Origin of the sequence: uncultured Gemmiger sp. (assembly GCA_944388105.1) — a bacterium.
Classification (GTDB): Bacteria; Bacillota; Clostridia; order Oscillospirales; family Ruminococcaceae; genus Gemmiger.
Window position 1 is genome coordinate 1 of sequence record CALXHN010000005.1, and the last position, 53668, is coordinate 53668.

Consider the following 53668-nt stretch of genomic DNA (forward strand, 5'->3'; position numbering starts at 1 on the left):
CAGGTCTGGATGCCCTGGTAGCTGAACCGCTTGCCGCAGTTTTCGCCGCCGTTGCACAGGACCACCGCTTTCAGGCTGGGACGGTCACTGGTCTCGCTGCCCATGATGGTGTTGATGGCATCGGCAGCCTTGTCGCCGCCGGGTGCGCACTTGAAGGTGGGCGCGCCGTCCTCCACAATGGCCTTGGCGTAGTCGGCACAGCCGGCGTAGCCGCAGCCGCCGCAGTTGGCGCCCGCCAAACAGGCGGTGATTTCCGCAATGCGCGGGTCCTCATACACAGCCATGAACTTGGAAGCCAGCACCAGCACGATACTGCCCACCAGACCCAGCACCGCCAGGACGGCGACCGCAAGAATGATCGGATTCATACTTAGTCCCCCTCCTTATCTCAGACCAGTGCATTGATGATGTTTTCAACCAGGCCGCCGAAGCCCATGAAACTCATCGAGGTGATGGCCGCCGACACCAGGGTGATGGGCAGGCCCTTGAAGCTTTCCGGCGGGTTGGAGGACTCCACACGCTGGCGCACGCCGCAGAACAGCAGCATGGCCACCAGGAAGCCCACGCCGGCGCCGGCAGCGCAGATCAGCGCTTCGGCATAGGCCAGACCAAAGCCCTGCTCCGCCACGATATCGGAGTAATCCTGCACGGCCAGGATGGTGACACCCAGCACGCAGCAGTTGGTGGTGATCAGGGGCAGATACACGCCCAGGGCGGTGTACAGGGCAGGCACATACTTCTTCAGGGTGATCTCGATGAGCTGGACCAGCACGGCGATGACCAGGATGAAGACGACGGTCTGCATGTAGCCCAGGTCATAGGCATCCAGCAGGAAGATCTGCAGCGGGAAGGTGACCGCCGTGGCAATGACCATGACGAAGATGACCGCCAGACCCATGCCGGTGGAAGAATCCACCTTTTTGGAAACGCCCAGGAAGGGGCAGATGCCCAGGAACTGGACCAGAACGTAGTTGTTGACCAGGATCAGGTTGAAGAAGATGGTCGCAAACACAGCGAGATTGTTCATGCCTGGTCACCTCCCTCGGATTTGGCGGCGTCGATCTCGTCCAGCATGACTTCGCCGCAGGTCTTGCGCTCAATGGGATGGTTGGTCTTTTTCTCGATAAAAACGCACAGGGCCATCAGGCAGCCGAAGACGAAGAAGCCGCCGGGAGCCTGGTTCATGATGCCCATACGGTCCACGCTTTCGGGGATGATGGTGATGCCCATCCAGGAACCGTTGCCGATGATCTCACGGACGCTGGACATGAGCAGCATGGTGATGATGTAGCCAAGACCCATGCCCACGCCGTCCACGGCGGATTCCACCACCGTGTGCTTGCAGGCGAACATTTCGGCACGGCCCAGGATGATGCAGTTGACCACGATCAGGGCCAGGAACACACCCAGGGAGTCATACAGATCCTGGGCGTAGGCTTCCAGCACCATCTGGACCACGGTGACGAAGGTGGCGATGATGACGATGTAGCAGGGCAGATGGACCTTGTCGGGAATCGCCTTGCGCAGGGCGGAAATGACGATGTTGGAGCACACCAGCACGAAGGTCATGGACAGGCCCATGCCCAGGGCACCGGAAACGGTGGTGGTGACGGCCAGGGCCGAGCAGCAGCCCAGCACCAGACGCAGGACCGGGTTTTCACGGATAATACCGGCGGTGAAGATCTTCCACAGGCTTTGTTTTTCGCTCATGGTCAGGCCACCCCCTTGATCTCATTGTTGTAGCAGTCGATGGCGCTGTTATAGGCCGAAATGACAGCGTTGGAAGAAATGGTGGCACCCGCGATGGTATCCACGGGGTTGCCGGCGGACACATGCTGGGAGGCATCCCAGCCCAGGAAACCGGACCAGAAGCTTTCGTTCATGGTCTTGGAACCGATGCCGGTGGTCTGGGTGGAAGCGTCCACGCTGGTGGCCAGGATCTTGCCGGAAGCGTCAAAGGAAACGTACACAACCACTTCCTTGCCGCTGTAACCGGCGGCGGAAGCCTTGACGGCCGCCAGGCCGTCGGCGGTGGTCACAGCCCCCTGCACGCCGGGGGTCTGGATGTTCTCCACCGTGGTCAGGGCGGAAGGATCGGTGACACCGGGCAGAACGCCCATGTACGCTTCCTGGGTGGCGGCTTCCTGGTTGGCCTGGATGATGGGTTTGGTGGCGTCGTTCAGGGCCGCCAGAGCGGCGCTGCACACCACGCAGATGACAACCAGGATGATGACCGGGTAGATCATCGTCTTGAAAGCGGACTCCTGCGCGGGGGTCTTTGCGTTCTTCTCAGCCATCAGGCGTTGCCCCCTTCCTTGGCCGCGGCTTTGGCGGCCTTTTTCTGCTTTTTGGGTTTCTTGTAGCCCAGCGGGATCTGGTGGCTCCAGGCGTTGAACCAGGGCACCATCAGGTTGCCCAGCAGGATGGCGAAGCTCATGCCTTCGTTCATGCTGCCGAAATAGCGGATGGCGAAGGTCACCAGACCGATGAAGATGCCATAGATCAGCTTGCCCTTGGTGGTGAAGGGGCTGGTGACGTAGTCGGTGGCCATAAAGACGGCGCCGAACATCAAGCCGCCGGCCAGGATCTCGGCCACAGCGGCATGCAGGCTGCCGGTGGCGATCCAGGACAGCACAAAGACGGTGCCCACGATGCTGCCGGGAATGGCAAACCCGATGGTGCCGGTGGCCAGCAGGTAAACAAGACCCAGCAGGATGGCCAGGATACAGGTCTCACCCATCATGCCTCCGTGCAGACCCAGGAACAGGTCCAGCAGGCTGACGGTGGTCTTGTCCACGCTGTCGGCCAGCGGGGTGGCGGAAGCCAGGGCATCCACCGCCATGTCGGGGTAGATATAAGCGGTCATGCGGGCGGTGAAGCTGAGGAACAGCACGATACGGCCCACCAGTGCCGGGTTGGCAAAGTTGAAGCCGATGCCGCCGAACAGCTGCTTGACCACCACGATGGCCACAAAGGCACCCACCACGCAGATCCACAGAGGCAGACCCACGGGGAAGTTCAGTGCCAGGATCACGCCGGTGACGCAGGCGGAAAGGTCGCCCACCGGGTTGGGTTTCTTCATGATCAGGCAGTACAGATACTCGAAAGCCACGCAGGCCAGCGTGGTGACGGCCACGCTGATGAGGGCTTCATAGCCGAAGATCAGCGCCGCCGCGACGATGCAGGGCACCAGCGCCTTGAGGACGTTGCCCATCAGGCCGCGGGTGCTGGAATCGTCCCGGATATGGGGCGAGGCAGTTACGAACAAAACCTGGTCCATCGTTACTTACCTCCCTTGCGCATTTCGCTGAGATACCAGGCCTTGGCCTGGGTCACAGCCTGGGAAACCGGGCGCTTGGCCGGACAGACATAGGTGCAGCTGCCGCAGGCAACGCACAGGTCCACGCACAGGCTCTTCAGGGCCGCGGTATCCTTCTTGTTATGGTTTTCCACAATGACCACCGGTTCCAGACCCATGGGGCAGGCGCTGATGCACCGGCCGCAGCGGATGCAGGGCTGGGCGGCAGGCAGAACGGCTGCCTTGCGGCTGAACAGCAGCAGGCCGTTGTTCTGCTTGAGCACCGGGAAGTCCGCACTGGGCGAAGCACCGCCCATCATGGGACCGCCGAAGATGATCTTGCCCAGTTCCACGTCCGGCTTGATGCCGCCGCAGGCTTCGATGACATCCCGGTACAGGGTGCCGATGGGCACTTCGATGTTCTGGGGCTTGGCGATGGCGTCGCCGTCCACCGTGACACGCTTGCTGACCAGAGGAATACCGGTCTTGAGATACTTGCCCAGGGTGGACACGGAAGTGACGTTCATGACGATGCAGCCGCAGTCCGCCGGCAGGCCCGCCTTGCCGGAAGGTCCGATCTGGGGCACTTCCCGGCCGGTGCAGGTCTCCACCAGGGTCTTTTCAGCGCCCTGGGGGTACCGCATGGGCAGCGGCTTGACCGAAACGCCCTTCATGTCCCGGGTCAGGGAGCACATCAGATCGATGCATGCCGGCTTGTTGCGCTCAATGCCGATGATGCAGTGCGGGATCTCACAGTACTTCATGACCGCCTCGATACCGGACAGGATGGTATCGCTGCATTCCAGCATTTCACGGGCGTCGGTGGTCAGGTAGGGCTCACACTCCGCCGCATTGATCAGCAGGGTGTCCACCTTGGCCATGAGCTTGACGTGGGTCGGGAAGCCCGCGCCGCCCACACCCACCAGGCCGCAGGCCTGGATGGCAGCCAGCAGGGATTCCTTGTCGGTGACCGTGGGCGGCACGCAGGCCGGGTCCACGGTCTGGTTGCCGTCGCACTGGATGGCCACAGCCTGACAGACCGGACCGTTGACCATGCGCATGGGCGCCACGTCAACCACCGTGCCGGACACGCTGGAGTGGATATTGGCACTGACAAAACCGCCGGCTTTGCCGATCAGGGTGCCAACGAACACCTGATCGCCTTTTTTGACGACGGGTTCCGCCGGAGCGCCGATGTGCATCGACATGGGAATGACGACGTTTTTGGGCACCGGCATACGCACGGTGGGCATGTCGGCCGTCGATTTCTCATGCGGGACACGGGCGCCCTTGGCGGAGCGCTTCAGGATTTTCAACATGGATCCTGTTCCCCCATTCCTTTGTTGCTCTTTTTGCCGGCTTCCACCGCCAAAAAGACAAAATTATACATGGTTTATTTTAATGCGCTTATCCTGCCAAGTCAAGGCCGCGGCAGTGGTCAAATTTTACACAATGTCCATAGTTTGGAAACATTTTCTTTGCCCTGCGTGGTCCCATACAGGGGTTTTGCATTGCCTTTTGCCCGCCTGTGTGGTATACTGTACGCAAGCGTAATATGACATGGCGGGCCCTTTGCGGGGCAGGGAGGTATGCCTGATGAAAACCGTTCTCAAAATGATCGCTGTGCTGGCTGTTCTGGCCGGTGTTCTGGCGTTGGCGGCCGCTGTTTTGTGCAAGCGCAAGCCCGACCCCGCCGAATATATCACCCTGTACGGCGGCCCCGACGAAGCCGACGCCTGAGTGTCCGGCGGCGGACGGCCGTCCGCATTTAGGCAATATCCGCAAGAATCGCGGTGCAAGAAATGCAAAGTCAAGCGCGCCCTGTCATGGCCATCGTGCCATGCAGGGCGCGCTTTTTTGTGTCTGTGCTTAGGGTCATTCCAGCCGCAGCAGAACGGCGGAGAAGGGTGCCAGCGTCCCTTCCAGTTTCTGTCCGGCCACCGTGCAGGGGCACTCCCCTTCCGGCGTCATGCCGCCGTAGGGCTGCCAGTCGCTGTACAACAGCACCCGGGCCGTCCCGGGCTGGACGGGCACCGCGAAAGTCTGGGGCTTGTCGCTGAAATTGAAGGCCGCAGCCACCCGGCGGTGTCCGGCCCGACGCTCGAACACATAGACGCACTGGCTTTCCCGGTGGCAGTCCAGCCAGACAAAGCCTGCCGGGTCCTCATCCTGCTGCCACAGCGCCGGCTCCTCCAGATACAGCCGGTTGAGCGCCTGGATATAGTGGTAGAACCCGTCGTGGTTGGGGTAGCTGCGCAGGCACCAGTCCTGTTCCCGGGCCGGGTCCCACTCCCGCAGCTGGCCGATCTCACTGCCCATAAAATTCAGCTTTTTCCCCGGGTGGGTCATCATATACAGGTACAGCGCCCGCCCCTGGGGGAACTTGCCGTCGTAGCCGCCATTCATCTTCTGCAAAATGGTGGCCTTGCCGTGGACCACCTCGTCGTGGGAGAAGGGCAGCAGATACCGTTCCTTGTAATAGTACATCATGGAGAAGGTCAGCTTGTGGTAGTTGTCCGGACGGTATTCCGGGTCAGTCTGCAGGAAAGAGAGGGTGTCGTGCATCCAGCCCAGATTCCACTTGTAGTCAAAGCCCAGTCCTCCCTGCTCCGCCGGACGGGTGATGCCCTCGAAACAGGTGGAATCCTCCGCTGCCAGCAGACAGCCAGGGTGGCGCTGTTTGAGCCCCCGGTTCATGGTGCGCAGGAATTCCACCCCGTTGCCGTTGACGCCCCGGCGCTCGTCCCCCTGCCAGTAGAGGATCCGGCTGATGGCGTCGTACCGCAGGCCGTCAAAGTGGAACTTTTCCAGCCAGTAATGCCCCGCCGACTGCAGAAAGCTGCGCACCTCCCCCCGGGAGTGCATGAAGTTGCAGCTGCCCCACTCGCTGACCCCCACATCGTTGTGGGGATATTCGTACAGGGCGGTGCCGTCATACCGGGCCAGGGCGTAGGGGTCCAGGGCAAAGTGGGCGGGCACAAAGTCCATGATGACCCCGATGCCCCGGCGGTGGAGGGTATCCACCAGGGCCATGAGCTGGGCGGCGGTACCGTACCGGCTGGTGGGGGCAAAGAACCCGGTGATCTGATAGCCCCAGCTTTCGTCACAGGGATGTTCCGCCAGGGGCAGGAATTCCACATAGTTGTAGCCGCTCTCGCACAGGTAGTCGGCCAGGGGTCCGGCCAGTTCCTCATAATTGTATACCGTGCCGTCCGGCTTGCGCCGCCAGGACCCCAGATGCATCTCGTAGATGTTCAGAGGCTCATTGCGGCGGTCGGTGCGGGTGCGCATCCAGTGGGCATCGCGGAAGGTATACTCCCCCAGATCCCGCACGATGGACCGGTGGGCCGGACGCAGGTCCATGCCGAATCCATAGGGGTCGCAGTGGTCGGTGAACTGCCCGTCCCGGGTGTGGATCCGGTACTCATAGGGGGTGCCGGGGGGTGCGTCGGGTACCGTCAGTTCATAGAAATTGCCGTCCCCCATCTTGTGCATGGGGCGGGGCTGGCCGTCCAGCAGCAGATCGATCCCCGCCGCCCCGGGGGCGAAGGTGCGGAACACCGTTCCCTCCACCCCGGGATGGGCCCCGAGAAATTCATAGGCATCAAACAGCTGCCCGGTGTAAAAGCCGTAAAAATCCATAGGGGTCGCCTCCATATTTATTTGACTGTCGTCCAGTAATTTACTATAATCAATATAGCAGACACCACACAGCTGTACCATCTGCGGATTTGACAATGTGTACAATACTGGACGCTTTTGAAAAATCGACAAGGGAGGCGAAGCCATGGACATGAGAGAAAAAAAGACCCGGCAGAGCATCCGCAACGCCTTTTTGCAGCTGCGGGCCCACAAACCCCTGGAACGCATCACGGTGAAGGAGCTGGCCGAACTGGCCCAGATCAGCAAAGCCACCTTTTACCTGCATTATCACGACATTTATGATCTGTCGGAACAGATGCAGAGCGAGGTCATCCGGATGATGCTGGACAGCCTGGAGCAGCCGGACAGCTTTCTCACCGACCGCAAGCGGTTCACCCGGGAGCTGTTTGCTTCCTTTGCCGCCCACGAAAATCTGACCAACATCCTGTTTTCCGGGTCCCAGGCAGCGGTACTGCCCATCAGCATCGAGCGGGGCATCAAGGAGCACATCTTCTCCATTGTGCCCGAAACCCGCAACGACGCCCGGTTCAACATCATGCTGACCTACCAGGTGCAGGGAGCCTACTACACCTATACGGAAAACCGGAAAAAGTTCGGTGCGGAGCAGGTGCTGGCCGCCCTGGACGAGATTACCGACCGCATTGCCGCCAAACCGGATTTCTGAAAGCAAAAACCGCCGGTCCCATACGGGACCGGCGGTTTTTTCGGTTGCTTGCTGGGCTTGTCTCAGGCGTGCATGCGGCGGGTACCGGGCAGCAGGCGGGCTTTTTCCAGGGCGGGGCGCAGGGCCAGATAGAGCACCACGGCGCAGACGGTGGACAGCAGCGAGTTGACCAGCGTCACCCCGCTGGCCACCTTGGTCATGGTGGCGGCCAGATCCACATCCTGCCCGAAGATGTACCGGTTGCGGAAGTAGCCGATAAAGGGGTCGGTAAAGACGTTGACCAGCAGGCCGCTGAAGGCGCTGCCGGTGACCATGGACAGATACTTCAGGTCCGCGCCCACCTTGCGGGCGGGATGACGGTCGGCCAGATGGAACAGGCGGTGGCTGGCAGCACCGCACACCAGACCGATGATGAACTTGAGCAGGAAGGTGGTGATGGCATATCCCGGGTCGCCGGCCACGAGATCCGCCAGAGAAAGACCGATGGCACCGGCCAGACCGCCGGAAACGCCGTCCAGCAGCATGGCGGTAAGGGCGGTGAAGGTGTTGCCCAGATGGAAGGAGGAACCGGTGCCCAGAATGTTGGGAATCCGGAAGAACTCATAAGCCACAAAGCTGAGTGCGGCCATCACACCGATGAGTGCGATCTTCTGGACCGTAAACCGGGTGCGGGACAAGGCGGCAAAGACCAGGACCAGCACCACCACGCAAAAGAACAAAAGCCAGATCAGAGCAGGCTGCATAGTTGAAATCTCCCCTCATGGCCGGCTGTGCGCGGCGCCTTGCGCCTGCCGGCGGTGATTTTCCCGGCGGCTTGACATTTGCCCGCCGTCGGGGTATGCTCTCATTATAATCGTTTCTGGCCTTGTGTGAATATCCAGTATTTGAATTTTTCATGGGGCCAGTTCGCAGAACAGGAAGGGAGGGCCTTCATGATCACACTGTCTGCCAAAAGCAGTACCCCCATGTATGAACAGCTGTATGCCCGACTGGCTGCGGATATCCGCAGCGGCGCCCTGGCCCCCGGCAGTCCCCTGCCCGGCCGCCGGACCATGGCCAGCCAGCTGGGGGTGAGCGTGAACACGGTGGATGCTGCCTACCAGATGCTGGCCGCCGAGGGGCTGGCGGAATCCCGGCCACGCAGCGGTTTTTATGTGCAGGACACCGGGGGAATGCTCTGCCCTGCCCCGGCCGCCCCGGAACCGGAGCCGGCGGTTTCCGCCGAACCTGTCCGGCCAGAGGCGGCGCCCCGGTATGACCTGTCCACCGGCAGCATCGACACCGAGCTCTTCCCCGCCCGCAGCTGGGGACGCATCCAGAAGGAACTGCTGTACCAGGCCCCGGAACTGCTGCAGCGCGGGCCCATGCAGGGAGACGAGGACCTGCGGGGGGAGATCGCCCGGTATCTGGCCGAGTACCGGGGGGTGGTGTGCACCCCGGAACAGGTGGTGGTGGGTGCGGGCATTGAGTACCTTCTGGGCTGTGTGGCCCATCTGTTTGCCGGGTCGGCCGCCGCAGTGGAGAACCCGGGCTACACCCGGTCCCGCACTATCCTGGAAAACAACGGCATTCCCTGCCGGCTGGTGGACATCGACCGTCACGGTCTGCCCGCCGACGGCCTGGAAGCCTGCGGGGCCAACCTGTGCTATGTAACCCCCAGCCATCACTTTCCCACCGGGGTGACCATGCCGGCCTGGCGTCGGGCCCAGCTGCTGGCCTGGGCCGCCGCCAGACCGGGACGGTACATTCTGGAGGATGATTATGACTCGGAGTTCCGGTTCAGCACTCGCCCCCTGCCCAGCCTGCAGGGCATGGCCGGGGCTGACGGACCGGTGGTGTATCTGACCACCTTCTCCAAAAGTCTGGCCCCGGGCATCCGAATCGCCTGCATGGTACTGCCGCCCCATCTGCTGGAACGCTATCGCCGGGATTTTGCGGTGTATTCCAACACGGTGAGCCGGTTTGAGCAGGAGACCTTGTGCCGGTTCATGGCCCAGGGGCATTTCACCCGGCACATTGCCCGGATGCGTCTGGCCTACAAACGGCGGATGGAGACCTTTGCCGCCGCACTGCGGGAGGCGTTGGGTCCGGATATGGTGCTGGACGGTACCCAGTCCGGGCTGCATTTTCTGCTGACCCTGCCGGGAGCCGGCGGAGAACAGGCCATGGTGGCCGCCGCCCGGGCCGAAGGGGTCCAGCTGCGGGGGCTGAGCGAATACTACATGGCCCGCCCGGAGAGCTGCCGCCCCGACACGGTGGTGGCCGGCTATGCCGCCCTGCGCACCGGGGACATTGCCGCCGTGGCCTCGGCCCTGGGGCGGGCGTGGTCGGCTCATTCCACGGCGGTCCCACCGGCCAGCAAAACCTGAACCGTTTCCAGGTCCGTGTCGGTCAGGCGGCTGCCCCCTGCCGTCTGCTGCAGTTCCAGGGTCTGGTAATCCACATGGTAGCCGGTGGCTCCCGAAAGCCAGGTCAGGGTCTCTTCCAGTTCATACAGGTCCTGGGCCCGCAGGTCGGTGAGGGTCTGGCTGCTCACATTGCGGGCACCGGCGGCCAGGTCCGCCAGATGATCCGGAAACTGCCGGAAAAAGGCCGCCCACAGTGCCCCCCGGGCGCGGGCCAGTGCAGCCGGGGTCTGGTCCGGCAGCGCCGCCGCCCGCGCCAGGAATTCCGATGCCTGGGCGACGGTGAGCTCCACCACCGACTCTTCCCCGCAGTCCAGCTCCTTGCGCTCCTCCGCGGTAAAGACGGCAGCGGTATCAAACCGGACGGCGTCCTCCAGTCCCCAGAGACTGGCATAGGTGTTGGCCGTGGCGGCCAGATAGGCATCCGGCGCAACGCCCAGGGTCTGCCCCAGAAGTTCCTCCGCCCGGGCCGGACCTGCGGCCAGATAGCACTCGGACAGGGTGGTGGTGCCCGCAGGCGCCTGCAGGACCAGATCCCCCGGCAGCGCGCAGAAAAGCGCCGCCTGCTCGGGACCATCCAGCCGCAGCAGCAGGAATGCCGGCGCGTCGGACTGCACGGCCAGAAGCAGGCGGTGGGTCTGTCGGGCGCCTGCCGGCTCCGCCAGCTGGGCCTGGTCGGCCGCCGCCTGCCGGAGCATCTGCTGCTCAGTGCGCTGGGAAGCCAAAAAGACCACCGTACCCATCATGGGAACCACCAGGATCAGGGTCAGAACCAGGCTCTGAAAAAAAAGTCCGCGGCGTTTATGCATAAAGAACACCTCTTTGCTGCAAAATGTAGTCATAGCTTGGGCAATCTGCCCCGGCCTTATGCACAAAGGAGGCAAACGTTTATGTATCACGGACCTTACGGCCCCCGCGGCGCCGAGAGCGAACAGGAAGATTTCTGGACCGATATCATGGAGGGGAGCGACATGATCCCCGGGATGATTCCTTCCGACCCGGATGCAATGAAAGCCCGCCGGGAGGCACAGAACCGGACCGAAGACACCAAAACCACCCAGGAAACCGAAGATACCGAAACCACCGAGAACCGGGAATGGTTTGAGATGGAAGCACAGCCGGAGGACCCGGATCTCTGATTTTCCCGCAGCAGACAAAAAGGCGGTGTGCCCGCAACAGCACACCGCCTTTTTGTTTTGTCACATCAGAGGGCTGAACAGACGCAGCAGGCAGTCCACCCCGCGCACCGCCGCCGGACGTTCCTTGTACAGAGCCGTGACCTCCCGGCACTGGGGGAAAAGCCCTTCAAAATCCCGGCGCACATCCCCTACCGCCTCACAGCCGGAAAACCAGCAGGCGTTCTCAAAATGCAGGTACAGACTGCGGTAATCCAGGTTGATGGTGCCCACCACCGCGGCCTTATCGTCGGCCACCGCCTGCTTGGCATGGATGAAACCGGGGGTGTACTCAAACAGGCGCACACCGTCCGCGGCCAGACGGGCATAATGGCTGCGGGTGACCCGGAACACCATCTTCTTGTCCGGGATGCCGGGGGTGATGATCCGCACGTCCACCCCGCGGCGGGCGGCCAGGGTCAGGGCCCGCTGCATCTCATCGCTGATGATCAGGTACGGGGTGGTCAGCCACACATACCGGTCGGCATGGGTGATCAGGTTCATGTACACGTTTTCCCCCACCGGTTCCTCATCCAGAGGGTCGTCCGCATAGGGGACCACCACCGCGTCCGAGCGCAGGGTCGGCTGCACCGGCGGCAGGAAGGGCGTGGGGTCCAGGGGTTCCTTCTGGGTGGCCCCCCACATCTGCAGGAAGATCAGGGTCAGACCCCGGACAGCCTCCCCTTCCAGCCGAAGGCCGGTGTCCTTCCAGGTGCCGTAGGGATGGGTGAGGTTGAAATATTCATCCGCCAGATTGTACCCGCCGGTGAAGCCCACCCGGCTATCCACCACCGTGATCTTGCGGTGGTCCCGGTTGTTCATGATGATATTCATGGCCGGGATCAGGGGGTTGAACACCCGGCACTGAATGCCCTTGGCCCGCAGCCGCTGGGCAAAGGGCGGACTGATAAAGCCCATACTGCCCACATCATCGTAAAAGACCCGCACGTCCACCCCAGCCCGGGCCCGCTCGGTCAGGATATCTTCCAGACTCTGCCACGCGATGGAATCCTCAATGGCATGGTACTCCATAAAGATGAAGTGCTGTGCGCTGCGCAGGGCTTCCTGCTGGGCTTCCAGGGCTTCATTGGTGTCGCCGTAAAAGCGCACCCGGGTGTTGTGGTACACCGGATATCCCGCCCGGTCCTGCAGGTAGGTCACCTGTCCGCCCAGGTCAGGGGCGGCGGCGCGCAGGTCCCGGGTGACGGCCGCACCGTTTTCCCGTTCCCGCTGTCGGGCGGGTTCCAGGGCGGCGTCGGCGGCACGCAGGCGGCGGCGCAGAGGCCACAGGGCCACCGGCCGGCCGAAAAGCAGATACAGGCAGGTTCCCAGCACCGGGAACAGCAGAATCAGGATGATCCAGCTGAGCCGGAAAGCCGAGTTCATGTTGCGGCCGTACACCGAAAAGACCAGCAGCAGGGCCAGCAGGCTGGATGCCAGCTGAATCACGGCATAATACCGGGTGAGGTAGAGGGCAAAGCCCAGGATCCACCCCACCTGCAGCAGGAAAGACAGGGCCACAAACACGGCCCGCCCGATGCTGTTGGGAATCTGACGGCGTTTTTCTTCGGTCTCCATGGTTACACATCCTTTCGGCCCGCTGTGCGGGGTCATGCCGCCATTGTAGCCCAAAAGATGCCCTTTGTAAATGGGCAAAACCCTCCGGCTGAACCAATTAAAAAAGACCCCGGACGGGGCCTTGGATTCAGGATGCGGCGCGGCGATAAAGCAAAAAGCGGAAGCCGATCTCGGTGGTCAGTTCCGGGCACTGTGCCAGCCGCTGCGCACCTTCTGTCGGCGTGTTGTAATAGTAGGGCGTCATGGCAAAGAGGTTCAGAGCCATGGCATTGTCCAGGGTGACGGTCCCGGTGACGGTCTGCTCCCCCGCCGGCACAAAACCGGGGTATTGGGTACGGATGTCCGGGTTTTCATAGGGCTGGTCGTACAGCACTTCCTTGAGGCCGAAGAGATGGCGCGGTGTGGGCACGGCATAGATCAGCAGCCCGCCGGGGCGCAGCATGCGGGAGAATTCCGCTTCGGCAAAAGGAGAAAAGACGTTGAGCAGGATATCCGCCCAGCCATCGGCCACCGGAGCGCAGAAGCTTCCCCCCACCGCAAAGGCCGCCTGGGGCACCAGTTTGGCTGCCAGACGCACCGCCGACTTGGAGAGGTCGAACCCGATGAGCTGGGCTTCCTGTCCGGCAGCGGCCAGAGTGTCCAGCACCGTCCGGTCATAACTGCCTTCCCCGCAGCCTGCGTCCACGATGTGGGGCGCGGCATACCCGGCCCGGGCACACAGCTCCCCCAGGGCCTTGCGGAAGGGGTCGTAGGCACCGCTCTGCAGAAAGGACCGGCGGGCCGCCACCATGGCTTTGCCGTCGCCCGGGTCGGCGGCGTGGCGCTTCTGGATGGGCAGCAGGTTCACATACCCTTCCTTGGCCATATCAAAGCTGTGATTTTTGGCGCAGCGCAAGGTCCTGCCCCAGATGCCCAGGGCCCCGCCGCACACCGGACAGCGCAGGCCGGCCGCCTGTGCGGCGTTCATTCGGCGTCGGCCGGGGCTTCGGGCGCAGGGTTGCCCTCCACCGGCACGGTCACACCGCCATGAGCGGCAATGTACTCTTCAAAGTTGGCAAACTTCTGTTTGGGCGGACGGCGGGTGATCAGCAGCAGACCCACGTCCTCCGGCTGGGATTCCCGGCGAGGACGGGCATTGCCGGCACGGCGGCCGGACTGGGATTCCGGCTGGCGGGCGGGACGCTGTTCGCCCCCGCGGCGCTGGTTCTTGGGCTGAGCAGGCTGTTGGGGCTGCTGACGGCGGCCGCCGTTCTGGGTGCCGCCCTGGCCATTGTTCTGGGGGTTCCGGCCCTTGCGGGGCTGACCGTTCTTTTCGGCAGCCGGGGCATTCTTGCCCTGCTGGGGCTGCTGGGACGTTTTGGCCGCGGCCTGCCCCTGCGGGGCGGCTCCCGGTCCGCCGCGGGAACGGCGACGACGGCGGCGGTGCTGTTCCTGCTCGCCGGGAGCTTTCTCCTTATGCTGATTCTGTTGGGGTTGGGCGGGTTTCATATTCGGCATGCGTATTCCTCTTCTTCCTGCGGGTAAATATGACAAACCGGAGCCCCCTTATACCAGGGCCCGACATTCGTTGTAGTAGCGTTTTTCCTCGGCATGGCCCATGCTGAAGGTCTTGCGGGGCAGCACCCCGCCCAGGACCACCCCCCGGAACAGATCCGCTTTCTCAAAGGGCGGCAGCAGGATGGCGGCGGCGTTCTCCCCCGCCAGACTGCAGGCCGCCACCTGACCGTGGATGTAATCCACCCGGCAGGCAGGGTTCCGGGCGCACAGGTCGGTGAGAAATGCTTCCACCGTGCCCACAGCCAGCGGGCAGGGTGCATCGTCGAGGGTATAACGGCGGGCCATGGTCGGTCCGAAGATGGTGAAGGTCTGCACCGGCATACGGCCGCGGGCCTTGTGCTGCTCGGTCCAGGCATCAAAGGCTTCACACACCGCCTGCACCCCCATACCGAAAACCACCCGATGGATGGGCTCGATCTCGATGGCCGGGGAATGCACATTGCACACCTCCGCCAGACAGTAGCGGGCGGGGTGAACAGCCTGTTCCTCGGGGGTCAGAGTGGGTTTTAGTTCCTCCCAGTATGCTTTTGCGGTGGCCAGAGAATGGTTGCCGTCCCCTACCGCCAGCACCATGGGCGGCTGACCGGCGGCTCCCGGCCAACGGGCGGCGAAAGCGCCGGCATCCCCCAAAGCGGTGAGTGCCCGGTCGATCTGGTCAATCAGGGCCGGGTCCTCCACGGCCCAGCCGGCCAGATGACCGCCGCCCAGCATCAGATCCCCGTCATACAGGCAGGTCAGCTCGGCTTTGCGGCTGCCGATGGGCTCGATCAGCGTGCATTTTTCGTCGTCGGCCAGCATCATCACATGGGGTGTTTCCAGCTCCGCACCGCGACGGATGGCCAGACGGGGCGGGATACGCTCCACCACCGTGTTTTCGCTGGGACGGATGGGGGTCTTTGCCCCCGGCTCATAGCTGTAGGCTTCCAGGTCCACCATTCCCACCAGCCCCTGACGGACGCTGCCGTCCAGCTGGGTGCGTTCCACATACACATAGCCGTGGACCTGGCGGGTGAGCACGGTCCGGCGGTATTCCGCCATGGCGGCGCGGATCTGCTTCAGGCGTTCCCCTTCCCCGGGGGTGCCCAGGTAGGCTTCGGGCAGGACAATGTGCAGGGTGCTGGGTTTGCCGGCCGCGCAGGCTTCCGCGCGCTGCCAGTAGTCCGGCTGAGAGGTGAACTGGTCGACGGCAATGCTGGCCCAGGGGTCCAGAGGGACCGAGACATCGGGCAGCAGGATATCGGCCGGCAAAAAGCAGTTGGACATTGGTATCAACTCCGATTCAGACTGGGCGCCCGCTTACCGCGCAACGCCATGTCCCACCAGACCATAGATGGCCAGGGACAGAATGCCGATGTAGATCAGGGAACTGGGCAGGCCGCGGAAAATGGCGGGCACATCCTTACTGCCCAGACGGCGGCGGCCCTCATCCACCACCAGCACCGCAAACAGATAACCGAGCCCGCTGCCGAAACCGAAGGCGATGCACTGCAGCAGGTTGTAGTTCTGGTTGGAGCAAAGCAGCAGAGTACCCAGCACACTGCAGGTACAGGTGGCCAGAGGCAGCTGTTCCCGACAGGCAGACCGGTGCACGGCGGGCAGAATGCCCAGCAGCACCCACACCACCCCCATGGCAATGACCGCACAGGTCAGGTAGAGGATGGGACGCAGAGAGGCGATGGGCAGCCAGTCCGGCAGATACAGGTGCAGCAGCGGCGCCAGATAGGTCATGCAGGCCCAGCCCAGAGGGGCACTGAACAGCTGCACCAGGATGACCGGGGTGCAGTACTGCCAGGTGCGCACTTCGGGGTCGCTCACCAGTTTGATCAGGCGGGAAACACCCATAGCCCGGGAGAATACGACGTTTTCGGCAAAGATGGCCAGGATCGCGTAGGAGACGAACTGCGCCACGCCCTGCACCACCGTGAGATCACTGCTTACGGTCAGCATACAAGTGACGCACCTCCTCCTGTTTATAATGCACATAGGCGCCGCCCACGGCCGTCCAGCCGGCGGCCAGCAGACCCAGCAGCAGGAACCCGCCCGCGGGCTGGGCAGCCAGGGGCAGCAGCCCCACCGACAGCAGCGGCTTTTCAAAGACGGTGCCGTAAGCCAGCAGCTCCCGCAGGGTTCCCACCAGCAGGATGGCGATGCACAGGCCGATGGTGTTGTTGATGCCCTTGCGGAAGGCTTCGCCGATGGTTTCCAGTTCGGCGGCTTCCATACGCTTGACAATGACCGGTTCCACCACCATCATGGGCAGATAGATCCCCATGATGGAAAGGTTGGTGCCGAAAATATTGTACATGATGATATACACCGGGATATACAGGATGGCGGCCGAGTAGGCATACACCACCGGGCGGAACCGGTTGCCGGTGATGTGGCAGACCGCCACCGCCAGCATACGGGTGGCGGTGAGCAGCAGGATGGACAGCACGCAGAGCATGAGGGCGCGGTCTCCGTCGCTGGCCATGGCCACAATCGGGGCCAGACCCAGGCCGCGGACCATGACCGGGTTGTTCAGCCACAGATGGTCATCGTGGATGCTCTGGGCCAGTTCGGCCTCGGCTTCCGCCCGGGTCTTGCGGGCTTTGGCCTGGGGTTTGGGCTGGGGTTTGGGTTCAACGGCCTGCTCCGCAGCGGACTGGGCCTGGGCCGCCTGCCGCGCGGCAGCGGCAGCCTCCTCGTCGATCTGCTGCGGGGTCTTGCCTTCCGCAGCGGCACGGCGGGCACGCTCCAGCACTTCGGGAGAAAGCTGGGGAATGATGACGGTCTGGGAATGTTCCGGCTGGTTCTTCCTGCGCCCGGTGCGGGCCGCCGGTTTAGAGGGCTTCCGGTTTTGCTCGTTTTGCAAGCCGTTTCGCCTCCTTCTTCATGAACTTCATGCGCTCCGCACGGCGGGACACACGGTCCAGCCATTCGGGCACGGCGCCGACGATGAGCAGTGCAAAGCAGACACCGGTCTCATAGACGGTATTGTAACGGAAGACGGTGGTGGCCAGACCCAGAAGCAGACCATAGATCAGCCGGCTGGTAAAACGGTTGGGCTGGGTGACCGGTTCACAGATCAGGAACACACCGCCGAAGGCCATGCCGCCGGTGAGCAGGATATACTTTTCCAGGTAAACGCGCTGGCGGATGAACTCCCAGGGCAGGCTCAGCGTAGGCAGGTCATTCAGGTTGGGCAGCAGCCAGGGCACTGCCACACACACGATGAGGTACGGCAGCAGGGTGGACAGCTGGAGATGGCCCCGGCAGAGCAGGAACAGGCCGCAGGCCACAATGACCAGGAAAGCACCGGTTCCCAGCGGGCCGCTGACATTGCCGGTGAGCAGGTTCATGGTGGTGGCGGAAGGCAGACCGCCGCTGGACAGGGTGGTGTTCATACCGGCAGCAAGGGTGGTGTCGGAAGTGATCCCCCACAGCGGCAGCACCGTGCCCGGGGTGGGATACCGGGTCATCTGGTTGGGCCAGGAAAGGGCCGCCACTGCCACGCCCACCGCAGCCGGGTGGAAGGGATAGTGACCTTCACCGCCGAAGGTCTCCTTGATGAGCACCGCCACAATGACCGCGGCGACGACCATGAAATAGGAAACCGAAGCCGGCATCATGAGTACAATCAGCGCGGCAAAGCATTCACTGGAAGGTTCATGGGGCCGGTAACCCGCGCCATGCAGCGGAGTGACCAGGCAGTCGCAGACATAGGCGGTGAACAGACCCACCAGCATGAGCAAAATCGGCCGCGGACCATAGAAAAACCAGGCCATGGCCATGAGCGGGACACAGCACCAGAGCACGTCTGCATAGTAGTTGTAGTTGGCGCTCCGCTCGATCTTGTTACGGTTTGGCATAAGCTCTCCTTTGCTGCCCGCCGTGCGGGCGGCGGTTGCTTACAGGGCGTGGATGCCCGCCGCCATGGCGGACATATCGGGTGCTTTATACAGGGCGCTGCCCACCACCAGGACATCGGCGCCCGCACGGGTGCACAGGGGGGCGGTGTCGGTGTTGACGCCGCCGTCCACCTGCAGCATGACGGACAGGCCGCGGCGGTCCAGTTCGGCCCGCACGGCGGCCAGACGTTCGGGGGTCTGGGGCAGGAAGGACTGACCGCCGAAACCGGGCTCCACGCTCATGATGAGCACCAGGTCCACCTCGTCCAGGTAATCGAACAGTTCTTCCACCGGTGTGCCGGGACGGATGCTCAGGCCGGTGCGGCAGCCCAGTTTCCGGATGGTGCGCAGCACAGCCCGGGGGTTCTTGCGCACCCCTTCGGCTTCCAGGTGAACGGTGATGAGGTCTGCCCCCGCCGCGGCGAAATCCTTGGCGTAGAAGGCCGGATTCTCGATCATCAGGTGCACGTCGTAGAAGGCATCCGGCAGGGCCTTGTGCAGGCAGCTGAGTACCGGGGCACCATAGCTGATGTTGGGGACGAAGTGGCCGTCCATCACGTCGATGTGCAGCATATCCGCGCCGGCATCCAGGGCGGCACGGCTCTGCGCGGCCAGATTGGCCAGATCGGCCGACAGGACCGACACGCTCAGTTTTGTTTGCATAGTTCCAAATTCCTTTATCCTTGATACACTTTCCCGCGCGGGCACCCCTGCGCACACTCATACATGTTTTATTGTACCGTAATACGGCACAAAAATCAAATATTTATCGCAGACCCCTGTCTGGAAAATCAGGCGGCAGCCCCATGCCGACGGGGCTGCCGCCTGATTTGTGAAAATTTTTGAAAAAAATCAGATGCCGTACTGATTGATCTTGTCCAGCTGCACGCGGACACAATCCAGGGCACTTTCGATGACCTTGTCCATATCGTAATAGCGATACTCGCCCAGACGGCCGCCGAAGACCACATGGGGTTCGGCGTCGGCCATGGCCTTGTAGCGGGCATACAGGGCATTGTTCTGCTCGTCATTGACCGGGTAATAGGGCTCATCCCCGGGCTTCCATTCGGCGGAGTACTCCCGGCTGATCACCGTCTTGGTACCCGGCTCGGTGGAACCGAACTCAAAGTGCTTGTGCTCGATGATGCGGGTGTAGGGGGTCTCGGCGTCGGTGTAGTTGATGACCGCGTTGCCCTGGTAGTTGGGGCAGTTGAGGACTTCGGTCTCAAAGCGCACGCTGCGGTACTGCAGTGCGCCCAGCTCATAGTCGAAGTAGGCATCAATGGGGCCGGTGTAGATCACCCGGCCGGCCAGGGCATCCAGCTCCGCCTTGTCTTTCAGATAGTTGACTCCCAGACGGACCTCGATGCCATGGAGCATCTTTTCCACCATGGCGGTGTAGCCGCCGTTGGGAATACCCTGGTACAGCGCGTTGAAATAGTTGTTGTCAAAGGTCAGGCGCACCGGCAGCCGCTTGATGATGAAGGCGGGCAGCTGGTCGCAGGGACGTCCCCACTGCTTTTCGGTATACCCCTTGATGAGCTTCTCATAGATATCGGTGCCCACCAGGTTGATGGCCTGCTCTTCCAGGTTCTTGGGCTCGGCGGTGAAGTGGGCGGCCCGCTGTTCGGCGATCTTGGCGGCGGCTTCGGCCGGCGTGATGACCCCCCACATCTTGTTGAAGGTGTTCATGTTGAAGGGCATGTTGTACAGTTCGCCCTTGTAGTTGGCCACCGGAGAATTGGTGTAGCGGTTGAACACCGCAAAGTTGTTCACATAGTCCCAGACCTTCTTGTTGTTGGTATGGAAGATGTGGGCGCCGTACTTGTGAACGTTGATGCCCTCGATGGTCTCGGTGTAGATGTTGCCGGCAATGTGATCCCGCTTGTCGATCACAAGGCAGGTACGGCCGGCCTTGGTGGCCTCATGGGCAAACACCGCGCCGAACAGACCGGCACCAACGATCAGATAATCATACTGTTTTGCCATCAGAAACGACCTCCTTCTGACTGGAACCCTGCAGCGCATCGGCCTCCCACTTCCAGCGTTCGGCCTGCTGCAGCTTGAACTCAAAATCACGGGCATCCTGGGCCAGCAGGTTGGACAGGATCACGCCCGAAATAAACAACAGAAGCGCCGCGACCATGCCGCAGGCACATACGATCAGGGTGGGAAAACGGGGAACCAGACCCGTGCGGAAATATTCCGCCACCACCGGCACCATGAACCCGGTGCTGACCAGGGCCAGCAGCAGAGCCAGAATGGTGAAAAAGGCGAAAGGCCGATAGTTTTTGTACAGCCGTGCAATGGTCCGCAGCACCTTGGCACCGTCGCTGTAGGTGTTCAGCTTGGACACGCTGCCCTGGGGACGGTCCCGGTACTCGATGACCACGTTTTCGATCTGCATGCGCCGCTCCACCGCGTGGATGGACATTTCGGTCTCGATCTCGAAACCGCGGGACAAAACCGGGTAGGTCTTGACAAACTGAAAGCTGAACGCCCGGTATCCGGTCATGATATCCTGGATCTGACTGCCGAACAGCCGGTTGATGGAAAACCGTACCAGGCTGTTGCCAAAGTTGTGGAAGGGGCGCTTGTTCTCGGTAAAATAGGTGCTGGAAAGGCGGTCCCCCACCACCATATCCGCTCCCCGCTCCAGAACGGGCCGCACCAGTTCCGGCGCGGCGGATGCGGGGTAAGTATCGTCTCCGTCCACCAGCAGATAGCAGTCGGCATCGATTTCCCGGAACATCCGGCGTAGCACGTTGCCCTTGCCCTGCTGGTATTCGTGGCGGACCACCGCCCCGGCCGCAGCGGCCAGTTCGGCAGTGCGGTCGGTGGAGTTGTTGTCATAGACATAAATGGCAGCTTCCGGCAGGACGGCACGATAGTCGGACACCACCTTGGCCACGGTCTTTTCCTCATTGTAACAGGGGATCAGCACTGCGATCCGGTCCATATCCTTCTCCCCTCTCTCACTGGGCCGCAAAACGGCGGATCTCATCCAGCCAGAACGCCGCCGTCACCGGCCAGCTGTATTTCTGCAGGATCTTCTGGGGAGACTCCACCGGGCGGGACATGAGCTCGTCCAGGTCCACATCGTAATCCATGGGGTCAAAATAGCGCACCGTGTTGCCGTAGAGCTCCGGCAGGCAGGAAGCGTTGGACACCGCTACCTGGGCCCCCAGGCTGAGGGCTTCCAGCGGCGGGATGCCGAACCCTTCAAACAGTGCCGGGTGCAGGAAAGCACGGCAGTTCTGCATCAGGGCCTTGTTTTCCCCGTCCGTGACATAGCCCGGATAATGCAGGTTGCCGGCGCTCACCGCCTGCTCGTCATCTCCGAAAGCGGCCAGGTCCTTGCCGCCGGCCACCACAAACACCTTGTCCGGATTGCGGGCGGCCACTTCCCGGATCCACTTATAGTTCTTGTGTCCGGCCAGACTGCCCAGGGCATAGAAGTATTCCCCCTTGTGCACACCGGGCAGCTTGTCGAACACCCCTTCGTCCGGCTCCACCGGCTGCAGGTGTTCCCAGCCATTGTAGGTCAGGCCGATGCGGGCGGTGGGAATGTGCAGCCGCCGGGAAATGAGCTGACGCTGGTCATCGCTCACCGTATACACCCGCTGGGCAAAGGCCCGGATGCTCAGGCAGTGCACCCAGAACTTGAACCGGAAAAAGGCCCGGTCGGTATTCATGACCAGGGGCCGGATATCGTGCAGCACCACGGCACTGGGACGGCCCATGAGCATATCACTGGCCAGACCCAGATAGAAAGCATCATGCTTGCGCACATACCGGGGCAGCACAAACAGATTGTAGCTGTATTTGATGGCCTTGAGCGGCACGACCTGAATGTTTTTCAGCGGCGGCAGATGCAAGGGACGGCCGTCATCCCGGTAGCACAGCCGCACGTCCAGGCCCGTGCCGGTGAGAAGCTCATCCAACCGGGTCACGACCTCATAGACATAGCGCGGAATGCCGGTGATGGGATCACACAGCACCGTGCCGTTGATCACGATGGGTCTCAAATTGTTTCCTCCTTCGGCAGATGGGCACAGTCATGCAGTTCACGGCGCCAATCCGCAACACGGCGCGCACAATAGTCGCGCAGCTGGGACTCAAAGCGTTCCTCACTGAACTGCAGACTGTGGGCGCGGATCTCCTCTTTGGTGCAGGCCACCCCTTCGGCCTCGAATTTTTCAATGCATTCGGCCAGACTGTCCACCGTCTGGGCATGGAAAAGCAGCCCGGTGCGGCCGTCTTCCACCGTCTCGCAGGCGCCGCCCCGGCCGTACGCCAGGACCGGCGTTCCGGCGCTTTGGGCTTCTACCGGCGTGATGCCGAAATCCTCTTCCCCGGGGAAAAGGAACGCCTTGGCCCGCAGGTAATAGCCGCGGACTTCTTCATCCGAAAGTCCGCCGCCTTTGAACTCCACCGTGGGTCCGGCCATGGCTTTCAGCCGGGATTCTTCGTCGCCGGTGCCGATGACCACCAGCCGCCGGCCCAGTTTGGTGCAGGCCGCCACGGCCAGGTCCATCCGCTTGTACCAGGTAAAGCGGCCCACCACCAGGTAAAAGTCTTCCTTTGCCACAAAGGGGCTCTGGTTGATGTGTACACAGGGATAGATCACATCACTGTCCCGGCGATAATACTTTTTGATGCGCTGGGCAATGTACCGGGAATTGGCGATGAAATAATCCACCCGGTCGGCGGCACACTTGTCCCACTGCCGCAGTTTGTGCATCTGTCCGGGCATGACCGCCCGCACCAGCGGGTTGGCGTTGGCCCGGTAGGTATAATAAAAGTCCCACACATACCGGATGGGCGTGTGGCAGTAACAGATATGCACCGCGTCCGGCCGGGTGATGACCCCCTTGCTGCAGGAGGAAGAGGAGGACAGCACCAGGTCGTATTCCGAAAGGTCCAGTGCCTCAAAGGCACCGGGCATCAGAGGCAGCAGCTTTTTATACAGTCTGGTGGCAAAGGGGATCTTCTGCACCCAGGTGGTGCGGATGTCGTACTCCCGGAACCAGGCGGGCATCTTCTTCTCGTCATAGACAAGGGTGTAGATGGGGGCGTCGGGAAACACGTGGTGCATGCAGTCCACCACGCGGTCGGCACCCGCATAGGATACCAGCCAGTCATGCACAATGGCGACCTTGAGCTTGTTGTTTTGCATTAGCTGCCTCCTTATGGGATGGGGCGAAACGGGCAGTTCAGACGAGTTTTTCATCATTGATCATCTTGCCGCCGAACGCAGTGCGGAAGATGATCTTGATATCCAGGGCCAGGGTCCAGTTTTCGATGTACCAGATATCGTACCGGATGCGCTCGGCGATGTCGGTGTCGCCCCGCAGGCCGTTGACCTGGGCCCAGCCGGTCACACCGGGGCGCACCTGCTGGCGCACCAGGTAGCGGGGGATCTCCTCCTTGAAGTGCTCCACATGGAAGGGCACTTCCGGCCGGGGCCCCACCAGACTCATATCGCCTTTGAGGACGTTGAAGAACTGGGGAAGCTCATCCAGACTGAATTTGCGGATAAAACTGCCGAAACGGGTCTTGCGGGGGTCGGAATTGGTGCTCCAGCCGGTCTTTTCGTCCGTGTTCACACGCATGGAGCGGAACTTGTACATCATGAATTCCTTTTTGTTCAGTCCCACCCGCTTCTGGCAGAAGATGACCGGACCGGGGCTGGACAGCTTGACCCCGATGGCCACCGCCAGCATGACCGGACTGGTGAGCACAATGAGGAACAGGCTGCCCAGAATATCAAACAGCCGTTTGGCAAAAGCATTGAGAATGTTGTCAAAAGGCGTCTGCCGCACATTGATGAGCTTGCAGCTGCCCAGCACGTCGATGGTGGGACGGGCGGGCATATAATCGTTATAGAAAGGAAGCATGGTGATGCGCAGCCCCTGCTTGTCGCAGGCAGCCAGCGCATGGGGGATCATCTGCATCTCGTCCGCATCCAGCGCAATGACCACCTCTTCGATGCCGGGGTCACTGAGCACTTCATCCAGCTGGGTGTACGGGCCCCGGTACTCGGCCTTCAGGGCCTTGTTGGGGTTGTCGGCCAGATACCCGTCCACATAGTACCCGTAATACGGATTCTGTTCCAGCGCCTGCAGGTACTGGGCAGCCGCCTTGCCGCCGCCCACCAGCAGAACGTGATGGAAGTCCATGCCCCGGCGATGGCGCCAGCGGTCATACCAGCGGCGCAGCATCCGCTTGAAGATCAGCAGGCCGGTGCCGAACACATAGAACAGAATGACCACCAGACGGGAGAAGTTGACCACCCGGAACTGGTAAAGCAGGGCTTCAAAGCCCAGGATGCACACCGCGTTGACCAGCAGGATCAGCCGGCAGCGCCGCCAGAAGCCCCGCAGGCGGGAAGCATCATACAACCCGCACAGCCAGAATACGGCCACCGCCACCACGGCATAGACCCCACCGGCAAAAACCGTTTCCTGGGCGATGTCCAGGGCAGGGCCGGCGCCGCCGGGCTGGAAAAAGCGCAGATAATTGAACCGCAGATGGTTGGCCAGAAGATACGCCACGAACAGGAGCACCGCGTCCAGTCCGCTGCTGAACCAGGCACGGATGCGTTTGTTCTTTTCCAGCATACCGCCGGCCTCCTTTCACAACAAATTCGAAACTGCGTAAGAAATGGGCATTTATATAGAATAGCATACTCCCGCCCAGGTTGCAAGGCGGCCCCGCAGGCAGCGGGGGTCATTCAAAGAAGTATTCCCAGTCAAAGTAAGTGGCTTCCACCGTGGCCGTGTTGACGGTGACATGGGCCGCATCCTGGGGCAGAGCCTCCAGGGTGATGGTGCCCACACCGTCGGAGATGGTCACCGGCACATTGTAGACGGAGCGGTCGGTGGGCAGGAAGAAGTTGCCCTGATCCGGGTCCCGCTCCGCGGCCACACAGAGCTCGTTTTCGGTGACGGCGGTGCAGAACAGGAAGCTGTGCAGCCCGCCCCGCAGCGTGTAGCCGCTGTCCACCGAGAAGGTGTAGTCCAGGGTCACGTCCGCCACCCCGCAGAAGGTGGGGTCATCCGTCGTGACCGTGAGGGTCACCGTCTTGCCGTCCTGCGCCAGGTCCACCGTGCAGGGCTGGGCCAGATCATTGCAGACGCCGGTGCGTTCCCAGAACAGGTGCATGCCGCCGCTGTTATAGGTGTTGGCCACCGGGCTCCACCAGCGGTACAGTTCCCGGTAGAACCACCAGTTGGCGTTGCGGCTCCAGCGTTCGGACAGGGCCACCTTGGCACTGGGGGTGACCACCCGGTCAAAGGTGCCGGTCTGGAAGGCGGTCAGGTAGGCCAGCCGCTGCCGGTCCCCCATGGCGTGGATGATGTAATCCACCCCGGTGGGCTGCAGCTGGCCGGTCATGGCTTCCAGGGCGCTGGAATAGGTCCCGAAGAGGGTCTTTCCCTCGTTCATGGCCTTCTCGGTGGCCAGCTTGTCCGCCTGGTCCCCGAACCAGCCCCCCAGCTCCGGCACATAGGTCAGGTCCCCGTGGCCGCCCAGGCGGCTTTGCACCTGGCCGGTCATGCCCACGGCCAGCACGGCACAGGCAAACACGGTGCACCCCGCGGCCGAGGCATATCCCAGAAGGTGGGCAGGCTTTGTATGCCCCTGCAACAGGCGTCCGGCCAGTTCCAGCACGGCACGCAGCACAAACAGCGGCAGCAGGATGGCCAGCAGGGCCTGGGCGCCGCCGGTGGGGCCGCCTTCCCGGGAACCGGAAAGGATGCAGTAGAGAAGATTCCACAAAGGCATGCCCAGGCACAGGGCAAACCCGGCTGCCGCCAGCGCTGCCGAGCGATTGCGGCGGCAGCGGAAGATGCCCACCGCAAACAGCACCGCCAGCACCAGGCAGAGGGCACCCGCGGGCTGGGGGATGTAATCGGTGAGATAGCAGAGTTTTCCGTCAGCGGAAGTGCCGTAATACCAGCCCTGGAAGGCGCTGACCCCCCGGGTCTGCTGCAGCCATGCGATGGGATGGCCGAAGCTGATGAGCAGCACCGACACCCCCAGCCCCACACAGCTGATGAGGATATACTGTCCCACCCGCAGGAGAATCCGCTTCCAGGCTGTACCGTACTGACGCAGCAGGAACAGTCCGTAGCCCAGCGCCACAGAAATGTACATGGCAGCGCCCATATCATTGCTCCATGGCACCAGGAATCCCGCCACGGCAGGCACCAGAACCCAGGGAGCGACGGCTTTGCCCCGCTGGGCGGTGCGGTCCCGGCGTGCCCAGACACGCAGCCCCAGCAGGATGAGCAGGATTGCCAGCGGCAGGGCGGCGCCCCGCATCATGCGGGCACTGTTGCCGTTTCTGGCTGCGTACTCGATCAGCGGGCGCAGCTGGGCCTGAAGCGGCACCGGCACATCATGGGCAATGAGCAAAAACCAGGCGCTGAGGGCCGGACAGGCAAACAGAGCCCGACGGCCCCGGCCCAGCACCGCCGCACAGGCGGCCAGGACCAGCAGCTCAAAGTAAAACCAGGTACAGAAGTTGGTGGCAAAGACGCTGCGGCCAAAGCTGTTGCCCAGCACCAGCAAAAGACCGCCCACGCTGTACAGCTCCCCTGCCCCCAGGTACACCGCAAAATCCTGATAAGGTGCCTGTCCGGCCAGCAGATGCCGCACCGGATTGTAGTTCTGGAAATCGCCGTTCATGATCTCGTAACTGGCGTCAAAGTTGGCATCCAGGCCGTGCACGGCCGCCAGCCCTGCCAGAACCGCCAGAAGCAGCACCCAGGGAAGAACGCGTTTGAGGGTTTGTTTCAAGATTCAGGCTCTCCCTTCCCGGTTCAGCGGTAGATGGTCTGCAGGGTATCCAGGGTCTTGCGCATCTCGGCACGCACCTCCGGCGGGGTCAGGATCTCCACCCCTTTGCCGAACCCGGCCACCCAGCCGAAAAACTGCGGACTGATCTGAACGTTCACCGTCAGGGTAAAATGCTCGCCGCCGGTGCAGGGCACCAGAGTGGGGCCGGTGCCGAAACGGTCGATCATCGCCCCGGCAAAACGGTTTTCGCATTTCAGGGTGACCTTTTTCAGGGGTCCGTTGAACATGCCGAACATCTGCTGGGTATAGCTGTTCACATCAAAATCGGCGTACTCCCCGGCGCCTTCCCGGGGAACTTCGGGCAGAGGCTCCACCTTCTGCATCTTGTCCACCCGGTAATGGCGCAGATGTCCTTCGGTGTAGGCGATGAGGTAATAGTTCCCGTTCTCCCATACCAGGGCCCAGGGACTGACCTTGTACAGCTGTCCATTGTGGCGGGGAACCATCTGCTTCTGCAGATCCCAGTCACAGTATTTGAACTGTACCTGCACCCCGGTGGTGATGGCGGTGTGCAGCGCGTCCACGCTGTACAGGATCTTTTCGTCCTGGCTTTTCACCCGGCCGGAAACCAGCACGGTGCGGTCCAGTTCCGCCTGCCGGTAGCGGGAGGTGAACTTGCCCAGCTTGTCGATGAGGGTACGGCTCTTGCGGGCGGTGATGAACTTGCTGGCATACACCGCATCCACCAGCAGCTTGAGTTCGGCGAACTCGAAGGGGCTGTCGGTCATATAATAACCGCCGCCGCGGCCACGCTGCTGCACGATCTCAAAAGGAGCACCGGGCATGGAATTGATGGTCTGGATGTCGTCATACACACTCTTGCGCTCGGCATCCACCCCCCGTTCCCGCAGCAGTTCCACCAGATGCGGTACGCTCAGGGGATGCTGTTCGTCGGTCTCCCGGGAGAGGATCTCCAGCAGGGTCAGCAGTTTGAGTTTTTGTCCTTCTTTGCGGGGCATAGCGGTCTCCTCCTCGCTTTATTTTCGATCGAAGGCTTCACGGCGTTTGGTGGAAAGGCGGAACATCTCTTCCAGGCCTTCCCGGTCCCCGGCCGCCAGACGGTCACGCAGACGGTCCAGCGCCGCCGAGAACATGTCGATCTCACCGATCAGGTTATCCTTGTTCCACAAAAACAATTCCGCCCACATTTTATCGTTGATGCGCGCGATCCGGGTCAGATCCCGGAAGGAATCGCCGGTGTAGCAGGCCAGCTCGCTGTTGTCCGAAGCGCACATCAGGCAGACGGCGATGGCATGGCACAGCTGGCTCACATAGCCGATCATCCGGTCGTGCTCGGCGGGGGTCAGGGTGGTGATGCGGGCAAAGCCCAGCACCCCGGCCAGCTCGGTACACCACCGGATGGCTTCCGGGGTGTTCTTGTCGGTGGGGGTGATGATGAAGTTGGCGGGGGCGAAATCCACCTCGGCGCTGTGGGTGATGCCGCTGGTCTCCCGCCCGGCCATGGGATGGCTGGCGATGAACTCCACCCCTTGGGGCATCATGGCCTGCACCGGGCCCACCACCCCGCGCTTGACGCCGGACACGTCGGTGACCAGGGTACCGGGGCGCAGAAGATGCCCGTACTGCCGCACCCAGTCCAGAAAGGCGGTGGGGTACAGCCCGAAGATGACCCGGTCTGCCCCGGTGACCAGGTCTTCAAAATCCTGGTCTGCCCCGGCGCAGATATATTCCTTTTCCAGGGCCCAGGCCACGGCGGCAGGGTCCTTGTCGATGCCGGTGACCCGGTATCCCTTGCCGGAGAGCACCTGGGCGTATTTGCCGCCCAACAGCCCCAGACCGACGATGAGATAGGTATGGCTGTGATCCATCAGAACGTCACTCACTTTCCACCAGGTCGATGTTGGCGCCCAGAGAGCGCATCACCGTGAAGAAATCCGGCCAGCTCTTGCGCACGGCCTCGGCCCCCCGGATGGTGGCCGGTACCCCGGCGGCCAGGGCGGCCACCGTCAATGCCATGACGATGCGGTGGTCGTTGTGGCCGGACAGGGGTTCTGCGGGGGCGTGCAGCGCCCCGCCGGTCATGGTCAGGGTATCCCCGTCCACCTGCACCCGCCCGCCCATCTTGGCCAGCTCCTGCTGCATGGAAGCGATGCGGTCGGATTCCTTGATGCGCAGGCGTCCGGCATTGCGGATGGTGGTGGTGCCGCCGCACAGGCAGCCCAGAGAAATGAGCACCGGGCCCAGGTCGGGGCAGTCGGCCAGGTCGATGTCCCCCGCCTTCATCAGGCTGCGGGAAAACCGCAGGGCGCCGTTGACGTTGGCGATCTTGCCGCCGCAGCCCTTGAGGATATCCAGGATGACCCGGTCCCCCTGGCGGCTGGCGGGGTCCAGCCCGGACACCGAGATGCCGCCCAGCAGCACCCCCAGCACGGCCAGAAAGGCCGCCTGACTGTAGTCCCCTTCCACCGCCATATCACAGGGCAGGTAGCGCTGGGGCGCAGGGATGCGGTAGATGACACCGCCGTTTTTCTTGGCCCGCTGGGTCACCTTGACCCCGAACCGCTGCATGGCGGCGATGGTCAGGTCCACATAGCTGCGGCTCTCGTAGGGAGGCAGGACCTCGATGGTGGTCTCGGATTCCAGCAGCGGTGCCGCAAAGAGCAGCCCGCTGATGAACTGGCTGGATACATCCCCGGGCAGGGTGAGCCCGCCGGGACGCAGCCGCCCGAAGACGGTGATGCCCTCGCTGGACTGCTCAAACCGCAGGCCCTGCCGGTTGAAGAGCATCCGGTAGACTTCCTGGGGACGATCCATGAGCCGCCCCGCCCCGGTGAAGCGGATCTTCTGGGCGGTGAGGCTGAACACCGGGATCAGGAACCGCAGGGTGCTGCCGCTCTCATTGCAGAAAACCGGGCGGGTGACGGTGGGAAATCCGTCCGAGCCCAGCCCCTTGATGACCACGGCATGCTTTTCCTGCTGAACCTGGGCGCCCAGCTGACACACCGCCCCCAGGGTGGCACGGATGTCGTCGGAATATTCAATGTTTTCGATGCGGCTGGTACCGCCGGCCAACGCCGCGCACAGCACCGCCCGGTGTGCCGCGCTCTTGCTGGGCGGAACACAGGCCGTGCCGCCCAGACGGCTGGCATGCAGGATTGCGTCCAAACTGACACCACCTTTTTGGAAGAGATTGGCCCTTACATGGCGCGGCCGATGGCAGCGGCCACCTTGCGGCACTTGGCCACCGTATCCGCGAACTTGTCGGGCTTCAGGCACTGGGCGCCGTCGCTCCAGGCGCACTGGGGATTGTCGTGCACCTCGATCTCCAGACCGTCGGCACCGGCGGCCACCGCCGCCAGGGCCATGCTTTCCACGTACTTGTAGTCGCCGGTGGCATGGCTGGGGTCCACGATGACCGGCAGATGGGTCTTTTCCTTGATGACCGGTACGGCGGACAGGTCCAGGGTGTTGCGGGTGTATTTTTCAAAGGAACGGATGCCCCGCTCGCACATGATGACCTTCTCATTGCCGCCGGCCATGATGTACTCAGCGGACATGATCCATTCCTCGATGGTGTTGGCAAAGCCGCGCTTGAGCAGGATGGGCTTGCTCATCTTGCCCACCGCCTTGAGCAGCTGGAAGTTCTGCATGTTGCGGGCGCCGATCTGCACGATGTCCACGTATTCCTCGAACTCGTCGATGTGGGTCTCGTCCATCAGCTCGCTGACAATGGGCAGGCCGGTGACTTCCCGGGCCTTGACCATGTCCATGATGCCCTCGGTGCCCAGGCCCTGGAAGGAGTAGGGGCTGGTGCGGGGCTTGTAGGCGCCGCCGCGCAGGAAGTTGGCGCCGCCTTCCTTGACCAGCTTGGCCATCTTGATGATGTGGTCCTCCCCTTCCACGCTGCAGGGACCGGCCATGACCACCACAGGAGAGTTGCCACCGATCTTGATGCCGTTCACATCAATGACGGTGTCATCGGGGTGGAACAGGCGGTTGGCCCGCTTGTAGGGGGCGGACACACGGGTGACGTTTTCCACCCAGGGGTTGGCCAGGACGTCCTTTTCGGCGATCTTGGTGGTATCGCCCACCAGACCGAAAACGTTGTAGTCGGTGCCGCGGATCAGCGTGACCGAAAGTCCCTGTTTTTCGAAGCTGTCAATGATGCGGTCCAGTTCGACCTGCGGCGTGCCTTTTTTGGTAGAAATAATCATGGTTACATGTCCCTCTCTCTATGGTTTTGGTTGGTGACGGTACGGCGTCAGCGGGTATAATCAAAGGTCTTTTCAAAGGCGGCGCGGGCAGCGTTCACCGCGTTGGCCAGGGTGGAGGTGTTGTCCACCACCCCGTCGGCGGCGCTGCGGTAGGCGGGTTCCCGCTCCGCTTCCATCCGGCGCAGGGCTTCCCGGCCGGTGGAAAGGGGGCGTCCGCCCATGGCCAGGAACTCCACCGGACGGCGCACCCACAGTACGGGGCCGTTCTGGCGCAGCAGGCGGGTGTTGCCGGGGGTCTTGACCACACCGCCGCCGCAGGCGATGACCTGACCGCTCTGCTTGGACACTTCGGACAGGGCATCCGCCTCATACCGGCGGAAGGCGGCCTCCCCTTCCCGGGCAAAGATGTCGGGGATGGGCATGCCGGCGTGCTGTTCGATCCATTCGTCCAGATCCACGTAGGTCTTGTTCAGGGCTTTGGCCAGCCCTTCGCCCACCGTGCTCTTGCCGCATCCGGGCATGCCGATGAGGGAAACGTTGCTCAGTTCCCGCTTCAGGTCCCGGCTGGTGGTGCGGATGAAGGCATCCTTATCCATGGTGGTGCCGGTGAACAGTTCGGAGGCGTAGGCCGCCTGGGCCACCAGCATCTCAAAGCCGCAGTAAGCCGGGATGCCCCGGTCCTCTGCCCGCAGCAGCAGCTCGGTGCGGAAGGGATTGTACACCACATCCAGCACCGCCTTCAGGTTGGGCAGCGCGCTCAGGTCCAGCAGGCATTCCCCCACATGGGGGAACATCCCCGCCGGACTGGTGTTGACCACGATCTCCGCTTCCTTGCACTGGGCTGCCTGATCGTAGGTCAGGACGTTCTTGCCGCCCCGCCGGCTGACCGGCAGCACCGCTTTGGCGCCGGCGTCCCGGCAGACGGCGCTGACGGTGGCGCAGGTGCCGCCGGTGCCCAGCACCAGCACGGTGCGCCCCGCAAAGTCCACGCCGTGGCGGCGGGCCAGCCATGCAAAGCCGGCGTAGTCGGTGTTGTAGCCGTAGAGACGGCCGTCCCGCTGCACCACGGTGTTCACCGCACCGATAGCCTTGGCCGCCGGGTCGATGACATCGCAGTATTCCATGACCAGCTTCTTGTACGGAATGGTCACGTTGATGGCCTTGAAGGCCCGGGCCTGCAGAAAGGCACGGGCGTCGGCCTCGGTGGGCAGGGCACGCAGCTCATAGGCGTAGCCGCCCGCCCGCTGGTGGATCTGCCGGGAATAGCTGTGTCCCAGCTTGGCACCGATCAAACCATATTCCATGTTCCGATTCTCCCCTTTCCCTTGCCGTTTATAACCGGGGCAGGCCGTGCTTTTGCGCCAGCGTGCCGTAACGGATGCTGATAAGGTCCAGAATACCGAAAGCCGTCAGGCTGTTCTGCACCACCGCCGCCCGGGGCACGATACAGGGATCATGCCGGCCTTTGATCTGGATCTCGGCGTCCTGTCTGGCGGGATAGTCCACCGTATCCTGGGGGCGGTAGATGCTGGGGGTGGGCTTGACCACCGTACGCAGCACGATGGGCATGCCGTTGGTGATGCCCCCGTTGATGCCGCCGTTATGGTTGGTGGCGGTCCGGATCTGCCCTTCCCGCATACGGAAGGCGTCGTTGGCCTGACTGCCCCGCAGTTCCGCAAAGCCGAACCCGGCGCCGAACTCAATGCCTTTGACGGCGGGTACCGCAAACATCAGGTGCGCCAGGGTGCTCTCCACACTGTCGAACCAGGGTTCTCCCACCCCGGCCGGCAGCCCGGTGACCACCGTTTCCAGAATACCGCCCACGCTGTCTCCCTCCGACCCGGCAGCCCGGATGGCCGCCTGCATGGGGGCTTCCTTGTCCGGGTCCAGCAGGGCGAAATGCCCCGGTTCCGGCTCGGGCATGACCAGTCCTGCGGCGCTGGACAGGGGCGCGTCCTGCACACCGCCGCAGGCGGCGATGTGGGTGTACACCCGGATGCCCAGACCTTGCAGGACCTGCTCACAGACGGCCCCGGCCGCCACGGCGGCGGCGGTGATCCGGCCGGAGAAATGTCCCCCGCCCCGGGCGTCCTGATACCCTTCATACTTGGCGAAGGCGGTGTAATCCGCGTGACCGGGGCGCAGCAGCGCCGCGTTTTTGGCATAGTCCTGGCTGCGGGTGTTGGTGTTGCGCACCATCAGGGTCAGGGGGGTGCCGGTGGTGTGCCCGTCCAGCACGCCGGAAAGGAATTTCACCTCATCCGGCTCGGTGCGGGCGGTGGAAAGCCCGTCGCCCCGGGCCCGACGGCGGTCCATGCGGATGTTGATGAAATCGGTATCCACCGGCAGTCCGGCGGCCAGACCGTCCAGCACGGCACCGATGGCCGGACCGTGGCTTTCGCCGAAGATGGTCAGGGACACCGCACTGCCAAAGGTATTTTTCATAGGTGGTCAGCCCCCTTATTCCTCTTCCAGGCCCAGCAGGGCAGGCAGCTGGGTCATGGGCAGGGTATCCGCCCGCCAGCAGCCCAGCCCCGGCACCCGGATGACCGTGATGCTCTTGCCGCCGCTCTTTTTGTCATGGCGCATATATTCCAGCACCTTGTGCTTGTCCACACCGGTGCGCACCGGCAGGCCCAGCTTGCGCAGCACCGCCCGGGTCCGCTTCTGCAGGGACCGGTCCTCGATCATGGGCAGCATGCCCAGAGCCACGCATTCCCCATGATACAGACCGTTGGTGCGGCGTCCCCGCACCCCCTTGACGGCCTCGATGCCGTGACCGATGGTGTGGCCGAAATTCAGTGCCTTGCGGGCACCGGATTCCCGTTCATCCTGCTCCACGATCTTCTTTTTCACCAGCAGGCTGCGGTAGATGATGGTTTCGATGTCCTTGTCCACATCCCCGTGCTCAAACACATCAAAGAGTTCCGGGTCGGCAATGAGGCCGGCCTTGACCGCCTCGGCCAGACCGTTGATATACTGGCGGCGGGGCAGGGTGGTCAGGGTGTCGGGGTCCACCAGCACCACCTGAGGCTGCCAGAAGGCGCCCACGATGTTCTTGGCACTGCCCAGGTCAATGGCCGTCTTGCCGCCGATGGAGGAGTCGATCTGGGACAGGGTGGTGGTGGGGCAGTTGACAAAGTCGATGCCCCGCATATAGCTGGCAGCGCAGAAACCGCCCAGGTCTCCCACCACGCCGCCGCCCACGGCCACCAGCAGGTCTTTGCGGTCCATGCCGAATTCCAGCATGGCGGTGAGTACCTGGCCGTAGACCTTCAGGCATTTGCTGCCTTCGCCCTGGGGGATGGTGTAGACGGTGCCGTTTTCGCACTGGTCCGCCACGGTCCGGGCATACTGGGCGGGCACACCGGAATCGGTGAGCACAAAGACCCGGCGGTGTGTCAGGTCGGTAAACTGATGGAGGTTCGAAAGGCAGCCGCGCTTGAGGATGATGTCATAGCTGCGGGTACCGAGATTCATCGTCATTTTCATAAGGGACCCTCCTGTTTTATATAGTGACCTTGGTTACTGCATTTCATCGGCCGGACCGGTGGCAAATACCCCCAGCACCCGCACGGTACGGCAGACCTTCTGCATGGCCTGCACCAGCGCCTCGCAGGTGGCGGGGGCGTCGGTGTCGGGGCAGACCAGCTGCACGTAAAAGTAATATTCAAAGGAGACATGGGGCAGCGGGCGGCTCTTGATGTTTTCCATGTTGAAGCCCTGTTCCCCGATGAGGCGGATCACATCCGCCAGTTTGCCCGGTTTGTGGTCCACGGTAAAGAGCATGGCCATACGGCGGCCGGGAGCCGGGGGCACCGGCGCGGCGGCGTCGGTGCGGGTGATGACGATGAACCGGGTGGTGTTGTCCCCGTCCTCGTTGACGCCCTCGGCCAGGATCTGCAGACCGTAGAGTTCCGCCGTCTGGGCCGACGCAATGGCCGCCAGGGACTTGTCCCCCGTTTCGGCCACATAGCGGGCCGCCTCGGCAGTGTTGCCCCACACCCGGGTGGCCAGACCGTGACTCTTGATATACACGCTGCTCTGGGCCAGGGCCTGCTGGTGACTGATGACGGTGCGGATGTCCGAAAGCTGTGCCCCGGGCAGTGCCAGCAGGTCCTGCCGGATGGGCAGGTCACACATGCGGGCCACGCTCAGTTCCGGGTGGGCGTACAGCAGATCCAGCACGGTGGAAACATCCCCCGCGTTGGAATTTTCAAAGGGCAGCACGCCGAAGCTGGCATCCCCTGCCGCCACGGCATCAAATACCTCGGCCCAGGTGTCAAAGGCTCTGGCCCGGGCAAAGGGGAACAGCCGGGTGAGGGCAATGTGGCTCCAAGCCCCCTGCACCCCCTGATAAGCGGCCACATCCCGCCCCAGCAGCTTGCGCTGGTAAGCCCGGGACACCACCATCATCTCCTGCAGGACATGACGGTAATACGGGCGCAGTTCCTCGTTGTGCAGACGGGCGGTGTTCTTGGCCAGGACCACGTCCTCCCGGGCCGCGTCAAACACCGGTTTGCCGGTGGCCGCCTTGTACTGCGCCACCTGGCCCACGGCCTCCATCCGCCGTTCAAACAGCGCGGCCATCTGAGCGTCGATCTCGTCAATGGTCTCCCGCGCCTGCTGCAGCTGATCCATTCTGATACCCCCTGCCGTTATGATACGTATACAGATTCAATATACCATAAACCGGTCTGTATCTCAAGTAAAAACCGTGAAAAATGTCGGGAGATTTTGCGTGCTCTATACAATATGAACTTTTATTTTTGTGTGTACGAAATGTACATTTTCCGTCTGCCGGAAACGCAGCTTCCGGGCCGCAGGGAAACACAAAAAGCGGCTGCCGGTCTGCGGCAGCCGCCTGACGGAACAGGGGGTCATGTTTTTTTGTCCGGTGCATCGTTTTTGGTACGGCGCACCAGTTCCTCAAAGGTTGGCATCTGTGTGTAAAAACGGCGGTAGGGATTTTCCGGCAGCGGTGCCGGGGGTGCCGGTACGGGGGCCTTTGGGGCGGCGGATTCCGGCCGGCGGCCGCGGCAAGGACGCCAGCGCATCAGCCCTGCCCCGCGGTAGACACCGCGCCCTGGGTCAGCTTCTGCCAGAGGACATCGTCATCGGCGTAGGATTCCGCCGATTTGTCGGTCCAGGTGCCCCGGCAGCCGATGTACAGCCGGCTCAGCACATCCTGGTTGCTGCCGGTGGTATCGTCCATGAGGGTGTACCCTGTATAGGTGCCCAGGTCCAGGCCGGTCAGCACCGGGCAGTCGGTCCAGCGGTAGACCATGTTCTGCCAGTCGGAAGCGGGTTGGTCCTGCCCCGGAATGGTCCCGTCCAGATACCGCAGCACCGCCGTGTTGTCCTGGAAGCTGGCAGGGTCTTCCAGCAGGAAAATATAGCTGCCGTCCGCACTGGAAATATCGGTGCTCAGTTGGGTCAGCACCGCCATGCGCACATAGGCGTCGGTGCTGTCTTCCAGGCCGGAGGTCTCGGACCCGGAGGAAGCCTCTGTGGTCTGGGCGGTCTCGGCGGTGCCGGCCTCGGTGGCCAGATCAATGGCATACTGGTTGAGCTGAACCACCACCTTGCCGTCACCGTTGCGGTCATCGCAGAAGGATTCCAGCGCAGCGGTCAGGGCATTGGCGGTATCGGTGGGCAGTTCCTGCTGGCCCACATAGCCGACCTGATAGTCCGGCTTTGTGCGGAAAAAGGATTCCTTGATAATGCTGGCCAGAATGCCCAGCACCACAAGGACCGCCACCACCTGCCACTTATGGTAATGCCACCAGTTTCCGGCCTTTTCCGCCTTGGTGTATGTACGTTCCGGTTCGGTTTCTGTATAGGTTTCCTGACTGTTTTTTGTGACCCAGGCCATGGGCGGGTTCCCCTTTCCAAACTGTGATGTATTGATTGTAACACAAAACCATGTGTAATTTGTAAAAATATTCTGACCATTTTACGCCCGCGCCTTGCACCGGCCGACAAAAAAGGATATCATAAAAATGTATTATTATATCCATGGATGGGGGAAACACCATGACTGACACCGAAAAGACGCAGCCCACCGCCGTATCCGGTCCGGATACGGCACCGGCCTCTGCCGCCACGCCCCGCAAGGTAGGCGTTGCCCGCTTTTTTGAACTGATGGGGCGGGACCTGTGGCCCTTCTATAAAGCCAGCATCCTTTGCTGTGTGGGCTTCGTGCCCGGATTTCTGGCGGTTTTCTTCGGCATCCTGTCCGGGGCCGTCTGGATCAGCCTGCTGGGCGGCGCACTGGGCGGCATGATCGCCGCACCTTTCCTGTGCGGCATGTTCGATACCGTGCTGCGCGCCCTGCGTGACGAACCCGGTTACTGGTGGCACACCTACCGCAATGCCTGGAAGCAGAACTGGCGGGATGCCCTGGCTCCGGGTGCCCTGGCCGGTGCAGTCCTGGGTCTGTGGAGCTGGGTGCTGACCGCCCTGCCCGATATGACCGATGTGCCCACTTCGGTGTGGGTGTGCATGATCGTGAGCGGCGCGGTGCTGGTAGGGTTCTTCACCTATGTATTTGCCCAGCTGGTGCTGGTCAGCCTGCCCCTGCCCAAACTGCTCAAGAACAGCGGGCTATTTTTCCTGGGATTCTTCCCCCGCACCCTGGCCGCCACCCTGGTCCAGTGCGTGTACTGGGTGCCGGTTCTGATGTATATGCCCTATACCCTGCCCGTGCTGCTGGTGACCGGGTTCTGGCTGCCGGTGACCATCGGGCTGCAGGTGCTGTACCCGGGTCTGGACCGCGCCTTTGCGCTGGAATCCACCATCCGGCAGCGGCGGGACGAGGAACTGCAGCAGATCATGGCGCAGCGGGACGATCAGGATGAAACGTAAGGCGGTGAGTCTTTGATGGACAACAAAAACACCTTTTTATTGCAGGACACCGAGATGTTCATGCGGGGAGAACTGGACAATGTAACGGTGGCCGGTGGCCGGATCCTGCTGGACATTGTGCAGGGCGGGCATGTGCCCTACGGCTGCTACACCAGTCCGGCCATCTCTCTGCCTGCCTTTGATGCGGTGCGGGTGAGCTGGAATGCCGGCACCCCGCCGGACACCGCCGTGGAGGCCCAGGCCCGGGTGCTGGTGGACGGCAACTGGAGCGCCTGGTCCAGCTTCGGACGGTGGAGCCCTTATCTGGACCGGGAAGGCGCACGCCCTGTCACCCGCGGACCGCTGGTCCTTTCCTCCGACCACCTGACCCTGGATTCCAAGGTGGGCATGCAGGTACAGCTGCGGATCTACCTGTACACCAAAGATGAAAAAAAGACCCCCACCGTAAGTCTGCTGGGGGTCAGTGTCCATGCGGTGGATGTGATCCCCGCCGGCGGACGTCCCGTAAACGCCAAACTGAATCTGATGCCTTATACGGTGGCGCCCCGCTCCCCCGCCCTGCACGATGTGATGGACCTGGCCATCTGCCTGACCAGCCTGACCAACCGTTGGGGGGCCGATATCCTGCCCGAAGAGTTCGCCCTGGCCATGCGGGACTTCCAGCCGGGGCAGGACCCGCGGAACCTGAGTTTTGCGGCGGCTGCCGCCGGATGCTGGGGATTTCCCGCCTGGGCCTGCTGGGCAGACCTGGCCCTGCTGCGTGCCGAAGTCCGGGCCGGATACGGGGTGATCGTGGCGCTGAGCCGCCGTGCGGTGGAGATCGACGCCGGTATGCCCCCCATCCGGTATGCGGCGCTGCGGGGCTTTGCCAATATGGACGGGTCGCCCTGTGCCCTGCTCATTGATCCCTGGGCGGGTATCAGCAACTTTGACGCCGAGACCCAGATGCCCCTGGATGAATTTCTGGTGGCCTGGACCAATCTGGCCCTGTGCATGCGCCAGCGCTGCAAGGAACTGCCGGAAGGACGGCCGGAGCGTTCCTCCGTATGGCTGCGTCACGAAAAGGACGCCCCCGACGGGCTGTATCAGATGTATCTGGGCGGCGTTGCCCATCCCCTGCCCGACGACTTCTGCGGGGAAGCCCCCAACGAGGCCCCCGGAGCAGAGGTGCCGGCGCCCCGCCCTGAGGAGACCGGGGAAGCCGCGGATGCACCGCAGCAGGCCCCCGCTTCCCCCGCACCGGAAGCCCCCGCACGTCCCGCTGCCGTGGGGGTGCTGGCCTGGTCCATCCCGGACGAACGGCCCCACGCCACCACCGCGCACCGGACCCTGCATTTCACCCGCCCGGTCAGCGGCGGCATCCATCTGGGCACCCGCACCGCCCCCGATGAACCGCCTACCAAATATACCGTATATGCCATCGATCCCGCCGGACGCATGCTGGTGGGCGACGTGATGGTGTAAACATCTTCCGGACAAAAAAGAGCAGGCGGAGCGTTCAGCACTCACCCCGCCTGAGAAGAAGGAGAAAAACAGAGCGTCCCGTTTGCACAGTCCCGTCTGGCAAAACCCACCCCTCTGAGTTCTACGGAACCCCGAGGCGCTCTGGTTTTCTTCTTATCCTGTTTCTGATATGCAAAAAAGCAAAGGTACTTCGAGCGGTACGCTCCAAAGCACCTTTGCTTTTCTTGTATTATAGCGCATTGCATCCCGCCATGCAAGAGGGCACAGTGTACAACATCCTTGCACACAGCCCCCCTCTGCTCAGGCGGTTTGCTCAAGTACGGACAGCTGGTAGTCGGCGGCTTGCTGATTCTGTGCCAGCGCGTCGGTCATGGACTGGGTGTAGGCGGCGGCGTCCTGATCCCAGCTTTCAAAGCCGGATTGGCCCCGATGATCCTCCAGGGCATAGTGCCCGGTGAGGTAGGTGCCCAGGGCGGCGGTGAGTTTCTGTGCGCCCAGCACATTCAGGTGGGAACCGCCGTCCGGGGTATCCGTCTTCCAGTTGATGCCGGGGTCCGTGTCGGCCATGTTGTAATCCAGATAGGTCAGGCCATTTTCGTCGGCAAAGCTCTGGATGCCGTTGTGCCGCGCCAGATTCCAGCTGGAAGAGGCCGGCACCGTGATGAGCAGCAGTTCACTGTCATGGTCCCGGCACAGCTTGACGATCCGGTCCAGGTACAGGCGCACCAGCAGCGGAATGGGTTCCCGGCTGCCGTCGTCGTACATGTAGTCTCCCCGCATGCTGGCCCCCACCGTGGTGATGGGGGTGAAGCCCTTGTTGGTGTCCCGCCAGCTGTAATCATGCTCTTCCAGCAGATTGTCCCAGGTCAGGTCCTTCCAGTTGTCGTGGAAGCGCACCAGGGGGATCAGTTCGTCGGTGATGTCCCCGATGGCAGCCTGCAGTTCGGTCTCATCCCCCATGCGGCTGTACACCACATCGGTACACAGAACCACCACCTTGGGCGACTGCTCCTCATAGATGGAACGCAGGCGATAATAAATATTGTACACCGACAGCCACCCGGACGCATAGGTATAGCCGGTCACGCCGCTGTCACAGTACCACTGCATGGGGGAAATTCCCTGGGCAGCGTTGGAATCCCCCATGACCAGCACGTCAATGGTGTCGAAGTCCTCCCCCAGGATGCCGCCTGCCGTGTAGCCGGACAGATACCGGTTGGAGTGGGGCATCAGGTAATGGCCCGCCAGGAACACGGCCATGGCCAGCACCAGCAGGAAAGCCGTGACGTGGAGGATATGTTTGATGCAGGATTTCATAATACTCCCTTAGAATTGCGCGTAGATAAACGCTGCGGGGTCGTAATTGTCCCCGTAAGCGCCGAAAATCATGATAGCCAGCACCGCTGCAATGTACACGGTCCAGCGCAGGACCAGCGGGCGCACCGCCAGTTCCGCGCGGAGCTGATGGCCCCGGTGATGCAGCCAGTCCACAGCAAACAGAATCGCCGCTCCCACCGCCAGCACCGCCATGTCCCGGGCGTCCAGCTTGATGAGCAGGCTGCCCGTATACGGCACTGTCAGGCTGCGGAGCATGTCAACGGCCGCCCACACCCCGTTGGCGCGGAAGAGCAGCATGCCGAAGTTGACCAGCACAAAGGTGCGCAGCACCTGCCACAGGCGATAAGGGCGGGCCTTGCGCCAGACGGGCAGGCGGGGCAGCACCCGGAGAAGGGCCGGTTCGGCCAGTTCCCCCAGCCACTGCAGGGCAAAGTAGTAAAGGCCATACAAAAGGTACAGCCACCCCGCCCCGTGCCACAGGCCGATCAGTGCCCAGGTGATGCCCAGGCCCGTCCACACCGGCCACTGACGGGCCGCGGCAGGGCTGACCTTGTCCCGGCACAGGCGGGCGAACTTCTGCATGGGCTTGCTGAGGATCAGGGGCTGGAAGACATATTCCCGCAGCCAGGCCCCCAGTGTGATATGCCAGCGGCGCCAGAATTCGCCCACGCTGGCGGAAAAGAAAGGCTGGCGGAAGTTTTCCGCCGGATGTACCCCGAACAGCTCCGCCGAACCGCAGACGATATCCATGCAGCCGGAAAATTCCGCGTACAGCTGCAACGTATACAGCAGCACCCCCAGAGCGGTGGCGGCGCCGCTGTACTGGGTCCAGTCGTCGAAGGTGGCCTTGACGTACATGTTGGCACGGTCGGCAATGACCATCTTTTTGAACAGGCCCCAGACGATGCGCTGGATGCCGAAGGTCAGGTTCCGGTAAGAGGGCGGCGGCGGGTCCAGCAGAGCCGGCGACAGCGAACCGTACCGGTCGAAGGGACCTTCCACCACATGGGGCCAGAAGCTCAGGAAGAGCAGCACCTGCCAGTAGCGCTCCGCCGCTTTACAGCTGCCACGGTACACGTCCACCATATAGCTGATGGCCATGAGGGTGAAGAAGCTCAGGCCCATGGGCTGCACCAGGGTGGGCACGGTGAACACCGGGGACCCGGGCAGGGATTCCATCAGCTGGGAGAGCACCCTGGCCCCGAAAGGCAGGTACTTCACAAAAAGCAGGATGCCCGCCATGGCTGCCACACCACCGGTGACCGCCATTTTTTTGAGGGCTCCCACCTCTTTTTTGAAGGGCTTGCGCCGGTCCGCCGGCAGGGCGGGGCGGGTATCCGCCTGTAAAGCATCCAGCCTGCCCAGCAGCAGTCCCACGCCCCAGGCGATGGCCGCGGCCAACAGAATATACACGATATACCGTTTGGTGCTGGCAAAATAGAAGACCAGACTGGCCCCCAGCAGCACGCCGGGACGCCATTTCTGGGGTGCAAAGGCCCACAAGAGCCAAGCCACAACCAGAAATCCGAACAGATAGATAAAAGAATTGTAAGACATGGCTGCCCCTTACTCTTCTTCCAGCCGCTGCACCATGGCCAGAATGGCCTGGGGTGTGCGGAAGTTTTCCTCCTTGAGGTCCAGCGGGGTGATCTCGATGTCAAATTCGCCGGTCAGCGCCATGACCAGGGACATGATGTCCACCGAGTCCAGCTTGCCGCTCTTGACCAGTTCTTCCTCCGGTGCGGGATGCAGGCCGGGTTTCACTTCCTCGATCATGGCAATGATTTCTTCGATGGTATGCATAAGTACTCTCCTTTTGGTTCAAAGCATGGCAGTCAGGGCCTTGCGGTCCACCTTGCCGTTGGCATTGTGGGGCATCTGGCGCAGGCGCCGGTACTCGGCAGGCTGCATGTAGGCGGGCAGACGTCCGGCCAGACGGGCACGCAGCGCTTCGGTCACGTCCCTCTTGGCCTGGAAAAACAGCACCAGCTTGTCCCGGGCGGCATCGTACACGCAGGCACAGTCGTCCAGCTTGTCCTGGCCGAAGGCCGCGGTCTCGATCTCCCCGGGTTCGATGCGGTACCCCATGTGTTTGATCTGGTTGTCCAGGCGCCCGCAGTAGACCAGTTCTCCCCTCTCGTTGGTCCGCACCAGATCCCCGGTGCGGTAGATGGTTTCCGGGTAGGCGGTCTGGACCGGATTGGGCACAAAGCGCTGGGCGGTCTTGTCCGGCTGGCGGTAATACCCCGCCGCCACAAAGCTGCCCCGTACGCACAGTTCCCCGGCCTCGTCCCGGGCGGCAGGACGGTCCCCGCACAGCACCAGCAGCCCGCAGTTTTCGCAGGCCCGACCGATGGGCAGGCTTTCGTCATCCCGGAACGCCCGGTCCAGCTCATAGTAGGCACAGATATCGGTGGTCTCGGTGGGCCCGTACAGGTTGGCAAACCGGGCCTGGGGGTAATGGGCGCGCCAGTAGTTCAGCTTGGCGGTGGGCATGACCTCCCCCGCAAACAGGATGGTGTGCAGGGGCGGGGCGGCGGTGTAGTCCAGGGCTTTCCAGTTGGCCACGATGCCCAAGGCCGACGGCACCCAGTACAGGGTATTCACCTTACGGGCGCACAGATATTCCAGCAGCTGCACCGGAAAGCTGAACAGCCGCCTGGGCAGCACCTGCAGGCAGGCACCGCTGCGCAGGGCCCCGTACAGGTCGGTGACCGACATGGAAAAATAGAAAGGCGTCTGGTTGCCCAGCACCGTATCCGGTGAAAAGCCAAAGGTGGAAACCACCCATTCACTGTAGGCCAGCACATTCCGGTGGGTCACAGCCACCCCTTTGGGCAGACCGGTGGACCCGGAGGTGAACAGCACATAGGCCAGGTCGGTGTCAAGGACGGCCTGCCGCAGCGCCGTCATGCGGGCGTCATCAGGCGGCACCGCGGCCGCTGTCTGGCAGTCCAGCACCGGAATCGGCCCTGCCAGTGACCGGGCCGCGTCAGCGTGGGCGGCGTCGGTGAGCAGGGCGGCGGGTTCCAGCTGGTCCAGAATGGCCCGGACCCGTTCCGGCGGCTGGGCGGTATCCAGCACGGTGTAAAAACCGCCGGCAGCCAGCACCCCCAGCATGGCGGTCAGGGCTGCGGCTCCCCGCTCCATGTACACCCCCACCGGGCGATGCAGCACGCCTCCCGGCAGAGCATCCAGCGCCGTACCCACCCCGTACACCCAACGGGCGGCCTGCTGCCAGGTCAGGGCGGTGGTTTCGTCACAGAATCCGGCGCTCCGGGGCTGCGCCCCGGCAGTGCGGTCCAGCAATTCCAGAATATGATGCACGGGTATGCGCTCCTTTCCTGTCCCGGGTTCGGGTGTAGGCCTTATTATACCACGGGCCCTCCGCGAAACCGGCAAAGAAACGGCAAAGACCCGCCCCCCAGCCGGAACGCGCAAAAGCGCGCAGCCGTATTTATACACAGCTGCGCGCTTTTTTCAATTCGTTTTCAATTGTAAAAGTTTTGCGAAGGAGCCTTGCCTATCAGTTCTTGTGCTCCACCTTGACGGTCCAGCCCTTGGTGTCGGGCAGCTTGCCCCACTGGATGCCGGTGAGGGTGTCGTACAGTTTCTGGGTCAGGGGTCCGATCTTGCCGTCGCTGATGTTGGCGACCTTGCCTTCCCAGTCCAGCTCCTTGACGGGGCTGACCACGGCGGCGGTGCCGGTGCCGAAAACTTCTTCCAGCTTGCCTTCGTCGGCAGCCTTCATCACATCGGCGATGGCCAGCTTGCCTTCGATGACCTCATAGCCCCAGTCCTTCAGCAATTCGATGATGGAACGGCGGGTAACACCGGGCAGGACGGTGCCGGTGCAGGCGGCGGTGTAGATCTTGCCGTCGATCTTGAACATGATGTTCATGGAACCGACTTCCTCGACGTACTTCTTTTCCACGCCGTCCAGCCACAGAACCTGGCTGAAGCCCTTTTCCTCGGCCAGTTCGCCGGCCTTGATGGAAGCGGCGTAGTTGCCGCCGCACTTGGTGAAGCCGGTCAGGCCCGGAGCGGCACGGATGTATTCATCTTCCACATAGATGCGGACGGGGTCCAGACCCTCGGCGTAGTAGGCGCCGGAGGGAGAACAGATGATGACGAACAGATAATGGCGGGAAGCATGCACGCCCAGGCCCACATCGGTGGCAAAGGCGAAGGGACGGATGTACAGCGATGCACCGTCGCTGTGGGGCACCCAGTCACGATCCACATCCACCAGGGTCTCCACGGCCTGGATGAAATCCTCCACCGGAATGGGAGGCATGCACAGACGGTCGGCGGAATCCTGGAAGCGCTTGGCGTTGCAGTCGGGGCGGAACAGCTGGATGGTGTTGTCCGCGGTGCGGTACGCCTTCATGCCCTCAAAGATCTCCTGGGCATAGTGGAAAACGGTGGTGGCAGGGTCCATGGGCAGGCTCCCGTAGGGCACAATACGGGCGTCATGCCAGCCTTCGCCGGCGGTATAGTCCATCAGGAACATATGGTCGGTAAAGATCTTGCCGAACCCGAGCTTGCTCTCGTCCTGAGGTTTTTCTTTGGGCGTTGTGGTACGCGTGATTTTGATGTCCAACATTTTTCCTTCTCTCCTTACTATCGCACAAATATTCGCACAAAACAGCATATGCGGCCGTCTGGCGCCATACCGCGGGGGAGCGGTCCGTATAGCTATGCCTTATTATAGCGCTCTAAAGTGGTGAATACAAGCCCCAGGAAGGAACTTTTGTTGCAAGCGGCAGATTTTTGCGGTACAATAAGGGCGCGATTCCAACCGCACAGGAGAAGGAGAAAGTAGTATGGTCAAGGGTGTTATTTTTGATATGGACGGCCTGATGTTCGACACCGAACGGCTGTGGGATACCTTCTGGGCTCCCTGCTGCCGCAAGCTGGGTCTGCCCCAGCCGGGGCCGGAATTCATGGCCAGCGGCCGGGGTCTGGCCGGGGAAAATCTGCTGCGGCATCTGGCGGAGTTCTATCCCCAGATCGACCCAAAAGTGATGCTGAAGGAAGTCTATGACATCGCAGCGGAGCGCTTCACCCATCCCGTTCCCTGCAAACCCGGTCTGCACGAACTGCTGGAATGGCTGAAAAAGCATCATATCCCCTGCATTGTGGCCAGTTCCAGCCCCCGCCATATGATCGAAAACAATCTGAAAAACGATCATGTGGACGGATACTTTCAGGGCATCGTCTGCGGGGACGATGTGGAACACTCCAAACCGGACCCGGATATCTTCCTGAAAGCGGCCGCCCAGCTGGGGCTGCCCGCCAAGGACTGTCTGGTGCTGGAGGACAGCTTCAATGGGGTACGGGCCGGCCACGCAGCGGGTGCCGTGACCGTGATGGTGCCCGATCTGGCCCAGCCCGATGAGGAAATCAAACAGCTTTACACCTGCTGCTGCCACGATCTGCTGGAAGTGCGGCAGCTGCTGGAGGAAGGCAAGCTGTAAGGTTGCCGCGCTTGTTCTGCCGGAATCCGGCAGAACTTTTTTATTGTCGCCATTTTCAGCCGCTGCCTTTGACAGACAAAAAAACCGCCCCCGTGCCAAGCACGGGGGCGGTTCTTATTTGCTGTTCAAGCCGTTGTGCTGATCAGATCAGGCAGCGGTCTTGGTGGCATGGTGGAAGTACTTGAAGCCGAAGGAGTTGGTGTAGACGCCTTCCACATTGGACTTCTGCATGTAGGGGTCGTTGTAGTAGTACAGAGGCACAATAGCCCAGGTTTCCATGAGCATGTTCTCAGCCTGGTGCATCAGACCAACACGCTTGGTCAGATCGGTCTCAGCCTTGATGCTGGCGATCAGATCGTTGTAGGTATCCCAGTTCTGCGGAGCGTAGGAAGGCACGGAGCCGGTCTCATCGGGACGGCCGAACTGAGCGTCGTTGTTGCCGGACTCGGTGGTCCACATCTCCAGCATGTTGATGGGGTCATCGAAGTCAGCCAGCCAGCCCTGACGGCAGACGTCGTAGTTGCCGGCCTTACGTTCGTTCAGGAAGACGTTCCAGGACTGGGTCTCCACGTCGACGGTGATGCCAACAGCGGCCATATCCTGCTGGATAGCAGCGCCGATGGCCTCGTTGCCGGCGCCTTCGTTGGTCAGGTAGGTGAAGGACAGCGGGGTGGAGGAGCTCAGCATGCCGTTGTCGTCAAACTCGTAGCCAGCGCTCTCCAGCAGGGAGATAGCGGTCTGCAGGTTTTCTTCGTAGGCATCCTCGGTGGGATCGAGGTAGCCGACGGCCTCGGCATCGGGATAGGTGTAGCTGTCGGTGTTCTGACGGAATTCAGCGCCGTTGGAGTCGCTCATGCCGGCAGGAACGAAGGTGTTGGCCAGTTCCTGGCCAGTCTGACCGATGGTGTCAACGATGTACTGACGGTCGATCAGCAGGTTGATGGCTTCACGCATGGCGTTGGCCTGCTCGGGGGTCTTGCCCTCGAACAGCTTGGAGTTCACGTTGAAGCCAACATAGTAGGTGCCGATGTTGGTGGCAATGTAGAACTCAGGATCGGTACCGTTGTGCTTGGGGATCTGCTCGTTGGGGATGGTATCGATGAAGTCCAGGTTGCCGGCCATGTAGGCGTTGTAGATAGCGGTGTCATCGGCGCTCAGCATGAACTGCAGGGTCTCGATGGAAACGCTGTCGGCATCGTAGTAGTTGGGGTTCTTGGTGTAGGTCATGCTCTCGTCATGGTTCCAAGCGGTGCAGGTGTAGGGACCGTTGGAGACGAAGCCGGCTTCCAGAGCCCAGGCGCCGGGGTTGGTGCCGTCGGTGTTAGCAGCTTCCACAGAAGCCTGCGGGACCGGGAAGAAGGTCGGGAAAGCGCACAGGCTCAGGAAGTACGGGCAGGGGCTGACCAGGGTGACGGTCAGGGTGTAGTCGTCGGTAGCCTCAACACCCACCAGGATGTTGTTGGCTTCCTGCTCAGCCAGAGCAGCGTCGCTGTACACTTCAGCGGGAGTGCTGTACTCTTCGCCGGAAGCAGCGGCAGCCTCAGCGGCAGCAGCGTCATATTCGGGGTTGGCAACCATTTCCTCGGCAGCCTCGTTCTTGGCGATCAGGCCGTCGAACAGGTAGCTGTAGTCGGAAGCGGTCATCGGGTTGGCGGCACGGTTCCAGCTGTAGACGAAGTCCTTAGCGGTCAGGTCGGTGCCGTCGCTCCACTTGCTCTGACGCAGGTGGAAGGTGTAGGTCATGCCGTCCTCGGAGACGTCGTAGCTTTCCGCCACGCCCGGGGCCAGCTGGCCGTTTTCGTCGTAGGTCAGCAGACCCACGAAGCTGTTGACTGCCAGAACGGCGCCGTCAACGGTGGAGTTCAGAGCCGGGTCCAGACGGTCGGGCTCAGACGCCAGGTTGATGTACAACGTGCTGGTGTCAGTGTTGAGCACAGACTCAGTGGAAGCAGACTCCGAAGTCGCAGCCGCGGAACCGGTCTCGCCGGTGGTAGCGGTGCTGGAAGCGCCGCAGCCAGCCAGACTGACGACCATGGCGGCAGCGAGTGCAGATGCCATGAGCTTTTTCATTGTTCTTTCCTCCTAGAGATTCTATCAGAAACCCGGACAAAAGCGGACGTTCCGCCCTTGTCTGGACTTCTCCTGATACAATGCCCATTATAATTTCTGGCTCCGGCATTTGCAATGCCAGTGGCCAAGCTGTTGCTTTTCAGTCACCATTTTTGGGCAGGGTGCCAAAATTCGCACACGGCAAGCGCCTTGTCTTTGGGTGTTCTGTTATGCAACTGCCTGCCCATGGGCAACGGACAGGCAGAATTTCCCTTTTATCGGGCCGGCTTGCTTACTTGTTCCAGCAGGCGACATAGTGGCCGTTGCCGCGGTCGGTGAACGGAGGCATGGCCTTGGCGCACTGCTCGGTGGCGTAACGGCAGCGGGTACGGAAGGGGCAGCCGCTGGGCATATGCAGCGGGCTGGGCACGTCCCCTTCCAGCACGATACGCTTGGACGCACGGGCGGTACGCGGATCGGGTACCGGCACGGCGGACAGCAGGCTCTGGGTATAGGGATGGATGGGATTGTCGTTGAGCTCGTCAGAATCGGCCAGCTCCATCATCTTGCCCAGGTACATAACGGCGATACGGTCGCTGATGTGGTGCACGACCAGCAGGTCGTGGGCGATGAAGAGGTAGGCAACGCCCAGCTTCTCCTGCAGATCCTCAAACATGTTGACGACCTGGGCCTGGATGGAAACGTCCAGAGCGGAGACGGGCTCGTCGCAGACGATGAACTTGGGGTTGACCGCCAGGGCACGGGCAATGCCGATACGCTGACGCTGGCCGCCGGAGAACTCATGGGGATACCGCATGGCGTGCTCGGCGTTCAGGCCGACCAGTTCCATCAGTTCCATGACGCGCTCGTGGCGTTCCTTCTTGTTGCTGCACAGCTTGTGCACATCCAGAGGTTCCCCGATGATGTCCTCGACGGTCATGCGGGGGTTCAGGGAAGAATACGGGTCCTGGAAGACCATCTGCATTTCCTTGCGGTAAGGCAGCATGTCCACATGGACCTTCTTGCCCATGACCGGCTTGCCGTTGGCATCCACCTTCAGCTGGCCGTTCTCATCGTACTGCTCACCGCTGTCATAGATGACCTTGCCGTCGAAGGTGATGCGGCCGGCGGTGGGTTTGTACAGCTGGAGCAGGGTGCGGCCGACGGTGGTCTTGCCGCAGCCGGATTCGCCCACCAGACCCAGGGTCTCACCCGGGCGGATGGCGAAGGAAACATCATCCACAGCCTTGAGGTGGATGGTCTTGGCCAGGCCGGCACGAACGGGGAAATATTCCTTCAAATGCTCGACCTGCAAAAGGTATTCGCTGTTTGCCATCTTACTTCCCCTCCTTTGCATTCTTCACATTGAGCCAGCACGAAGCCATGTGGTGTTCGCCCACCTGGAGTTCCGGGGGCAGTTCGCGCAGGCAGATCTTCATGGCGGAATCACACCGGGGGCAGAAAGCGCAGCCCGCGGGCAGGTCCAGCATGTTGATGGGCGTGCCGCCGATGGGAATCAGCCGCTCTTTCATGTTGGAGCCGGAGGGGATGGAACGCAGCAGGCCCTTGGTGTATTCGTGGGCCGGCGCGTAGAAGATGTCGTCGGCGGTGCCGCGCTCACACACACGGCCGCCGTACATGACGATGATCTCATCGCACATGGAGGCGATGACGCCCAGGTCATGGGTGACGATGATGATGGCCATGCCCAGCTTCTTCTGCAGATCCTGCATCAGTTCCAGGATCTGGGCCTGGATGGTCACGTCCAGGGCGGTGGTGGGCTCGTCGGCGATCAGAATGTCGGGTTCGCAGGCCAGAGCCATGGCGATCATGACACGCTGGCGCATGCCGCCGGACAGCTCATAGGGATACTGCTTGATCCGCTTTTCCGGTTCATTGATGCCCACCAGTTCCAGCATCTCAATGGCACGGGCCTTGGCCTGGGCCTTGTTGCGGTCGGTGTGCAGCATGATGGCTTCCATCAGCTGGTTGCCGATGGTGAACACGGGGTTCAGGCTGGTCATGGGGTCCTGGAAGATGATGGAGCAGCATTTGCCGCGGAAGGACTGCATCTGCTTTTCATCCCACTTGGTGATGTCCTGACCCTTGTACAGGATCTGACCGCCGGTGATGCCGCCGTTCTCGGACAGGATGTCCATGATGGAATAGGCGGTGACGGACTTGCCGGAGCCGGATTCGCCCACGATACCCAGGATCTTGCCCGGTTCCAGGGCGAAGGAGACGCCGTTGACCGCATGCACTTCGCCGCCCTTGTCGGTGGAGAAGGTGGTATGCAGGTCCTTGACTTCCAGGAGGTATTTCCAGTCCTGGCTGGTTTTTACTTCACTCATACTTTGCCCCTCCTCAGCGCTTCAGTTTGGGGTCGAACGCGTCGCGCAGACCGTCGCCCAGCAGGTTGAAGGCCAGAACGATCAGGCAGATGATCAGCGACGGGAAGACCAGCTTCATGGGATAGCTGTTGATACCCGCACGGGCTTCGTTGGCCAGAGAACCCAGCGAAGGCATGGGCACCTTGACGCCGATGCCCAGGAAGGACAGGTAGCTTTCGGTGAAGATGGCAGAGGGGATCTGCAGCGCCACCGAGATGATGATGACGGACAGGCAGTTGGGCAGGATGTGCTTGCGCAGGATGCGGCCGCTGGGGGTGCCGATGGTGCGGGCCGCCAGAACGTACTCGTTCTGCTTGATGGTCAGGATCTGACCGCGGACCAGACGGGCCATGCCCACCCAGTACAGCAGGCCGAAGACCATGAACAGGGCGATCATGTTGGTGCCCAGGGACTGCAGCATGGGAACCTTTTCAATGACCGGCTTCAGGGTCTCGTTCAGAACAACGGAGAGCAGAATGATCATCAGGGTGTCCGGCAGACTGTAGATAATATCCACGATACGCATCATGATAATATCCACCGTGCCGCCGCACCAGCCCGAGATGGAGCCGTAGATCAAGCCGATGATCAGCACCATGATGGATGCCACCAGGCCGACGGCCAGGGAGACGCGGGTGCCGTAGATGACGCGGATGAAGTAGTCACGGCCCAGGCTGTCGGTGCCCATCACATGGGGGAACAGCTGTTCGCCGGTCTCTTCCATATACTGCAGTTCGCGGTCGGACCATTCGAAGGGAGCCAGGTTGGTGGCAGTCTTGTCACGGCGGCCGTCCACGGTGATGATGTCCTCATAGCTGTAGGGGACAAAGAACGGAATGATGATGATGCTGAGCAGCAGCAGGACCAGCACGACGATGCTGCCCACGGCCAGCTTGTTCTTCATCAGGCGGCGGCAGCCGTCCTTGAAGAAGGTCACGCTTTCGCCCATGACCTCCTGCTGTGCCTTTTCTTCGTCGGTGGCGGGTTCAAAGTCAGCGGAGCTGAACTTGGACAGATCGATCTGGACCGAAAGAGGGTTCTTTTCGGGCATACCGTTTTCTGCGTAGGTCATTTTCTTTCCTCCTTCTTACTCCAGTTCGATGCGCGGGTCGATCAGCTTGTACACCAGGTCGGTGATCAGGTTGGCCGACACCATCAGGATGCCCAGGAACAGGGTGGTGGCCATGATCAGGGGGTAGTCGCTGTTGTTGATGCTGTTGACGAACTGGGTGCCCAGGCCGCCGATGGTGAAGATGCTCTCAACGACCATGGAGCCGGTAATGATGTAGGCGATCATGGGGCCCACATAGGTGACAACGGGGATCAGCGCATTGCGCAGGGCATGCTTGAAGATCACCTTGACCTGGGGCACGCCCTTGGCCCGGGCGGTACGCACATAATCCTGGCCCAAGGCGTCCAGCATGCTGGTCTTGGTCAGACGGGTGATGTACGCCATGGGGTACAAGGACAGGGAAACCACCGGCAGGAAGTAGTTGGGGTTTTCCGCGCTCCACACCGGGAAAATGTTCAGCTGCACGCAGAATACCAGCAGCAGCAGGGTGGCCAGAACGAAGCTGGGCACACCGGTGAACAGGGTGGTGAAGAAGATGATCAGCCGGTCCGGCAGCTTGTTGCGGTTCAGGGCCGCAATGCTGCCCAGAACCAGACCCAGAACCACCGCCACCGCGGCAGCCTGCAGACCCAGCTGAGAAGAAACGCCGAAGCGGGTGATCAGGGTGGAGGTAATATCACGGCCGGTCTTCAGGGACACGCCCCAGTCACCGTGCAGGATATTGTTCATATACAGGATGTACTGCTCCCCCACCGGTTTATCCAGGTTGTAACGTGCTTCCAGCACGGCCTGGACCTGGGGACTGGGAGCCTTTTCCTTGTTGAAGGGGCCGCCGGGGATCGCGTTCATCGCGAAGAAGGTGATCAAGCTGATAATGATCACGGTCACGATCGCCAGCAACACACGTTTTACGACATATCGGGTCACGTTCGTTCACTCTCCTCATTAAATACGGGGCCCTGCAGGACCCGCGCTGGCTGCGTGTTTTGAACGGGCCGCCGCCCGTTTTCCCCGCCTGTTCCCCGTTTCGGGAGGGTGCCGGGTACGGAACACGTTTGTGTGCCTTCGGCGGACACCCCATCACAAAAAAAAGGAACGACAGCGTTTGATCAAACGCCATCGTTTGAGCAAAGGAATCTTCAATAAAATATCACAAAATTGTAACGTTGTCAACTTTTCCGCCGGACAGAAAAGCCCCTTCAAATGTGAAAATTTGCCCGGTGCCTACCGGCACCGGGCATAAAAATCCAACTTTATTCTTTGTGTAAAGCCTTTTCAGGAAGTATTTTTATTCATTTTTTCCAGCCTGGGAGGGCATCTCCCAGCCAAAGTGATCGGTGTGCAGCCAGGCTTCGGCTGTCTCGCTGCCGGGAGCGCCCAGGGCTTCCCGGTACAGGGCCTGGATGGCGGGATTTTCGTGGGAGAAGCGCAGGGCACAGCCCTTGTCGATGCTGTACAGTACCTGTCCGCGGCTCTGGGCCAGCTCCTCATCGTCGGGGCTGTGGGGCTGTCCCCCGCCGCCGGCACATCCGCCGGGACAGGCCATGACTTCCACGAAATCGTAGTGCACACGGCCGGCGCGCACCGCTTCGATGAGGCGGCGGGTGTTGGCCAGCCCGCTGACCACCGCCGTTTTCACCACGGCGCCGCCCAGGTCGAACTCGGCCTCGGTCCAGCCCGGAGTGCCGTCGGCAGTTCCCCGCACGGCACGGAAGGCTTCCGGCGGCGGGTTCTGGTT

At 62.0% G+C, this 53668-nt stretch carries 50 protein-coding genes; 7 read left to right on the top strand and 43 right to left on the bottom strand.

Features of this window, described 5'->3' with window-relative positions:
• From Q0K17_RS01095 to Q0K17_RS01120, 6 genes are all read right to left on the bottom strand, one after another.
• A partial coding sequence (locus tag Q0K17_RS01095; protein WP_294538812.1) for an RnfABCDGE type electron transport complex subunit B occupies positions 1 to 368 on the bottom strand: 368 nt, incomplete at its 3' end.
• A gap of 20 nt (positions 369 to 388) precedes the next feature.
• The gene (locus Q0K17_RS01100; RefSeq protein WP_294538816.1) at positions 389 to 1027 is read right to left on the bottom strand and encodes an RnfABCDGE type electron transport complex subunit A; all 639 of its coding nucleotides are present in this window, start codon (positions 1025 to 1027) and stop codon (positions 389 to 391) included.
• Entirely contained in the window at positions 1024 to 1710 is a 687-nt protein-coding gene (locus tag Q0K17_RS01105; RefSeq protein WP_294538819.1) for an electron transport complex subunit E, read from the bottom strand. The genes Q0K17_RS01100 and Q0K17_RS01105 overlap by 4 nt, the downstream gene beginning before the upstream one ends.
• A 2-nt stretch (positions 1711 to 1712) precedes the next feature.
• Complete coding sequence (locus Q0K17_RS01110; RefSeq protein WP_294538822.1) at positions 1713 to 2297, bottom strand: FMN-binding protein; 585 nt, start codon at positions 2295 to 2297, stop codon at positions 1713 to 1715.
• Positions 2297 to 3280, bottom strand: a complete 984-nt coding sequence (locus tag Q0K17_RS01115) for an RnfABCDGE type electron transport complex subunit D (protein WP_294538825.1) — start codon at positions 3278 to 3280, stop codon at positions 2297 to 2299. The genes Q0K17_RS01110 and Q0K17_RS01115 overlap by 1 nt, the downstream gene beginning before the upstream one ends.
• Before the next feature lie 2 nt (positions 3281 to 3282).
• Positions 3283 to 4617: an RnfABCDGE type electron transport complex subunit C gene (locus Q0K17_RS01120; protein ID WP_294538828.1), complete on the bottom strand. Its 1335-nt coding sequence runs from the start codon at positions 4615 to 4617 to the stop codon at positions 3283 to 3285.
• Between the two features lie 277 nt (positions 4618 to 4894).
• Between Q0K17_RS01120 and Q0K17_RS01125 the strand changes: the two genes are divergently transcribed.
• Positions 4895 to 5038, top strand: a complete 144-nt coding sequence (locus Q0K17_RS01125; RefSeq protein ID WP_294538831.1) for a hypothetical protein — start codon at positions 4895 to 4897, stop codon at positions 5036 to 5038.
• A 135-nt stretch (positions 5039 to 5173) separates the two neighbouring features.
• On the opposite strand, the gene glgB is transcribed toward Q0K17_RS01125, so the two are convergent.
• Positions 5174 to 6940 (bottom strand): 1,4-alpha-glucan branching protein GlgB, encoded by a 1767-nt coding sequence (gene glgB, locus Q0K17_RS01130; protein WP_294538834.1) that lies wholly within the window; start codon positions 6938 to 6940, stop codon positions 5174 to 5176.
• Positions 6941 to 7085: 145 nt separating this feature from the next.
• Here glgB and Q0K17_RS01135 point away from each other — a divergent pair, with 145 nt between their 5' ends.
• Positions 7086 to 7625 (top strand): TetR/AcrR family transcriptional regulator, encoded by a 540-nt coding sequence (locus tag Q0K17_RS01135; RefSeq protein WP_294538837.1) that lies wholly within the window; start codon positions 7086 to 7088, stop codon positions 7623 to 7625.
• A gap of 62 nt (positions 7626 to 7687) precedes the next feature.
• Here the strand turns inward: Q0K17_RS01135 and Q0K17_RS01140 are convergent, their stop codons facing one another.
• The gene (locus Q0K17_RS01140) at positions 7688 to 8368 is read right to left on the bottom strand and encodes an ECF transporter S component (protein WP_294538840.1); all 681 of its coding nucleotides are present in this window, start codon (positions 8366 to 8368) and stop codon (positions 7688 to 7690) included.
• A 189-nt stretch (positions 8369 to 8557) separates the two neighbouring features.
• On the opposite strand from Q0K17_RS01140, the gene Q0K17_RS01145 reads away from it, so the two are divergent.
• Positions 8558 to 9994 (top strand): PLP-dependent aminotransferase family protein, encoded by a 1437-nt coding sequence (locus tag Q0K17_RS01145; RefSeq protein ID WP_294538843.1) that lies wholly within the window; start codon positions 8558 to 8560, stop codon positions 9992 to 9994.
• Here Q0K17_RS01145 and Q0K17_RS01150 read toward each other — a convergent pair.
• A complete protein-coding gene (locus Q0K17_RS01150; protein WP_294538846.1) occupies positions 9958 to 10839 on the bottom strand; it encodes a hypothetical protein in 882 nt (293 codons plus the stop codon). The genes Q0K17_RS01145 and Q0K17_RS01150 overlap by 37 nt on opposite strands.
• Positions 10840 to 10920: 81 nt before the next feature.
• Between Q0K17_RS01150 and Q0K17_RS01155 the strand changes: the two genes are divergently transcribed.
• Positions 10921 to 11169 carry a hypothetical protein gene (locus tag Q0K17_RS01155; protein ID WP_294538849.1) on the top strand — a complete coding sequence of 83 codons (249 nt, stop codon included), beginning with the start codon at positions 10921 to 10923 and terminating at the stop codon, positions 11167 to 11169.
• A 60-nt stretch (positions 11170 to 11229) separates the two neighbouring features.
• Here the strand turns inward: Q0K17_RS01155 and cls are convergent, their stop codons facing one another.
• The 23 genes from cls to Q0K17_RS01270 form a co-directional block, all read right to left on the bottom strand.
• Complete coding sequence (gene cls, locus Q0K17_RS01160) at positions 11230 to 12783, bottom strand: cardiolipin synthase (RefSeq protein WP_294538852.1); 1554 nt, start codon at positions 12781 to 12783, stop codon at positions 11230 to 11232.
• A 127-nt stretch (positions 12784 to 12910) separates the two neighbouring features.
• Positions 12911 to 13750: a putative RNA methyltransferase gene (locus tag Q0K17_RS01165; protein WP_294538855.1), complete on the bottom strand. Its 840-nt coding sequence runs from the start codon at positions 13748 to 13750 to the stop codon at positions 12911 to 12913.
• A complete protein-coding gene (locus Q0K17_RS01170) occupies positions 13747 to 14271 on the bottom strand; it encodes a hypothetical protein (RefSeq protein ID WP_294538857.1) in 525 nt (174 codons plus the stop codon). The genes Q0K17_RS01165 and Q0K17_RS01170 overlap by 4 nt, the downstream gene beginning before the upstream one ends.
• 57 nt (positions 14272 to 14328) lie before the next feature.
• Positions 14329 to 15603 (bottom strand): DUF1015 domain-containing protein, encoded by a 1275-nt coding sequence (locus tag Q0K17_RS01175; RefSeq protein WP_294538860.1) that lies wholly within the window; start codon positions 15601 to 15603, stop codon positions 14329 to 14331.
• 33 nt (positions 15604 to 15636) lie between these two features.
• Entirely contained in the window at positions 15637 to 16287 is a 651-nt protein-coding gene (locus tag Q0K17_RS01180) for an Rnf-Nqr domain containing protein (protein ID WP_294538862.1), read from the bottom strand.
• The gene (locus Q0K17_RS01185; RefSeq protein WP_294538864.1) at positions 16268 to 17194 is read right to left on the bottom strand and encodes an Rnf-Nqr domain containing protein; all 927 of its coding nucleotides are present in this window, start codon (positions 17192 to 17194) and stop codon (positions 16268 to 16270) included. The genes Q0K17_RS01180 and Q0K17_RS01185 overlap by 20 nt, the downstream gene beginning before the upstream one ends.
• On the bottom strand, positions 17163 to 18191 hold the full coding sequence (locus Q0K17_RS01190; RefSeq protein WP_294538866.1) for an RnfABCDGE type electron transport complex subunit D: 1029 nt from the start codon (positions 18189 to 18191) through the stop codon (positions 17163 to 17165). Before Q0K17_RS01190 ends, Q0K17_RS01185 begins: the two co-directional genes overlap by 32 nt.
• 39 nt (positions 18192 to 18230) lie before the next feature.
• A complete protein-coding gene (rpe, locus tag Q0K17_RS01195; protein ID WP_294538869.1) occupies positions 18231 to 18893 on the bottom strand; it encodes a ribulose-phosphate 3-epimerase in 663 nt (220 codons plus the stop codon).
• A 189-nt stretch (positions 18894 to 19082) separates the two neighbouring features.
• Positions 19083 to 20219 carry a UDP-galactopyranose mutase gene (gene glf / locus Q0K17_RS01200; protein WP_294538871.1) on the bottom strand — a complete coding sequence of 379 codons (1137 nt, stop codon included), beginning with the start codon at positions 20217 to 20219 and terminating at the stop codon, positions 19083 to 19085.
• Positions 20203 to 21189 (bottom strand): glycosyltransferase family 2 protein, encoded by a 987-nt coding sequence (locus tag Q0K17_RS01205; RefSeq protein ID WP_294538874.1) that lies wholly within the window; start codon positions 21187 to 21189, stop codon positions 20203 to 20205. Before Q0K17_RS01205 ends, glf begins: the two co-directional genes overlap by 17 nt.
• A gap of 16 nt (positions 21190 to 21205) precedes the next feature.
• Complete coding sequence (locus Q0K17_RS01210; RefSeq protein WP_294538877.1) at positions 21206 to 22258, bottom strand: glycosyltransferase family 1 protein; 1053 nt, start codon at positions 22256 to 22258, stop codon at positions 21206 to 21208.
• The gene (locus Q0K17_RS01215; protein ID WP_294538880.1) at positions 22255 to 23409 is read right to left on the bottom strand and encodes a glycosyltransferase; all 1155 of its coding nucleotides are present in this window, start codon (positions 23407 to 23409) and stop codon (positions 22255 to 22257) included. Before Q0K17_RS01215 ends, Q0K17_RS01210 begins: the two co-directional genes overlap by 4 nt.
• Positions 23410 to 23446: 37 nt before the next feature.
• Positions 23447 to 24853, bottom strand: a complete 1407-nt coding sequence (locus tag Q0K17_RS01220; RefSeq protein WP_294538882.1) for an undecaprenyl-phosphate glucose phosphotransferase — start codon at positions 24851 to 24853, stop codon at positions 23447 to 23449.
• 109 nt (positions 24854 to 24962) lie between these two features.
• The gene (locus tag Q0K17_RS01225) at positions 24963 to 27035 is read right to left on the bottom strand and encodes a hypothetical protein (protein WP_294538885.1); all 2073 of its coding nucleotides are present in this window, start codon (positions 27033 to 27035) and stop codon (positions 24963 to 24965) included.
• A gap of 23 nt (positions 27036 to 27058) precedes the next feature.
• Positions 27059 to 28054: a WYL domain-containing protein gene (locus tag Q0K17_RS01230; protein WP_294538887.1), complete on the bottom strand. Its 996-nt coding sequence runs from the start codon at positions 28052 to 28054 to the stop codon at positions 27059 to 27061.
• A gap of 18 nt (positions 28055 to 28072) precedes the next feature.
• Positions 28073 to 28927 (bottom strand): prephenate dehydrogenase, encoded by an 855-nt coding sequence (locus Q0K17_RS01235; RefSeq protein ID WP_366776617.1) that lies wholly within the window; start codon positions 28925 to 28927, stop codon positions 28073 to 28075.
• Between the two features lie 4 nt (positions 28928 to 28931).
• On the bottom strand, positions 28932 to 30221 hold the full coding sequence (gene aroA, locus Q0K17_RS01240) for a 3-phosphoshikimate 1-carboxyvinyltransferase (RefSeq protein ID WP_294538893.1): 1290 nt from the start codon (positions 30219 to 30221) through the stop codon (positions 28932 to 28934).
• A gap of 32 nt (positions 30222 to 30253) precedes the next feature.
• Complete coding sequence (gene aroF / locus Q0K17_RS01245; protein WP_294538896.1) at positions 30254 to 31270, bottom strand: 3-deoxy-7-phosphoheptulonate synthase; 1017 nt, start codon at positions 31268 to 31270, stop codon at positions 30254 to 30256.
• 47 nt (positions 31271 to 31317) lie between these two features.
• Positions 31318 to 32574: a shikimate kinase gene (locus Q0K17_RS01250; protein WP_294538899.1), complete on the bottom strand. Its 1257-nt coding sequence runs from the start codon at positions 32572 to 32574 to the stop codon at positions 31318 to 31320.
• Positions 32575 to 32602: 28 nt separating this feature from the next.
• Positions 32603 to 33715, bottom strand: coding sequence for a chorismate synthase (gene aroC, locus Q0K17_RS01255; RefSeq protein WP_294538902.1), 1113 nt, complete (start codon positions 33713 to 33715; stop codon positions 32603 to 32605).
• Between the two features lie 15 nt (positions 33716 to 33730).
• Entirely contained in the window at positions 33731 to 34762 is a 1032-nt protein-coding gene (aroB, locus tag Q0K17_RS01260) for a 3-dehydroquinate synthase (RefSeq protein WP_294538905.1), read from the bottom strand.
• A gap of 33 nt (positions 34763 to 34795) precedes the next feature.
• Positions 34796 to 35911, bottom strand: a complete 1116-nt coding sequence (locus tag Q0K17_RS01265) for a chorismate mutase (RefSeq protein ID WP_294538908.1) — start codon at positions 35909 to 35911, stop codon at positions 34796 to 34798.
• A gap of 415 nt (positions 35912 to 36326) precedes the next feature.
• Positions 36327 to 37145, bottom strand: a complete 819-nt coding sequence (locus Q0K17_RS01270) for a hypothetical protein (RefSeq protein WP_294538910.1) — start codon at positions 37143 to 37145, stop codon at positions 36327 to 36329.
• Positions 37146 to 37306: 161 nt separating this feature from the next.
• Between Q0K17_RS01270 and Q0K17_RS01275 the strand changes: the two genes are divergently transcribed.
• The gene (locus Q0K17_RS01275) at positions 37307 to 38137 is read left to right on the top strand and encodes a DUF624 domain-containing protein (RefSeq protein WP_294538913.1); all 831 of its coding nucleotides are present in this window, start codon (positions 37307 to 37309) and stop codon (positions 38135 to 38137) included.
• Between the two features lie 12 nt (positions 38138 to 38149).
• A complete protein-coding gene (locus Q0K17_RS01280; RefSeq protein WP_294538916.1) occupies positions 38150 to 39601 on the top strand; it encodes a hypothetical protein in 1452 nt (483 codons plus the stop codon).
• 300 nt (positions 39602 to 39901) lie between these two features.
• Here Q0K17_RS01280 and Q0K17_RS01285 read toward each other — a convergent pair whose 3' ends face one another.
• The 5 genes from Q0K17_RS01285 to Q0K17_RS01305 all read right to left on the bottom strand — a co-directional run bounded on the left by Q0K17_RS01285 (position 39902) and on the right by Q0K17_RS01305 (position 45545).
• Positions 39902 to 40918, bottom strand: a complete 1017-nt coding sequence (locus Q0K17_RS01285; protein WP_294538919.1) for an SGNH/GDSL hydrolase family protein — start codon at positions 40916 to 40918, stop codon at positions 39902 to 39904.
• A 9-nt stretch (positions 40919 to 40927) separates the two neighbouring features.
• Positions 40928 to 42496 carry an MBOAT family O-acyltransferase gene (locus Q0K17_RS01290; protein WP_294538922.1) on the bottom strand — a complete coding sequence of 523 codons (1569 nt, stop codon included), beginning with the start codon at positions 42494 to 42496 and terminating at the stop codon, positions 40928 to 40930.
• Positions 42497 to 42505: 9 nt separating this feature from the next.
• Positions 42506 to 42742 carry an acyl carrier protein gene (locus Q0K17_RS01295; RefSeq protein ID WP_294538925.1) on the bottom strand — a complete coding sequence of 79 codons (237 nt, stop codon included), beginning with the start codon at positions 42740 to 42742 and terminating at the stop codon, positions 42506 to 42508.
• 18 nt (positions 42743 to 42760) lie between these two features.
• The gene (locus Q0K17_RS01300; protein ID WP_294538928.1) at positions 42761 to 44266 is read right to left on the bottom strand and encodes an amino acid adenylation domain-containing protein; all 1506 of its coding nucleotides are present in this window, start codon (positions 44264 to 44266) and stop codon (positions 42761 to 42763) included.
• A 199-nt stretch (positions 44267 to 44465) separates the two neighbouring features.
• Positions 44466 to 45545, bottom strand: a complete 1080-nt coding sequence (locus tag Q0K17_RS01305; protein WP_294538931.1) for a branched-chain amino acid aminotransferase — start codon at positions 45543 to 45545, stop codon at positions 44466 to 44468.
• Between the two features lie 220 nt (positions 45546 to 45765).
• Here Q0K17_RS01305 and Q0K17_RS01310 point away from each other — a divergent pair, with 220 nt between their 5' ends.
• Positions 45766 to 46419 carry an HAD family phosphatase gene (locus Q0K17_RS01310; protein WP_294538934.1) on the top strand — a complete coding sequence of 218 codons (654 nt, stop codon included), beginning with the start codon at positions 45766 to 45768 and terminating at the stop codon, positions 46417 to 46419.
• A gap of 147 nt (positions 46420 to 46566) precedes the next feature.
• Here the strand turns inward: Q0K17_RS01310 and Q0K17_RS01315 are convergent, their stop codons facing one another.
• The 6 genes from Q0K17_RS01315 to Q0K17_RS01340 form a co-directional block, all read right to left on the bottom strand.
• Positions 46567 to 48489 carry a peptide ABC transporter substrate-binding protein gene (locus Q0K17_RS01315; RefSeq protein ID WP_294538937.1) on the bottom strand — a complete coding sequence of 641 codons (1923 nt, stop codon included), beginning with the start codon at positions 48487 to 48489 and terminating at the stop codon, positions 46567 to 46569.
• A 271-nt stretch (positions 48490 to 48760) separates the two neighbouring features.
• Positions 48761 to 49804, bottom strand: a complete 1044-nt coding sequence (locus Q0K17_RS01320) for an ABC transporter ATP-binding protein (protein ID WP_294538940.1) — start codon at positions 49802 to 49804, stop codon at positions 48761 to 48763.
• Position 49805: 1 nt separating this feature from the next.
• Positions 49806 to 50819: an ABC transporter ATP-binding protein gene (locus tag Q0K17_RS01325; protein WP_294538943.1), complete on the bottom strand. Its 1014-nt coding sequence runs from the start codon at positions 50817 to 50819 to the stop codon at positions 49806 to 49808.
• A gap of 13 nt (positions 50820 to 50832) precedes the next feature.
• Complete coding sequence (locus Q0K17_RS01330) at positions 50833 to 51909, bottom strand: ABC transporter permease (protein WP_366776618.1); 1077 nt, start codon at positions 51907 to 51909, stop codon at positions 50833 to 50835.
• 36 nt (positions 51910 to 51945) lie between these two features.
• Positions 51946 to 52857, bottom strand: coding sequence for an ABC transporter permease (locus tag Q0K17_RS01335; protein ID WP_294538948.1), 912 nt, complete (start codon positions 52855 to 52857; stop codon positions 51946 to 51948).
• 361 nt (positions 52858 to 53218) lie between these two features.
• Positions 53219 to 53668: iron hydrogenase small subunit (locus tag Q0K17_RS01340; RefSeq protein ID WP_294538951.1), on the bottom strand; the 450-nt coding region annotated here is incomplete at its 5' end.

Bases quoted from the DNA above. Each gene is read 5' to 3' on its own strand.
- Q0K17_RS01100 (WP_294538816.1), bottom strand. From the start codon at position 1,027: ATGAACAATCTCGCTGTGTTTGCGACCATCTTCTTCAACCTGATCCTG.
- Q0K17_RS01105 (WP_294538819.1), bottom strand. From the start codon at position 1,710: ATGAGCGAAAAACAAAGCCTGTGGAAGATCTTCACCGCCGGTATTATC.
- Q0K17_RS01110 (WP_294538822.1), bottom strand. From the start codon at position 2,297: ATGGCTGAGAAGAACGCAAAGACCCCCGCGCAGGAGTCCGCTTTCAAG.
- Q0K17_RS01115 (WP_294538825.1), bottom strand. From the start codon at position 3,280: ATGGACCAGGTTTTGTTCGTAACTGCCTCGCCCCATATCCGGGACGAT.
- Q0K17_RS01120 (WP_294538828.1), bottom strand. From the start codon at position 4,617: ATGTTGAAAATCCTGAAGCGCTCCGCCAAGGGCGCCCGTGTCCCGCAT.
- Q0K17_RS01125 (WP_294538831.1), top strand. From the start codon at position 4,895: ATGAAAACCGTTCTCAAAATGATCGCTGTGCTGGCTGTTCTGGCCGGT.
- glgB (WP_294538834.1), bottom strand. From the start codon at position 6,940: ATGGATTTTTACGGCTTTTACACCGGGCAGCTGTTTGATGCCTATGAA.
- Q0K17_RS01135 (WP_294538837.1), top strand. From the start codon at position 7,086: ATGGACATGAGAGAAAAAAAGACCCGGCAGAGCATCCGCAACGCCTTT.
- Q0K17_RS01140 (WP_294538840.1), bottom strand. From the start codon at position 8,368: ATGCAGCCTGCTCTGATCTGGCTTTTGTTCTTTTGCGTGGTGGTGCTG.
- Q0K17_RS01145 (WP_294538843.1), top strand. From the start codon at position 8,558: ATGATCACACTGTCTGCCAAAAGCAGTACCCCCATGTATGAACAGCTG.
- Q0K17_RS01150 (WP_294538846.1), bottom strand. From the start codon at position 10,839: ATGCATAAACGCCGCGGACTTTTTTTTCAGAGCCTGGTTCTGACCCTG.
- Q0K17_RS01155 (WP_294538849.1), top strand. From the start codon at position 10,921: ATGTATCACGGACCTTACGGCCCCCGCGGCGCCGAGAGCGAACAGGAA.
- cls (WP_294538852.1), bottom strand. From the start codon at position 12,783: ATGGAGACCGAAGAAAAACGCCGTCAGATTCCCAACAGCATCGGGCGG.
- Q0K17_RS01165 (WP_294538855.1), bottom strand. From the start codon at position 13,750: ATGAACGCCGCACAGGCGGCCGGCCTGCGCTGTCCGGTGTGCGGCGGG.
- Q0K17_RS01170 (WP_294538857.1), bottom strand. From the start codon at position 14,271: ATGAAACCCGCCCAACCCCAACAGAATCAGCATAAGGAGAAAGCTCCC.
- Q0K17_RS01175 (WP_294538860.1), bottom strand. From the start codon at position 15,603: ATGTCCAACTGCTTTTTGCCGGCCGATATCCTGCTGCCCGATGTCTCG.
- Q0K17_RS01180 (WP_294538862.1), bottom strand. From the start codon at position 16,287: ATGCTGACCGTAAGCAGTGATCTCACGGTGGTGCAGGGCGTGGCGCAG.
- Q0K17_RS01190 (WP_294538866.1), bottom strand. From the start codon at position 18,191: ATGCCAAACCGTAACAAGATCGAGCGGAGCGCCAACTACAACTACTAT.
- rpe (WP_294538869.1), bottom strand. From the start codon at position 18,893: ATGCAAACAAAACTGAGCGTGTCGGTCCTGTCGGCCGATCTGGCCAAT.
- glf (WP_294538871.1), bottom strand. From the start codon at position 20,219: ATGGCAAAACAGTATGATTATCTGATCGTTGGTGCCGGTCTGTTCGGC.
- Q0K17_RS01205 (WP_294538874.1), bottom strand. From the start codon at position 21,189: ATGGACCGGATCGCAGTGCTGATCCCCTGTTACAATGAGGAAAAGACC.
- Q0K17_RS01215 (WP_294538880.1), bottom strand. From the start codon at position 23,409: ATGCAAAACAACAAGCTCAAGGTCGCCATTGTGCATGACTGGCTGGTA.
- Q0K17_RS01220 (WP_294538882.1), bottom strand. From the start codon at position 24,853: ATGCTGGAAAAGAACAAACGCATCCGTGCCTGGTTCAGCAGCGGACTG.
- Q0K17_RS01230 (WP_294538887.1), bottom strand. From the start codon at position 28,054: ATGCCCCGCAAAGAAGGACAAAAACTCAAACTGCTGACCCTGCTGGAG.
- aroF (WP_294538896.1), bottom strand. From the start codon at position 31,270: ATGATTATTTCTACCAAAAAAGGCACGCCGCAGGTCGAACTGGACCGC.
- Q0K17_RS01250 (WP_294538899.1), bottom strand. From the start codon at position 32,574: ATGGAATATGGTTTGATCGGTGCCAAGCTGGGACACAGCTATTCCCGG.
- aroC (WP_294538902.1), bottom strand. From the start codon at position 33,715: ATGAAAAATACCTTTGGCAGTGCGGTGTCCCTGACCATCTTCGGCGAA.
- aroB (WP_294538905.1), bottom strand. From the start codon at position 34,762: ATGAAAATGACGATGAATCTCGGTACCCGCAGCTATGACATCATCCTC.
- Q0K17_RS01265 (WP_294538908.1), bottom strand. From the start codon at position 35,911: ATGGATCAGCTGCAGCAGGCGCGGGAGACCATTGACGAGATCGACGCT.
- Q0K17_RS01270 (WP_294538910.1), bottom strand. From the start codon at position 37,145: ATGGCCTGGGTCACAAAAAACAGTCAGGAAACCTATACAGAAACCGAA.
- Q0K17_RS01275 (WP_294538913.1), top strand. From the start codon at position 37,307: ATGACTGACACCGAAAAGACGCAGCCCACCGCCGTATCCGGTCCGGAT.
- Q0K17_RS01285 (WP_294538919.1), bottom strand. From the start codon at position 40,918: ATGAAATCCTGCATCAAACATATCCTCCACGTCACGGCTTTCCTGCTG.
- Q0K17_RS01290 (WP_294538922.1), bottom strand. From the start codon at position 42,496: ATGTCTTACAATTCTTTTATCTATCTGTTCGGATTTCTGGTTGTGGCT.
- Q0K17_RS01295 (WP_294538925.1), bottom strand. From the start codon at position 42,742: ATGCATACCATCGAAGAAATCATTGCCATGATCGAGGAAGTGAAACCC.
- Q0K17_RS01305 (WP_294538931.1), bottom strand. From the start codon at position 45,545: ATGTTGGACATCAAAATCACGCGTACCACAACGCCCAAAGAAAAACCT.
- Q0K17_RS01310 (WP_294538934.1), top strand. From the start codon at position 45,766: ATGGTCAAGGGTGTTATTTTTGATATGGACGGCCTGATGTTCGACACC.
- Q0K17_RS01315 (WP_294538937.1), bottom strand. From the start codon at position 48,489: ATGAAAAAGCTCATGGCATCTGCACTCGCTGCCGCCATGGTCGTCAGT.
- Q0K17_RS01320 (WP_294538940.1), bottom strand. From the start codon at position 49,804: ATGGCAAACAGCGAATACCTTTTGCAGGTCGAGCATTTGAAGGAATAT.
- Q0K17_RS01325 (WP_294538943.1), bottom strand. From the start codon at position 50,819: ATGAGTGAAGTAAAAACCAGCCAGGACTGGAAATACCTCCTGGAAGTC.
- Q0K17_RS01330 (WP_366776618.1), bottom strand. From the start codon at position 51,909: ATGCCCGAAAAGAACCCTCTTTCGGTCCAGATCGATCTGTCCAAGTTC.